The following is a 57,671-nucleotide window of genomic DNA, read 5'->3' as shown; positions in this document are numbered from 1 at the left end:
TCGGTCAGCGCGCCGACCGGGACGCGGCCCAGCGAGCCCACGATGACCGGCACCGCGACCAGGAACGACTGCGCGAACGACGACATGTGCAGTGTCTTGTCGAACTCGCCCGCCAGCGGGGCGATCAGGTTCCAGGCCCAGAAGGTCAGCGCGAAGCCGACGGTGGCGACCACCAGGTTGGTGTAGGCCGTCCCCGACACCCGTTCGTCGGCCGGCACCCGTTCGTTCGATGCTGTCAGCTGTCCCATGGGACCCAAGCCTCCGGGGACGTGCCGCCCCGGGCCGGGGACACGCGCACGGCGCGGTCGTGCCGTCAGGCGGACGGCCGAACCGGGGCGGGTCCCGGAACGGCCGTCCGCCTGGCCGCCGAGGGGTTCGGGGTAGAGTCGGTGCTCGTGAAGATCGCCCTCGTGGACTCCGGAATCGGACTGCTCGCCGCCGCCGCCGCGATCCGCCGGGCCCGGCCCGACGCGGACCTGGTCGTCTCGTGCGACCCGGACGGGATGCCGTGGGGCCCGCGCACGCCCGAGGACATCGTCGAGCGCGCGCTGGCCTGCGCCCGGGCCGCCGTGGCGCACGGGCCGGAGGCGCTGGTGGTGGCCTGCAACACGGCCACGGTGCACGCGCTGGCGCGGCTGCGGACCGAGTTCGAGCCGGGGCTGCCGGTGGTCGGGACGGTACCGGCGATCAAGCCGGCCGCCGCGGCCGGCGGGGTGGTGGCGATCTGGGCGACCTCGCGGACCACCGGGAGCGCGTACCAGCGCGGGCTGATCGCCGAGTTCGGCGGGGCCGCCGCGGTGCACGAGGTGGCCTGCCCGGGGCTGGCCGAGGCCGTCGAGCGGGCCGACGAGGCCGCGATCGCCGCGGCCGTCGCGTCGGCCGCCGCCCGCACCCCGGCCGGGACCACGGACGTGGTGCTGGGCTGCACCCACTACGAGCTGATCGACGACCGGATCGCCGCCGCGCTCGCCGGGCCGGTCCGGCTGCACGGCTCGGCGGATGCGATCGCCGCGCAGACGCTGCGCCGGCTCTCCCCCGCCACGCCGCCCGGCGGCGGGACGCTGACCGTGCTGCACTCCGGCCGCCCGGCGGCGCTCCGGGCCGAGGCGCTCGCGTACCCGCAGGGCGGGCTGCTGGCCGCGGCCCGGCTCTGACCGTCCCGTCCCGTCCCGCCTCGCCCCGTCCCGTCTCGCCCTGTCCCGCCGCTCGGCGGGGGGTGTCAGCCGACCGGGTTGCCGACCAGCTGCTGCGGGCCGGTGAACAGGTTCGGGGTGCAGCCGGGGCCCGCGAGGGTGAGGCGGTCGCGGGTGTTGACGATGCTGAGCGGGCCGGTCCAGTCGGCGCCGCAGATCCGCACCGTCCCGGCGCCGACGGCCTGCAGCGGGCCGTTGACGTCGGAGCCCGCGACCACCAGGTTCGCCCCGGCCCGGACCACGATCGGGCCGTTCTGCCGGGCGTTCACCAGGCAGGTGGTGCCGGTGGCGGCGGTGAGCGGGCCGTTGTGGGCGCCGGTCACGGTGGTGGTGCAGGCCGGGGTGGCCGGCAGCTTGGACCGGAAGTCCAGCGCGTAGGCGAGCTTGCCGGGCTTGGCGTCGGTGATCGGGGCGCTCAGCTTGCCGAACTCGCCGCCGGTGGGCTTCTTGCCCGCGTTCCAGGGGGTGAGCCGGCCGAGCTGGTCGGCGGTGGCGCCGCCGGAGACCACGGCGTCGCCGGGCAGCGCGGACATCGCCTGCGAGGCGGTGCGCACCGCGTCGAGGTAGGAGGCGAAGTCGCTGCTGTCGTAGGAGCCGGGCAGGCCGATGCCCTGGCCGCGCAGCCAGTCGCCCCACTGGAACTCGAGGAACTCGGCGGCGTCGTCGGGCACCGAGTAGCCGATGTCGCGGGTGAAGTAGACCAGGCTGCGGTACGGGTCGTCGTGGAAGTTCGCCAGGCCGAGGCGGGTCGGCAGCTGGTCGACGGTGAGGGGGTTCGCGTGCTCGTCGAGCAGCCGCACCCACCCGTGGTCCTGCATGGCCTGCCAGAACGCGGCCTTCGACAGCGCGCTGTAGTTGGCCTGGACGATCAGCCGGATGTGCAGCTTCGGCCCGCCCTCGGGGGTCTCCAGGAAGGAGGTGAGGGTGTGGTGGCCGTCCGTCAGGTAGAGCGCGCCGCCGGGGCCGACCACGACGGTCTTCATCTCGGCGCGGCTGGCCGCGGTCTCCTGCCCGACCGGGACGGTGCAGGTGAAGCTGGCCGGGTCGGCGAGGGTGGCGCCGGCCGGGGCGGCGGCGACCGCGCCCTGGCCGTTGGTGGCGCACCAGTCGTCGAAGCGCTTGTTGATGCCGCCGTTGAGCCGGTCCTTGTCCGAGGCGTACCGGCCGAGCTTGTAGTAGACCTCGTCGTAGCCGACCGCGTCCTGGGTCGGGTGCAGCTGGTCGAGCGTCACGTCCAGCAGCTGGCCGGGCTGCGCGGCGAGCGCGGCCCCGTCGGCGGGGGCGGCCCCGGCGGGGGCGGCGAACCCGGTCAGCCCGCCGAGGGCGAGGGCCGACGCGGCGGCGAGCGCGGCCCGACGGCTCGGGTGACGGTGGCGCGACGGGGCGGCGGACGCGGTGCCGGTCATCATCTGTTCTCCTGCTGATCGGATCGGCGGATTCCCGCCGCGCCCATCCAGCCACCCCCGCCCGCTCCCCGCACGTCCACCGGACGTCGCCCGGATGACGACCGGGTGAACCGTCCGCGCCGGGCCGGCACTACACTCCGCGCCATGACCGCTCCCCGCTACGCGTCTCAGGACGAACGGGACGCCGCCGCAGCCGAATTGGGTGCCCAACTGGCCCGGATCGCCGCCGCGGCCGGTGTCTTGCTGCCCCCGGCCCGCGAACTGTCCTGGTGCCGGGCCGGGTTCGTCGGGGAAACGACCGTGCCGGACGGCCCGGACAGCCCGGACAGCGCGGACGGCCCGGACGGCGCGGCCCTGCCGGTGCCCGACCGGGCGGACGTCCGCTGGAAGCGGGACGCCTCCGCCCCTCACCTGCTGCTGCGCCGCGGCCGGGGGACGCAGGCCCAGGGGTGGGCACCGGACCTGACCGGGGCCGTCCGGGCGGCGGCGGCCTGGCTGGCGGGCGCGGACCTGGCGGCGATCCGGCGGGCCGCCCCGTTCCTGCACGTCCCGGACTGGGCGTTCGTGCACGAGCGCGCGTCGCTGGACCGGGTCGAACTGTACTGGCGGACGCGCCTGGAGGCTTTCGCGCACGGCCCGTACCCCACCCGTGCCGAGGTGCGGGCCCTGTGGGAGGCCGCGTTCGCGGAACCCCGGCTGCGGCGGCTGCGGCCGGTCAGCAGCCACTTCACACTGTGGTTCTCCACCAAGTCCGACTACCCGTTCGAGCGGGTGGGCGCGGCCGTCGAGCCACTGCACACCGGGGGCTACCTGGTCCGCGGGCTCGCAACCGGGCCCGTCACCGTCACGACCCCCGCCGAGGCGGCCGCCCTGGCCGTGGCCGCGCTGCCGCCGGAGCCGTCGTCCTGACCGCGCGGCGCCGGGCCGGGTGGCGGGCCGTCGTGTCTCCGGGGCGGCCCGGGGTGGATCGGGCAGACTGCCGGGGTGACGGTCCTGTGGTGGGTCTCGGTGGTGTCGTTGCTGGCGTGGGTGTGGCTGGCGGTGGGTCACGGCGGGTTCTGGCGGACGGACCAGCGGCTGCCGCGCGGGAGCGGTGAGCCCGGGGCGTGGCCGTCGGTGGTGGTGCTGGTGCCGGCCCGGGACGAGGCGGCGGTGCTGCCGGTGTCGCTGCCGAGCCTGCTGGCCCAGGAGTACCCGGGGCGGGCGCGGGTGGTGCTGGTGGACGACCACAGTACGGACGGGACCGGTGAGCTGGCGCGGGAACTGGCCGGGCGGGTCGGGGGGCTGGAGCTGGCGGTGACCACTCCCCCGGCGCTGCCGGCGGGCTGGACGGGCAAGCTGTGGGCGCTGCGGCACGGGGTCGGGCAGGCCGGGGACGCCGAGTGGCTGCTGCTGACGGACGCCGACATCGCGCACCGCCCGGGCTCGCTGCGGGCGCTGGTCGCGGCCGGGGAGGGCGGCGGGCTGGACCTGGTGTCGCAGATGGCCCGGCTGCGGGTGGCGAGCGGCTGGGAGCGGCTGATCGTCCCGGCGTTCGTGTACTTCTTCGCCCAGCTGTACCCCTTCCGCCGGGCCAACCGGCCCGGCTCCCGGACGGCCGCCGCGGCCGGCGGCTGCTCGCTGGTGCGCCGGGCGGCGCTGGAGCGGGCGGGCGGGGTGGCGGCGATCCGCGGCGCGGTGATCGACGACGTGTCGCTGGCCCGGGCGGTCAAGCGCACCGGCGGCCGGACCTGGCTGGGCCTCGCCGACCGGGTCGACTCCGTCCGCCCGTACCCCGGGCCGGGCCCGCTGTGGCGGATGGTCTCGCGCAGCGCTTACGCCCAACTCCGGTACTCGCCGCTGCTGTTGGCCGGGACGGTGGCGGGCCTGGCGCTGGTCTACCTGGTGCCGCCGGTGGCCGCGGTCGCCGGGGCGGCGGCCGGGGCGTGGTGGACGGCCGGGGCGGGCCTGGCGGCGTGGGCGGTGATGGCCGGGACGTACGCGCCGATGCTCCGCTACTACCGGCAGCCCGTGTTCGCCGCCCCGCTGCTGCCGTTCACCGCGCTGCTGTACCTGCTGATGACGGTCGACTCCGCCGTGCAGCACTGGCGCGGCCGGGGCGCCGCCTGGAAGGGCCGCACCTATCCGCGGCCGCAGCGGGCCGAATAGCCGGGCGGCCCGGCGGGCAGGATCAGTCGATGGAGCGTCAGGACATCTCCCGGATCGCGCACCGCGACCACCCGATCGCCGCCCCGCTGTCCGACGAGGCGGTGCGGGAACTGCTGGAGCGGCTGCTGCGCGGCCGGTCGGACGGGCGGCTGCTCGACCTCGGCTGCGGCGAAGCACCCTGGCTGCTGAGGGCGTTGACCGCGCACCCCGCCCTGCGGGCGGTCGGCGTGGACCCGGACCCGGCCGCCCTGCGCACCGCGCTGCACACCGCGCAGCGCCTCGGCGTGGCCCGGCGGATCGGCCTGCACCACCGCGACGCCCGGGAGTTCACCACCGCCGAGCCCTTCGACGCCGTCCTGTGCGTGGGCGCGACCCGGGCCCTCGGCGGCCCCGGCCCGGCCCTCGCCGCGATCGGCCCGCTGCTCGCCCCGGGCGGCGCGGTGCTGCTCGGCGCCCCCTACCGGACCGGTGAACCCTCGCAGCAGGCACGGGAGTCGTTCGGGGCGGAGCTCACCGACCTGGCCGACCTCACCGACCTCGCCGACCTCGCCGACCTGGCCGGAACGGTCGCCGCGGTCCGGGCCGCCGGCTGGCTGCCGGTCGCCGCCCACACCTCCACCCGCGCCGAACTCGACGCCTACGCCTGGGCCCGGACCGGCTCCCTCGCCGACTGGGCCCTCGACCAGCCGCCGGGCCCCGACCGCGAGGCCGCCCTGCGCGCGGCGGACGCCCACCGCGAGCAGTGGCTGGCCGGCCACCGCGACGGCTTCGGCTTCGTGGCGCTGGTGCTGCGGCGGAACCCCGCCTAGGCGGCCTCAGCGGCCGAGCAGGCGGCGGGCGGTCGGCTTGACGAACTCGTAGCGGGACATCTGTTCGAGGTCGCGGAGCCAGGCGGTGCGGCCGGGGGGCCGGTGGAGGAGTTCGCGGTAGATCTCCTCGAAGGCGGTGGAGACGTGGCTGAGGGAGAACCGGCCCACGACCCAGTCGCGGCCCCAACTGCCCAGCTCGGCGCGGCGGGTAGGGCTGTCGGCGAGGGTGCGGATCTGGGCGGCGAGCGCCTTGGCGTCGGCGGGGTGGTCGCCGTGGCCGTACATGCAGCGGGAGGCGTGCGGTTCGACCAGCGGGCCGGGTTCGTGGAGGGCGGTGTAGCCGCCCGCGCCGTGCACGATGACGGGTTTGGCGAAGGCGAGGCCGCGCAGGGCCGAGCCGCCCATGCCGAGGACGAGGTCGGCGGCCTGGTAGGCGGGGCGGGGGTCGGCGCGCTGGCCGGTGAGGACGACCGCCTCGCGGCCGAGTTCCTCGTTGGCGCGGGCGGCCTCGGCGCGCAGGTGCGCCTCGCTGGGGCCGCCGCCGACGACGGCGAGGACGAGGGCCGGGTCGTCGAGGAGGCGGAGGGCGGCGATGGTGCGGGAGACGCCGGCGTCCTTCTCCAGGCCGGAGACCAGGCGGGTGACGATGCAGAGCAGCAGTTGGTCGGGTCCGGCGCCGACCTCCGCCCGGAACTCGGCGCCGGAGACGGCGCCGGGCGCGTCGGCGTCGGTGTCGACGGGGGGTTCGATCAGCCGCAGGTCGCGGTGGCCGAAGGCGCGGCCGTCGGGCAGCAGGGCGCCCAGGCCGAGCACCAGGGGCTGGTGGCGGGGCATGCCGCGGAGCATCCGGATGCCGTAGAAGGTGGTGACGACCGGCAGGCGGCCCTGGCGGCCGGGGCCGAAGTAGGCGTTCCGGGCGGCCCGGACCTCCCAGGCGTGGACGAGTTGGGAGCCGTGCTCGTCGGCGAGCCGGGTGAGGCGGGCCCGGATGACTGCGTGCGGGGTGCCCGGCTCCCCGGCCACCACCAGGTCGAGGCCGTGTTCGGCGGCGAGGTCGGCCAGCGGGGCGGGGCCGTCGACGCCCTGGGCGAAGAGCACCGGCTGGTGGCCGCGGTCGCGCAGGGTGCGGGCGATGTCGACGGCGTTGAGCTGGGCGCCGCCGAGGGCGAGGTTGTTGAGGTGGACCAGCACCCGGACGGATCGCATGCTCAGTCCTCCCACTGGTGCGGCACGAAGACCGGCGCGGCCATCACGACGGCGCGCGGCGGGGTGTCGAGCACCGGGCCGAACACGTCGAACTGGCCGGCCGAGTGCCAGCTCATCAGGGTGCCGCCGTCGGTCTTGCCGATCGAGTAGACGCCCGTCCACAGGGTGTAGCGGCCGCGCGGCAGCGGCAGCCGGGGGATGACGCAGGCGACCCGGTGGTCGCCGCCGGTCAGCCGGATCTCGTGGCTGATCTGGAAGATCGGGCTGGAGGTGCCCTCGCTGACGCCCAGGTGCAGGGTGGCGTCGCCGCGGTAGTCGCCGCCGAGGGTGAGTTCGACGGTGACCGGCTCGTCGGTGTGCAGGGTGGCGGCGTCGCCGTCCTCGCCGCGCACCTCGTACTTGAGCAGTTGCAGCGGCTCGCCGACCAGGGCGCCCGCCTCGGACTGCGCCTCGATGGAGTCGCGGTAGCCGGCCAGCGCGTCCTTGATGCCCGCGTCGACCCGGACGGTGCCCTGCTCCAGCCAGACGCCGCGGCGGCAGATGGACTGCACGGCGGGCAGGTCGTGCGAGACGAAGACGATGGTGGTGCCCTGTTCGGCGACCTCGCGCATCCGGTCCAGGCAGCGCTGCTGGAAGACCGCGTCGCCGACCGCCAGCACCTCGTCGACCAGCAGGACGTGCGGCTCCAGGTAGGCGGCGACCGCGAAGCCCAGGCGCATCTGCATGCCGGAGGAGTAGAACTTGACCTGCCGGTCGATCGCGCCGCCGAGCCGGGCGAACTCGACGATGTCGTCGAAGCGCCCGGCGACCTCGCGGCGCTTGAGGCCGAGCAGCGCGCCGAACAGGTAGATGTTCTCCCGGCCGGTCAGGTCGGGGTGGATGCCGGCCCGGATCTCGATCAGGGCGCCGATCCGGCCGCGCACGTCGATCACGCCCGCGTACGGGTACATCACCCGGGTGAGCATCTTCAGCAGCGTCGACTTGCCGGAGCCGTTGGAGCCGATCAGGCCGACCGACTCGCCGGGCTCGATGTGCAGGTTGACGTCGCGCAGCGCCCAGCGCCAGTCCTCGCCGCGGTCGCCGCGCAGGCGGCGGACGGCCTGGTCGACCCGGTCGCGCAGCAGCATCCGCTGCTGGTCGGCGCGGAACCGCTTCCAGACCTGCTCGGTGCGGATGGTGCCCGCAGGGTAGTCACGCGACATCGGCGATCCCCGTTTCCAGCTTCTTGAAGAGCAGGTAGCCGCCGACCAGGAAGACCAGCGAGCTGACCGCCGCGATCAGGGTCAGCCGGGCGTCGGGCGCCTCGCCGTACAGCAGCGCCCTGCGGTAGCCCTCGATGACCGCGCCGAGCGGGTTGACGCCGACGTAGACCTCCTGCAGGCGCTGCGGGATCTTGGCCAGCGGGTACGCGACGGGGGTGGCGAAGACGCCCATCTGGGTGATGATCGGCAGCAGGTGCCGGACGTCGCGCAGGTAGACCACGGCGACCGAGAGGACCAGCGCGATCCCGTAGGTGAAGGCGAACTGGATCAGCAGCAGCGGCACCACCCAGAGGAAGGTGGCGGCGGGCGCCGTCCAGAACACCAGGAACATCAGGCCCAGCACGCCGACGCCGATCACCATGTCGACGGTGGCGACCAGCATGGTGGCGAGCGGGAACACCTCGCGCGGGCAGTAGACCTTGTTCAGCAGGCTCAGGTTGTTGGCCAGGCTGAGCGCGCCCTGGTTCATCGTGTTGGAGAAGAACTGCCAGACGATCAGGCCGAGGTACGCGAACAGCGTGTACGGGACGTCACCGGTCTCGATCTTGACCGCGCGGTGGAACACCAGCGTGAAGATCGCGCACAGCGCGAGCGGGGTGAGCACCGCCCAGGCGAAGCCGAGCACCGCCTGCTTGTACCGGGCGCGCAGGTCGCGCTCGGCCAGCGCCCGCACCAACTCGCGGGCGGCCCACAGCTCGTGGGCGACCCGGAGGGGGCGGAGCCGGCGTTTGAAGACCAGTTCGGGCGGTGGCCCGACCGGGGCCGCGGCGCCCGGTGGGGCCACCCGGCTCCCGTGCTCGTCGATGAGCTGTGCGCGCTGTCCCCCCACGGACTCCCGCCCTCCCCGGGGGCGGTGCCCTCCCCCGGCGCCTGTGCCGTCTGACTGCCGTCTGCCGGGCAGGTGCCCGGCGTCCGCCCGGCCCTGCCGGTCGCGCGGTGCTCCGCGCGGCTCGGGTCCGGCCGCTCCCCCCGGTCGGGCCGACCCGCGGACCACAATGACACAGAGTGTGCGGGCCGGGGGCGGGTTCGGTGAAGATTGCAGCAGCTCAGGCCGGTTCGGGACGGTTCCGGACCGAACCGCCCTTTCCGGCCAGGGAGTTCGGGCGGGCGGCCGGAGGGCGGGCGGTGGGCGGGCGGTGCGGGCGGTCCGGGAACGGCGGCGGTCAGACGGCGGTCAGACGGCGGTCAGGCGAGGGTCAGGCGGCGGGCCGGTCGGCGACCAGCCGGTCGAGCGCGGAGGGCATCCCCTCGACGCCCCCGGCCTCGGTGGGCGAGGTCCGGCCGGTGCCGTCGACGACCACGGTGGGCAGTTCGGCGATCCGGTTCCGGGCGAACAGCTCCGGGGCGTCCTCGACGGACCGGTCGACCTCGGCGGAGTGGTACGCGGCCCGGAACTTCGCCGCGTCGACGCCCTGGGTGGCGACCCAGTCGGCGGCGGACTGCTCGGTGGTCAGGTCGGCGCCCTGCTCGCGGACCGCGCGGAACACCGCGGCCTGTAGCCGGTCGACCTCGCCGAGCCGGTCCAGCGCGTAGAACAGCCGTGCGTGGGCCCGCTGTTCGGCCTCGTCGGGGCTGCCGGTCCAGACCGCGGGAATCCGGCGCAGCGTGACGTCCGCCTGGTGCTCGGCGGCCCAGCGGGTCAGGGGCTGCTCCAGCAGGGCGGAGTGCGAGCAGTCGTACCAGAAGAACTCGACCGCCTCGTGGGCGCGTTGGGCCTTCGGCGCGGCCGGCAGCGGGGCCGCCGGGTCCAGCGGGCGGGTCACCGGCACCGGCACGTGCTGCTGAGTGGGCCCGGACGGCTGGACGGCGGGGAACTGGTGACCGAGGGTCGGCAGCTGCTGGCCGTGCGGCAGCGCGGGGAGGGCGGACGCGGCCCCGGCGGCGGCCGGGGCGGCCAACAGGCCCCCGGCGACGGCGAGCAGGACAGTGGTTCTGAGCAGCGACTTCACCCGGGCAGCCTGGCAGGCCGGGCGTGCGGCGTTCCAGGTGATCGGGCCCCGGTCGGCGGAATTCGCCGGATCGGAGCAGCGCGCCGGGGCGGTGGTTCGAACGTTCGTCGGGCGTTCGGGGCCCCGTCTGCCGCGACGGCGGTCGGCGGCTGCGGCAGTGCGGTGGTGCGGTGGTGCGGTGGTGCGATGACGGCTCTGGCGGTGACTGCGGTCCCCCGGGCTCGGTGGGCGGGCGCGCCCCCGCTCCGGCGCCCACCTGCGTCGGGGGACGGCGGGTTACTTGCCGTCGTGCTTCCACTGGGCGCGGGCCTCGGCCTCGCCGGCCTTCGGGACGCCGATCCGGATCTGGTCGGAGCCCTCCTCGGCGATCGGGCAGTAGCGGCCGTCCTCGACCTGCACGGTCAGCCCGAGCACCTCGCCGTTGCGGACCAGTTCCAGCACGTCGCCGGTGGTGCAGGTGGCGTTGGCGGCGACCGGCGGCGCGGAGAGCCAGCTGACGGCCTGGTAGACGGGCGTGCCGGGGTGCAGCACGGTGCCGTGGGCCCGGTCGGTGGCGAAGCTGCCGCCGCCCAGCACGCCGCTCCTGAGCTTCGTGAAGGTGCCGGGGACGTGGTCGGTGCGCAGGTCGGGGCCGCCGTAGACGACGCAGTCGTGGCCGCTGGTGTTGGTCAGCTTGAGGACGCCGTTGATCCGCGGGTCGGCGCTCTTGTCGAGCGTCAGCTCGGCCTTGACGTCGCTCTCCTTCTCGGAGTTGCCGCAGAGCGGCACGTCGGCGGCGACCGTGCCGCCGGTGCCCCCGGCGGGGGCGGTGGCCGAGCCGCCGGTGCCGCCGGACGGGGTGGCGGCGGGCGGCGCGGCGGGAGTGCTCGCGGCGGGGGTGCTCGCGGCGGTGGGGGCGGCGGGCGCGGCGGTGCCGCCGTCCTCCGGGTCACAGGCCGTCAGGGCCAGCACGGCACAGGCGGCCAGGGCGGCCAGGGCGGCGGGCTTGCGGACGTTCATCTCGGGCTCCTGCGGTGGGTCTCGGTGGCCGCCGGTCGGCGGCAAGCATCACCACGGCGTCCGGCTGTCGGGCGGTTGCGGGCCCGGACGTCCGGTACGGCGCTGTGACACGCGCCGTCGCACCGGAACCCGGACGCGGCGTCGACCGCCGTCCGGGGACGGCCGGTTCAGCGCGGGCGGGCGACCTCGCGCAGCAGGTGCTGCCAGGCGGTGGTGACGGGGGCCAGGTCGAAGTGGGCCAGGGCGTGGGCGCGGGCGGCCGCGGCGTAGCGGGTGCGGTCGGCGGCCAGCAGGGTGCGCAGGGCGGCGGCGAGCGCGGCGGGGTCGCCGGGCGGGGCGAGCAGGCCGGTCTCGCCGGGGCGGACCACGTCGGAGACCCAGCCCACGTCGGTGGCCACGGCGGGGACGGCGGCCAGCGCGGCCTCGATCAGGACGCCGGGCACGCCCTCGGAGTCGCTGGTGAGCAGCAGCAGGTCGGCGGCCCGGTAGAGCGCGGCCGGGTCGGCGAGCGGGCCGAGCAGGTGGGTGCGCGGGCCGGGGACGAGGGCGGGGCGCAGCGGGCCCTCCCCGGCCAGCGCGAGGTGGACGTCCCCGGGCAGCAGGGCGTGCGCGGCCAGCGCCAGGTCGGGGCGCTTCTCGGGGCTGAGCGCGCCGATCCAGGCGATCAGCGGGGCGTCGGCGGGCAGCCCGAGGGCGGCCCGGGCGGCGGCCCGCTCGGTGCGGTCGGCGGCGGGCGGGAAGCGGTCGGCGGGGCGGGCGTTGGGCAGGGCGCGCAGGCGGCGGGCGGGGAGCCGGAAGCGGGTGCGCAGGAGCTCCACGGCGTGCGGGGAGATCGCGGCGACGGCCGCGGCCCGGTGCAGCAGGGCGCCGACCCGCAGGCGGCGCAGCGGGTCGGCGGTCCAGTGCCGGGGGTCGCCGATGTTGACGTACACGAAGGGGGTGCGGGTGGCGAACAGGCCCAGCGCGCACGCCTGGAGGGTCGAGGAGCCGTGCGCGACCACCACGTCGGCGCGGGCGGCGGCGCGGCGCAGCGCGCGCAGCGTGGCGGGGTGGTGCCGGGAGGGGCCGAGCACGGGGACGGGCGCACCGGCGGCCGCGTCGGGGTGCGGGTGCAGGGCGACCAGGGCGGAGTGCTGGCCGCGGCGCAGCAGTTCCTCGTGCAGGTCGCGGGCGAGGCGCTGGGCGCCGCGGGCCCTGGGGTCGGTGATGACGTGGAGTACCCGCGGCTCGGCCATGGCGTCGAGACTACCGAGCGGGGGGCCGTCGGGCGGGCGGGTGGGGCGATCCGGGGCCCTCGGCCGCTTCCGGGGTTTCCTCCGGTTCGGCGGACGCGGGGTGGTGCGGGCTGGGATGCTGAGCGGCGGTCAGGGGGTGGCCCGGGCGAGGGGGTTGGCGCGGTGCGCGTGGTGTACGTGATCGACAGTGTGAGCCGGGTGGGCGGGGCGGAGCAGGGGCTGGTGGCGATGGCCCCGTTGCTGGTGCGGTCCGGGGTGGAGCTGCACGTGGCGTTCCTGAAGGAGTCGCCGGGCGGGTTCCAGGAGGAGTTGCGGGCGGCGGGCGCCGGGGTGCGGGCGGTGGCGGGGGGTTCGCGGGGGGCGCGGGCGGCGGGGTTGCGGGCGGAGTTCCGCCGGCTGCGGCCGGACCTGGTGCACACCACGCTGTACGAGTCGGACGTGCTGGGCCGGGCGGCGGCGTTCGCGGCGCGGGTGCCGGTGGTGTCGAGCCTGGTGAACTCGGCGTACGGGCCGGAGCACCTGCACGCGCGCGGGTTGAGTCCGTGGAAGGTGCGGGCGGCGCAGGCGGTGGACGCGGTGACGGCGCAGGGGGTGCGGCGCTTCCACGCGTTGACCGAGCACGTCGCGGAGGTGATGGCGGCCCGGCTGCGGGTGTCGCGGCGGCGGATCGACGTGGTGCCGCGCGGGCGGGACCCGCGGCTGCTGGGGCGGGTGACGGTGGAGCGGCGGGCGGAGGTCCGGAAGTCGCTGGGGTTGGCCGAGGGGGTGCCGGTGGTGCTGGCGGCGGCCCGGCAGCAGTACCAGAAGGGCCTGGACGTGCTGGTGTCGGCGTGGCCGCGGGTGCGGGCGGCGCGGCCGGACGCGGTGCTGCTGCTGGCGGGCAGCCGGGGGGCGGAGACGGCGCGGCTGGAGGGGTTGGCGGCGGAGACGGGGGGTGTGCGGTTCCTGGGGCCGCGGGACGACGTGTTCGACCTGATGGCGGCGGTGGAGGTGTGCGCGGTGCCCTCGCGCTGGGAGGGGCTGGGCAGCGCGGCGCTGGAGGCGATGGGCGTGGGCGTGCCGCTGGTGTGCGCGGACGTGCCGGCGCTGCGCGAGACGGTGGGTTCGGAGGGGTGCGCGCTGCTGGTGCCGCCGCAGCGGCCGGACGCGCTGGCCGGGGCGCTGGTGCGGGCGCTGGAGGAGCGCGGGGAGGCGCTGGCGCGGGCGGAGGCGGCCCGGGCGCGCTTCCTGGCGGGGTACACGCTGGAGCGGGTGTCGGCGCGGATGGTGGAGTTCTACGGGCGCGCACTGGCCTGACGGGGGGCGGGCGGTTCGGCCACCGACCGCGGCGGTCCGGCCACCGACCGCGGCGGTCCGGCCACCGACCGCGGCGGTCCGACCGGTGGCGGGACGGGTGGTCAGGCCGGCGGTCGGGTGGTCGGCCGGGCGGCCGGGGGGCGCGTCCGGGCGTTTGATGACTGCACGTCAGTTCGGGTGCGGGCGTCCGGAATCAGTCCCGCACCAGGTGTCAGTATAGCCAAAGTGCTTGCGCCGCAGGTCCGGGGCGGGAAGCATCGGGCGCAGGGGAGGGCCGTGGGGGCGGCCTCGTGCGTTCGACTTTCCCTCCGCCGCAGCCGGGGGCGGGTACGGGGCTCGGCCCGGTGCCGTTCCCGGGGGGATCCGAGGTCCGGGGTGGCCGGACCGGCCGCATCGATGCGCGCCGCCCGGGGGGCGGGTGCGGCCGTGGGCGCGTGTGCACCGTGACGAGGCGAGGGGAACCAACCGGTGGAACCGGCAAATCTGTTCACCGTTCTGCGACGGTACTGGCGGCTGCTGGCCGCCTGCACGGCGGCCTCGCTGGTCGTCGGTTTCCTGCTGACGCCCGCCGGTGACGCCGTGGACAACGGCAAGTGGCAGTGCAAGGTGGCGATCACGCCGGTGGCCGGCGCGGCGGACACCGTGCGCGCCGACCAGGTGCTGTCGTACGCCCAGGGTTCGGCGGTGACCACGGCGGCGGCGCAGAAGCTGCACATCACCGACGTGGCGGCGCTGACGGCGCGCCGGACGGTGGCGGCGGAGTCCACCCAGATGCTGCTGTTCACCACCACCGGCCCCACCCAGCAGACCTGCGCGGACCTGGCGGCGGCGCTGTCGGAGGCGACCATCACCGGCTACGCCCAGGAGTCGCGCCGGAGCGCCGACGAGTCGATCAAGCGGCTGCGCACCCAGGCGGACGCCCAGCAGTCGCAGCTGGACGACCTGCAGAAGTCGTTCAGCAAGGCCAACGCGAGCGATCAGGCCAAGCTGCAGCCGCAGCTGTCGACGGCGACGGCGGCGCTGACCAAGACCCTCGGAGCCATCGCCGACCTGCAGAACTACAGCCAGACCGACGCGATCCAGCAGTGGGGCTCGATCGACGCCAAGGAGCTCGGCGGCAGCCTGCTGACCTCGCCGACCCGCGGGGTGCGGCTGTCCCTGGCGGTGGTGCTGGGCCTGGCGCTGGGCGTGGTGGCGGCGCTGATGCTGTCCCGGATGGACACCCGGCTGCGCACCCGGGACGGCACCGAGGAGGCGTTCAACCTGCCGGTGATCGGCGAGATCCCGCGCCTGTCGCGGCGGCTGCGGCGGCTGCGCGAGCCGCTGGTGACGGCCCGTCCGGAGGACCCGGCGACCGAGGCGTTCCGCTCGCTGCGCTCGACGCTGCTGCTGACCGGCCCGGAGGCGCTCTCCTCCCAGCTCGGCCAGGGCGGCCTGGACCACGACGACCGGCGGGTGCGGCGGGCGGTGGAGCCGGCGCCGGTGGTGCTGGTGATGTCGGGCCGCTCGGGCGACGGGCGGACCACCACGGTGGCGAACCTGGCGGCGGCGCTGGCCGAGACCGGCCGTCAGGTGCTGGTGCTGGACTGCGACTTCCGGCAGCCGGAGCTGAACGCGCGGTTCGGGATGGACGAGGGCCCGGGCATGGCGGAGCTGCTCTCCGGCGAGCAGCTGACCGACCTGGTGGACCTGATCCGCCCGACCCGGGTGCCGAACGTGGCGATGATCGCGGGCGGCCACGCCACCGCGTACCCGGCGGCGCTGGTGCTGCGCGCCGGGGAGGTGCTGGCGCTGGCCCGGCGGCACGCGGACGTGGTGCTGATCGACTCCTCGCCGCTGCTGCACGCCAACGACGCGTACGACCTGGTGCAGCACGCGGACGCGGTGCTGGTCACGGTGATGGCGGGCAACGTCCGCCCGGAGGAGGCCGACCGGGTCTCCGAGCTGCTGGCCCGCACCGGCGTGCCGGTGGCGGGGGTGGCGCTGCTGGGCACCGAGGTCGCCACCGGGCGGCGGAACCGCTCGCTGCGGCTGCCGGGCCGGCTGGGCGGCCGGCCGCCGCTGGGCCCGCTGCCGTCCCGGCCGGAGCTGCCGCGCCCGGCGGCGGCCGGGGCGGCCGGGGCGGCCGGGGCGGCCGGGCGGGCCGAGCCCCGGCCGGAGCCGCGGCGCACCGGGCCCCGGCCGGACGGGCCGCCCCGGGCCGAGCACCAGCGGGCGGCGGACACCCGGCGCGGCGAGCCGGTGTACGGGGCCGGCGAGGGCGGCACCCGGCGGGACGGGGCTGCGAGCTGGGGCCGCCGCCCGGCGGAGCTGCCGCCGGAGGAGCCGGTGGAGACCACCCTGCAGCTGCGGCTGGGCGAGGAGCGGTGAGCGGGCGGCGGACGAAGGTGCTCTGGCTGGCCAAGGGCCTGGGCCGGGGCGGCGCGGAGCAGCTGCTGGTGAACTGCGTGCGCCACGCGGACCGGGAGCGCTACCAGATCGAGGTGGCGTACGTGCTGCCGCACAAGGACGCGCTGGTGCCGGCGCTGGCGGCGGCGGGCGTGCCGGTGCACTGCCTGGGCGGCGCGCCGGGGCGGCGCTGGCCGCTGCGGCTGCGGCGGCTGCTGGCGGAGCGCCGCTACGACCTGGTGCACACCCACATGCCGGTGCCCGCGGTGGCGGCCCGGCTGCTGCGGCCCGCCGGGCCCCGGCCCCGGCCCCGGCTGGTGCACACCGAGCACAACCTGTGGGAGCGCTACCGGCTGCCGACCCGCTGGGCGAACGCGCTCACCTACCGGCGCAACGACGCGGTGATCGCGGTGTCGCACGCGGTGGCGGCGGGCGTCGGGCGGCGGCGGGCGGGCGAGTGGCTGTCGGTGGTGCACCACGGCCCGGACCTGGGCGGCGCGCCGTCCGGGCCGGCGGCGCGGCGGGCGGCCCGGGAGCGGCTCGGGCTGCCGCCGGAGGCGCTGGTGGTCGGCACGGTCGGCAACCTGACCGCGAAGAAGGACCAGGCGACGCTGCTGGCGGCGTTCGCGCTGCTGCGCGGGCGGGAGCCGGACGCCCGGCTGGTGCTGGTCGGCTCGGGGCCGCTGGAGGCGGAGTTGAGGGCCCGGGCGGGCGACGGCGTGCTGTTCGCGGGGACGCGCGCGGACGTGCCGGAGCTGCTGCCGGGCTGGGACGTGTTCTGCCTGAGCTCGCGTCAGGAGGGCCTGCCGGTGGCGCTGATGGAGGCGATGGCCTCGGGGCTGCCGTCGGTGGTGACCGGGGTCGGCGGCGTGCCGGAGATCCTGGACGACGGCGTGGAGGGCCGGCTGGTGCCGCCGGGCGACCCGGCGGCGCTGGCCGCCGCGCTGGGCGAGCTGACCGGTCCGGGTGCGCGGGAGCGGATGGGCGCGGCGGCCCGCAGGCGCGCGGAGTCCTTCGACGTGGCGGGCGCGCAGCGGGCGGTCGAGCGGGTGTACGCCCGGGTCCTGGCGAACTGAACCGACGGGTGGGGCGGAGCACGACGTGGGTGGTGGACTGACGTACCGCCGGCTGGAGCCGGGGGACGTGCCGGCGGTGCTGGAGCTGTTGACGGCTTCGCTGGCGGGCGGCCCGACCGGGCGGCGCAGCGCGGAGTTCTTCGACTGGAAGCACCGGGACGGCCCGTTCGGGGCGAGCCCGGGCCTGGTCGCGGTCGCGGAGGACGGGCGGATCGCGGGGGTGCGGCTGTTCCTGCGCTGGGAGTGGCGCGGCGGCGACGGGCGGACGGTGCGGGCGGTGCGCCCGGTGGACACCGCGACCCACCCGGACTTCCGGGGGCGCGGGATCTTCCGCCGGCTGACCACCGAGCTGCTGGCGGAGGTCTCCGGCGAGGCCGAGCTGGTGTTCAACACGCCGAACGGCGACAGCCTGCCGGGCTACCTGCGGATGGGCTGGCGGGAGCTGGGCCGGGTGCCGGTGGCGCTGCGGGTGGCCCGGCCGGTGTCGTTCGCCCGGGGCGCCCGGTCGGCGCTGGCCCGCCGCCCCGGCCCGGCGGGGCCGCCGCGCTGCGAACTGCCGTCCGCCGCCGGGTGGCTGGCGGCCCCGGACGCCCGGCTGGCGGAGCTGCTGGCCGAGCGGGCCCGGGCGGACGCGGCCGATCCGCGGCTGCACACCGTCCGCACCGCCGGCTACCTGGCCTGGCGGTACGGGGCGGCGCCGGGCCTGGACTACCGGGTGGCGACCGTGGAGCGGGGCGGCGAGCTGGTCGGGGTGGCGTTCGGGCGGCCCCGGCGGCGCGGCCCGCTGGCCGAGTTCACGCTGTCCGAGCTGATCGTCCGCCCGGGCGACCGGGACGCCGCCGGGCGGCTGCTGCGCGCGGCGGCCGGCGCGGGCTGCGACCACGCGGCGACGCACCTGTCCCCCGGCACCGAGGCCGCCGCGGCCGGGCTGCGGGCGGGCTGCGTGCGGGCGCCGCGCACCGGCATGGTGCTGGCCGCCCGCACCCCGACCGGCCCGCTGCCGGCCGAACGCACGCTGGCCGACTGGCGGTTCAGCCTCGGCGACCTGGAGGTCTTCTGATGGCGGCCCCGTCCGCCGCCGCCCCCGCCCACCGGCGTGCGCGCCGCCGCCCCCGCCCGCCGGCCCGGCTGGGCGCGGTGCTGCGGCGCGGCCGGCCGGCGGCGCTGGCCTGGGCGGTGGTGCTCGGCTACGTCACGGTCTTCGTGCTGGCGATGGTGCACACCACGTACGACACCTGGGGGGCGCTGCTGGTGGCGCCCGCGCTGATGGCGGTCGGCACGCCGGTGCTGGCCCGGGTGGCGGCGGGCAACCCGGAGCGCGGGGTGTTCAAGCTGCTGATGGTGGCGATGGCGGCGAAGCTGGCCTGCGCCTTCCCGCGCTACCTGATGGCGTTCGTGCTGTACGGCGGCGCGGCGGACGCGAAGATGTACGACCAGAAGGGCTCCGAGCTGGCCCGGTACCTGACCACCGCCGACCTCTCCGCCGGGCTGCACTACGACCTGGGGATGAAGGTCGCGGGCACCGGCTTCGTGATCATCGTGACCGGCGTGGTCTACGCGGTCACCGGGCCGACCCTGGTCGGCGGCTTCCTGGTGTTCTCCTGGATCGGCTTCTGGGGGCTGCTGTTCTTCTGGCGGGCGCTGCAGATCGCCTTCCCGGAGGCCGACTCCCGGCGCTACGCGAAGCTGGTGTTCTTCCTGCCCTCGCTGCTGTTCTGGCCGTCCAGCATCGGCAAGGACGCCTGGATGATGTTCTGCCTGGGCCTGACCACGTACGGGGTGGCCCGGCTGCTGGACCGGCGGTTCGGGGCGTTCGCCTGCATCGCGCTGGGCTCGCTGGGCACCGCGATGGTGCGCCCGCACGTGACGGTGCTGGCGGGGGCCGGCCTGAGCGTGGCGTACCTGCTGCGCAAGCGGCCGCGGCAGGTGTCGGCGCTGGGGCCGCTGCGCACGGTGCTGACGGCGGCGGTGCTGGCGGTGGGCGTGATGCTGATGCTCCAGCAGGTGTCGACCTTCTTCGGCACCAACGGCACCGGCGGGGACGCCGTCAACCAGGTGCTGTCGGAGACCTCGCGGCGCACCTCGCAGGGCGACTCGGTGATCAACGCGGCGACCGCGGACGAGCCGGCGCCCGCGTTCAGCCTCAACCCGCTCAAGCTGCCGATGTCGGTGGTCAGCGTGCTGTTCCGGCCGTTCCCGTTCGAGGCGTCGAACGTGCAGAACCTGATCCAGTCGGTGGAGTGCTTCGCGCTGCTGGTGATGTTCATCCGGGCCTGGCCGCAACTGGCCCGCATCCCGCGGCTGTTCGTCCAGCGCTCCTACGTGGCCTTCACCGTGGTGTACGCGCTGCTGTTCTGCTGGGCGTTCTCGACCATCAACAACATGGGCATCCTGTCCCGCGAGCGGGTGCAGGTGCTGCCGCTGGTCCTGGTGCTGCTGGCGATCCCCCGGCCGGCCGCCGCCGGGCCGGTGCGCCGCCGCCGGCCGCCGCTCTGGCGCGCCCAGCCCGGCCAGTGGGGCGCCGCCCGCCCGGGCCCCGAACCCCCGGCCGCCGTCGGCGCGCCGGATCCGTCCCGAACCCAGGGGGGCTCGACCTCATGACGACCGACCAGAACCGCCCCGCCGCCCTCGGCGGCGCGCCCGCCTTCCCCGACGGCCTGCCGCTGACCCGGGTCCGGGTGCCCGACCGGGAGGCGCTGCTCGGGCGGCTCGCCGGGGTGCTCGACTCCGGGATGCTCACCAACGGCCCGCTGGTGCGCGAACTGGAGGAGCGGGCGGCCGAGTTGATGCAGGTGCCGCACGTGGTGGCGGTCTCCAACTGCACGGCCGGCCTGATGCTGGTGCTCCAGGCCGCGGGGGTGGACGGGCGGCGGCCGGTGCTGATGCCGGGCTTCACCTTCTCGGCGACCGCGCACGCCGCGCACTGGGCCGGCGGCACCCCGCTGTTCGCCGAGGCCCGGGAGGAGGACATCACCCTGGACCCGGCCGACGCCGAGGCCCGGCTGAAGGCCGCCGACGCGCCCGCCGCGCTGATGGCCACCCACGTGTACGGAACGCCGTGCCAGACCGAGGAGTTGCAGCGGGTCGCCGACGCGGCCGGGCTGCCGCTGGTGTACGACGCCGCGCACGGCCTGGGCTCGAAGCGGCGCGGCGTGCCGGTGGGCGGCTTCGGCCTGGCCGAGGTGTTCTCGATGAGCCCGACCAAGGTCGCGGTGGCCGGCGAGGGCGGCCTGGTCGCCACCCGGGACGCCGCGCTCGCCCGGACCCTGCGCACCGCCCGCGACTACGGCAACCCCGGCGACTACGACACCCTGTTCCCCGGCCTGAACGCCCGGATGAGCGAGCTGCACGCCGCGGTGGGCCTGACCTGGCTGGCGGGCCTGCCCGAGCGGGTCGCCCACCGGGGCGCGCTGGTCGCCGAGTTCGCCCGCGCCACCGCGGGGCTGCCGGGCCTGCGGCTGGCCCTGCCGGAGGAGGGCGACACCTCCACCTTCAAGGACCTCACGCTGATCCTGGACCCGGACGCCTTCGGCCTCGACAACCGCCAACTCGCCGACGCGCTGCGGGCCGAGGGCATCGACACCCGCCGCTACTTCTTCCCGCCGGTGCACCGGCAGCGCGCGTACGCCCACCTCGGCCAGGCGGACGGCCTGCCCCGCACCGACCGGCTGGCCGCCTCGGTGCTGACCGTCCCGCTGTGGTCGCACATGGACGCCGCGACGGTCCGCCGGGTCGCCGACGCGGTGGTGCGCGTCCAGCCCTTCGCGGCCGAGCTGGCGGCGGGCGCGGCGCGCGGCTGAGCCGGTCCGGGCGCGCGGCCGAGGCGGTCCGCCGGGCCCGACCGCCGGGCCCGTCCGATCGACTCTCGCAAGGCGGTTCGGGCATTGGTCGGATCAGGTGAACTCGGTTGGACCGGGGGGAGGTTGACGCGCCAGGATGGCCGCCATGTTCAAGGGATTCCGCAGCTTCCTGCTGCGCGGCAACGTGGTCGACCTCGCGGTCGGCATCGTCATCGGCGCCGCCTTCACCGCCGTCGTCACCGGTTTCGTCGCAGCCTTCCTGACCCCGCTGATCGGCATCGCCTCCGGCGCGGTCGGCGACTTCAGCAAGGAGACGTTCGACGTCGCCGGCGTCACCTTCCCGTACGGCGCGTTCCTCCAGGCGCTGATCAGCTTCGTGCTGGTCGCCGCGGTGATCTACTTCGCCGTGGTGGTGCCCGTCGGCAGGCTGCAGAACCGTTTCAACCCGGTCAAGGACACCCCGGTGGCCAAGGCCGACTGCCCCGAGTGCCTCAGCACCGTCCCGGCCGCCGCGACCCGGTGCGCCCACTGCACCACCGAACTGGCCGGCCGCCCGGGCTTCCCCGCCCAGGCCGTCGCGAGCGCCACCGCCCGCTGAGCGCCCTTTCCGCACGACCCCCGGCCCGGACGGCTCCCGCCGTCCGGGCCGGACCGCTTCCCGACGGCGGTCCGGGCCCCCGTGCCTCACCGCGCCTTAACGGAACCTTGGCGCAGCCTTTCGGCTGACCGGATCGGTGGCTTTTGTCCACCCCCGGACGGGCCCGGATGAGCGCGGGGTGCACGGCCGGTGGACCCCGGATGACCGAAACCGGACGCCCATTCGCCCGACTCTGTACGGCATTGCCCGATTCGGGCGAGCGAAGAGTCTGTAAACAGTTGAACTCCAGGCCGTTCCGCTCTCCTCAGCAGGCACGTTGTGGGCTTACGGTATGCCCCATGACCTCGCCCCGCTCCTACGACGGAGTCGGCTACCCCCCTCCGTCCTTCTCCTCCGGCACGCCCATCTACGACAGCCTGGTCGCAGAGCGCGGCATCCCGCAGATCGCACCCATCAACGTGCCCCCGGCCCTCCCGGCCGCGTCCTGGTCCTCCGCCTACGGCAGCGGTTTCGGCACCGGTCCCGACTCCTCCCAGTCGAACCTGCCCGCCCTGCCCCCGGCCCGTCTCGCCCTCGGCCCCGGCCCGAGCAGCACCCCGGCCCCGGCGCCGTACATCCCGGCCCAGCCCGGCTACGCCCACGCCCCGCAGCCCCCGCAGCCCGGCTACGCGAGCGCCCCGCAGGGCTTCGGCCAGCGCCCGGCCGCCCCGGCCTACCCGCAGCCCGGGCAGGGCTACCCGGCCCCGCAGGCCCCCGGCGGCTTCGCCGCGGCCCCGCAGAGCTTCACGCCGACCTTCAACTCCCAGCAGTTCGGCGCCCAGCCCGCCCCGCAGCAGCAGTCGTTCGGCGACCAGTCCTTCGGCGGCAACACCCTGCGCCCGGCGGCCGCCCCGCAGCAGTACCCGCAGTACCGGCAGTACCCGCAGGCAGGCTGAGAACCCCTCCGGGGGGCGAGGTCACCACGCAACGGAGCGTTTTCTCCCCCACCCGTCCGCCCGCGCACCCCACCGGGGCGGACCCGCACCGCCACGGTTCCCCGTGCCCCGCCAGGGGCCCGGGGAACCGTCGTACCCGCCTGCCGCGGCCCCCGCCCGCCTGGCAGGATGGGCGCCATGCCCCGTCTCGCCGCCCTGCACCTGTACCCCGTCAAGTCGATGTACCGGCTCAGCCCGCCGTCCGCCGCGGTGCAGCCCTGGGGCCTGGCCGGGGACCGCCGCTGGATGCTGGTCGACGCCGACGGCACCGCCCTCACCCAGCGCGACGAGCCCGCGATCGGGCAGTTCCGCCCCGCCCCGTCCGCCGACGGCGCGTCGCTCACCCTGACCGGCCCGGACGGCGACGTCCACACCCTGCCCGCGCCCAGCCTCGCCGCCGGCGCCCCCGAGGCCGACGTCAGCGTCTTCGGCACCCGCTTCTCCGCCGCCGAGGCCGGCAAGGACACCTCCGCCTGGCTGGCCGAACGGCTGCCCGCCAAGCTCGGCGAGGTCCGGCTGGTCCACCTGGACCGCCCGGCCACCAGCCGCCCGATCAACCCGGAGTACGCCGACCCGGACGAGACCGTCTCGATGGCCGACGGCTTCCCGCTGCTGCTCACCACCACCGCCTCGCTCGACGAGCTGAACGCCCGGATCGCCGCCGACCACCCCGACGACCCGCGCAAGGGCGCGGCGCTGCCGATGGAGCGCTTCCGCCCCAACCTGGTGGTGTCCGGCACCGCGCCGTGGGCCGAGGACGGCTGGCGGCGGATCCGGGTCGGCGGGCTGGAGTTCCGGGTGGCGAAGCCGTGCGGGCGCTGCGTGGTGACCACCACCGACCAGGAGACCGGCGAGCGGCGCGGCCCCGAGCCGCTGCGGGCGCTGGGCCGCCACCACCGCTTCGGCCAGAAGCTGGTGTTCGGCCAGAACCTGGTCCCGGTCCGCCCCGCCGCGCCCGCCGAGGTGCTGGGGACGCTGGCGGTCGGCGACCGGGTGGAGGTGCTGGAGGAGGCCCCGGCGCCGCTGCCGGACCGCCGCTGACCGCCGCTGACCGGCGCCGACGCGCCGCCGCGGGGCCGCCCGCCCGCGCCGTCAGCCCCGTGCACCCGGAACCACCCCCGGCCTCGGTCGTTGAACCGGGCGCCGGACCCGGACGGCGGTCCGCCGGGAACGCCCCGCGCGCTACGGTGGGGTGATCGCGCAGCGTCCCGACGCAACCGACGCGACCGACGAAGGCGGGGATGACAGATCGTCATGGGTGAGCTCAGGGTCCGGGTCACGCAGGACAGCGCCTCGCGTTGGCGCCGGCGCAGCGGGGAGTACGCCACCCTCCGCGAGGCCCTGGAGGCCGCCGAGCCCGGCGACACCCTGACGCTCCGCGCCGGGACGTTCCGCGAGGCGGTGCTGGTCGACCGGGCGGTGACGCTGGTGACCGAGGACGGGCCGGGCAGCGTGCGGATCTCCCCGCCGGAGAGCGCGGTGCGCGGCGGCACCGCGCTGACCGTGACGGCCGCGGCCACCGTCCGCGGCCTGGTGGTGGAGGGCTCCGACCGCTCCGCCCCGGCGGTGCTGCTGGCGGGCGCGGACGGCGCGGTGCTGGCCGAGTGCCGGGTGGAGGCCGCCGCCGCGGTGGGCGTGGAGCTGGACGACGGCACCGACGCCCGGCTGGTGGACTGCGTGGTGGAGAACCCGACCGGCCTCGGGGTGCGGCTGCGCGCCCGGTCCCGGGCCGAACTGCTGGACTGCGAGGTCACCGCGGCCGGGCAGAGCGGCCTGGCGGTGCTGGCCGGCTCCCGGCTGCGCGCCGAGCGGGTCAAGGTCCGGCGGGCCGGCGGGGCGGGCGTCCTGCTGGCCGACCCGGGGACGCTGGCGGAGCTGATCGGCTGCGAGATCGCGGAGGTGCGCGGCTCGGGCGTGCAGGCCGAGGCGCAGGCGGTGGGGCGGCTGACCGACTGCACGGTGCACCGGGTCTCCGGCAACGGCCTGAGCCTGGACACCGGCGCCGAGCTGGAACTCTCCTCCTGCCGGGTGCACGAGGTGCCGGAGAATGCGGCGGACCTGCGCGGCGGCGCGAAGCTGACGCTGCGCCAGGTCACCGTGCACGGCTTCGGCCGGGGCGCGCTCTCGGTCTGGGACGACGGCACCAGGGTGGTCGCCGAGGGCTGCCGCTTCCACTCCGCGCAGGGCGACTACCCGGCGCTGTGGGTGAGCGACGGCGCGGCCGTGGAGCTCGCCGACTGCGCCCTGGACGACCTCCCGGACGCCCTGTTCGTGCTCGACCAGGGCTCGTCCGCGACCGCCCGGGACTGCTCGTTCAGCGGGATCCGCTCCTCCGCCGTCTCGGTCAGCGGCGGTGCCAGCGCGAACCTGTCGGGCTGCCGGATCCAGGGCGCGGGCACCGGCCTGTGGTTCCGCGACCACGGCTCCGGCGGCCTGCTGACCGACTGCGAGATCTCGGACGTCGCGACCGGCGTGATCGTCACCAAGGGCGCCGACCCGGTGCTGCGCGAGTGCACCGTGCGCGGCGCGAGCGAGGCCGGGGTGTACGTGTCGGCGCAGGGCCGGGGCGAGTTCGACACCGTACGGGTCTCGCAGGGCGGCTTCGGCTTCCACGTGATCGACGGCTGCCGGACCCGGCTGATCCGCTGCCGGGCCGAGCGCAACGCCCGGGCCGGGTTCGAGTTCTCCGAGCCGGGGCCGGTCGCCGAGGGCTGCACCTCGGACGACGCGGCGCCGCTCGGGTCCCCGGCCCCGGCCGCCCTGCCCGCCGGACCCGGCCTGCCCGCCCTGCCCGTCGGGGCGGTGCCCGGACCGGCCGCCCCGCCGCTGGCCACCCTGGTGCAGACCTCCGCCACCGCCGCCGCCACCGCCGTGATCGGGCCGATCCCGGACTGCCGCCCGGCGGACGTGGCGCTGGCCGAACTCGACGCCCTGGTCGGCCTCGCCACGGTCAAGCAGGAGGTGCGCACCCTGATCGACCTGATCTCGGTCGGCCGGGCCCGCCAGCGGGCCGGGCTCAAGGCCCCCTCGCCGCGCCGCCACCTGGTCTTCACCGGCTCCCCCGGCACCGGCAAGACCACCGTCGCCCGGCTCTACGGCGAGATCCTGGCCTCCCTCGGGGTCCTGCAGCGCGGCCACCTGGTCGAGGTCGCCCGGCTCGACCTGGTCGGCGAGCACATCGGCTCCACCGCGATCCGCACCGCCGCCGCCTTCGACAGGGCCCGCGGCGGCGTCCTGTTCATCGACGAGGCGTACGCGCTGGCCCCGGAGGACGGCGGCCGGGACTTCGGCCGGGAGGCGATCGACACCCTGGTCAAGCTGATGGAGGACCACCGCGACGCGGTCGTGGTGATCGTGGCCGGGTACACCGCGGAGATGGAGCGCTTCCTGTCCGCCAACCCCGGCCTCTCCTCGCGCTTCTCCCGCACCGTCACCTTCCCCGACTACACCGCCGACGAGCTCCTCGACATCGCCCGCGCCCAGGCCGCCGAGCACGAGTACCGGCTCGCCGACGCCACCGAGACCGCCCTGCTCCGCCACTTCACCGCCATCGACCGCAGCACCGGCTTCGGCAACGGCCGCACCGCCCGCCAGGTCTTCGAGACCATGGTCGAACGCCACGCCTCCCGGGTCGCCCACCTCCCCTCCCCCACCACCGAGGACCTCCAGCTCCTGGTCCCGGCCGACCTGCCGGGCTGACCGCCGCCGTCCCGCCCCGCTCTTCCGCTCCTCCCATGTCCGATCGCCGGCCGGCTCGTTGAGCCCGGCGTGGGAAAGCGACCGCCGTGGCTGGTGCCGGACGAGCTGTGGGACGAGGTGGAGCCGCTGCTGCCGGTGCGGCGGCGGACGGGGGCGGGACGGCCGTCGCTGGGCGACCGGGGGTGCCTCCAGGGCATCCTGTTCGTGCTGCACACCGGCATCCAGTGGGAGTGGCTGCCGCAGGAGCTGGGCTTCGGCTCCGGGATGACCTGCTGGCGCCGCCTGCGCGAGTGGCAGGACACCGGCGTCTGGGACCGCCTCCAGGGCGTGCTGCTGAGCGAGTTGGACCGCGCCGGCGACCTGGACTGGTCCCGCGTCGGCCGCTGAGCGCGGGGCCCCGGCGGCGGCCCGCGCCCCGCGCCCCGGTGAACGGTCGCGGGCGGGGGCTGGCACACTGGCCGGCGGGGGTGGTCCCGGGTGCGGATCGGTGTGCTGGGCCCGTTGGAGGTCCGGGGGTCGGAGGTCGCGGGGGCGCGGCTGCGGGGGCTGCTGGTGCGGCTGGTGGTGGACGCGGGCCGGGCCGTGCCGTCCGAACGGCTGGTGGAGGACCTCTGGGGCGGTGCGCCGCCCGCCGCGCCGGGCAACGCGTTGCAGACGCTGGTGTCGCGGCTGCGGGCCCTGGGCGGGCGGGACGTGGTGGTGGCGGTGGCGGGCGGCTACCGGCTGGGCGCGGGGCCGGGCGAGGTCGACGCGGTGGAGTTCGAGCGGCTGCTGGGGGTGGCCCGCGCGCTGGCCGCCCCGGCGGAGCGGCTGGTGGTGCTGCGGCGGGCGCTGGGGCTGTGGCGCGGTCCGGCGCTGGCGGAGTTCGCCGGTGCGGAGTTCGCGGACGGCGCGGCGCGGCGCTGGGAGGAGCTGCGGCTGGCGGCCGTCGAGGACCGGGTGGAGGCCGAGTTGGCGCTCGGCCTGCACCGGGGCCTGGTGGCCGAGTTGGAGGGGCTGGCCGCCGCGCACCCGCTCCGGGAGCGGCTGCACGGCCTGCTGATGCGCGCCCTGGCGGCCTCCGGTCGGCGGGCGGCCGCGCTGGAGCGGTACGAGCGGACCAGGCGCGCGCTGGCCGAGCAGCTCGGCGTGGACCCGTCCGCCGACCTGGCCGCGCTCCACCTCGCGCTGCTGCGCGGCGAGCCCGTCTCCGCGCCCGCGCCCGCCGCCGGGCCGGGGCCGCGCCGCTCCAACCTGCCGCTGGCGCTGACCAGTTTCGTCGGCCGCGAGCAGGAACGGGCGGCGGTGCGCGAACTGCTCGGCGCGGCAAGGCTGGTGACGCTGACCGGGCCCGGCGGAGCGGGCAAGACCCGGCTGGCGGTGGAGGTCGCGGCGGAGCTGGCGGACCGGTACCCGGACGGGGTGTGGCTGGTGCCGCTGGCGCCGGTGGGTTCGTCCGCCGAGGTGGCGCAGGCCGCGCTGCTGGCGGTCGGCGTCCCGGACGTGCTGCGGGTGGGCGAGCCGCTGGGCGTGCTGCCGCCGCCGGTCGAGCGCCTGGCGGCGGCCCTGGAGCACCGCCGGCTGCTGCTGGTGCTGGACAACTGCGAGCACCTGCTGGACGGGGCGGCCGAGTTGGCGGCCGGGCTGCTGTCCCGGGCCCCGCACGTCCGGGTGCTGGCCACCAGCCGGGAGCCGCTCGGGCTGACCGGCGAGTCGCTGTGCCCGGTGCCCTCGCTGCCGCTGCCACCGCTCACCCCGGAGGCCGCGGACGGCCCGGACGCGGTGCTCGGCTCCCCCGCCGTGCGGCTGTTCGCGGACCGGGCGGCCGCGGTCCGGCCGGGCTTCCGGGTCGACGCGGACTGCGCGCCGCTGGTGGTGGACATCTGCCGGGCGCTGGACGGCATCCCGCTGGCGATCGAGCTGGCGGCGGCCCGGACCAGGTCGCTGACGCTGCGGCAGGTCGCGGACCGGCTCGACGACCGCTTCCGGCTGCTGGCCGGCGGCGACCGGGCGGCGCTGCCCCGGCACCGGACGCTGCGGGCGGTGGTCGACTGGAGCTGGGAGCTGCTGGAGGACGCCGAACGCGCGGTGCTGGCGGGGCTGTCGGTGTTCGCGGGCGGGGCGACGCCGGAGCACGCCGAGCGGGTCTGCGGGCCGCTGGCGCCGGGGGCCGACGTGGTCGGGGTGATCGCCGCGCTGATCGACAAGTCGCTGGTGCGGGCGGTGGGGGACGGCGCGGGCGGCGAGGTCCGCTACCAGCTGCTGGAGACCGTCCGGGCGTACGCCGCCGAGAAGTCGGCGGAGTCCGGCGCGGCGGCCCGCACGGCGGACGCGCACGCCGCCTGCTTCCTGGCGCTGGCAGAGCGGGCCGAACCGGAGCTGCGCGGCCCGGGGCAGGTGCGCTGGTCGGCGCGGCTGGACGCGGAGCGGGACAACCTGCACGCCGCGCTCGGCCACCTGGTCGCGGCCGGCGACGCGGCGGGCGCGCTGCGGCTGGCGGGCGCGCTGGTCTGGTTCTGGATCACCGGCGACCGCGCGGGCGAGGCCGGCGGCTGGGCGCTCGCCGTCCGCGAACTGGTCGGCGGGCGGGTCCCGCCGGGCCTGGCCGACGCCCACGCGCTGTGCACCACCGTCGCCGTCCTGGTGGGCACCGTGGGCGGCCCGGAGGAGCCCGGTCCGGCGGCGGTCCGGCAGGCCGTGGCGACGGTCCTGGCGACCGTCCCGGACCGGCCGGCCCACCCGGTGCTGCACCTGCTCCGGCCCGGCTGCGCGCTGCTGCTGGACGACCGGCCGGCCGGCCTGCGCGGCCTGCGCGAACTGCTCGGCCACGCCGACCCGTGGGTCCGGGCGGCGGCCCACCTGGGGCTCGGCCACCTCGCCCTGGACGAGGGCCGGTTGGAGCCGGCCGCCGAACACCTCGATTGCGGCAGCCGGGCGTTCGAGCGGATCGGCGACCGGTGGGGCCGCAACGCGGCGATCGGCGGCCTGCTCGAACTGGCCCTGATCCGCGGCGACGGCCCGGCGGCCGTCCGGCTCGGCGAGGAGGCGTACCGGACGGGCGCGGCGGCCGGAGCGGACCACTGCGCCCCGGTGCTGGTCCAGTTGGGCCGGGCCCGGGCCGAGGCGGGCGACCCGGTGCGCGGGCGGCAGGACCTCGAACGGGCCGTCGGCATCGCCGAACGCCTCGGCGAGCACGCGAACGCCGCCGCCGGACTGCTCGCCCTCAGCGACCTCGCCCGCCGCTCCGGCGACCCGGCCGCGGCCCGCGCACCGCTGCTGCACGCCCTGGAGTCGCTCGACGCCCGGACCGGCCGCGCCGAACTGCGCCGGGCGGCGGCCCTGGTGCACAGCCGGCTCGGCTGCCTCGCCGAACAGCAGCACGACCTGGCCGAGGCCGCCCGCCGGCACGCCGAAGCCCTGGCCGCCCTCGGCCAGGACCCGCACCGCCGCACCCGGGCCGTCCTCGCCGAGGGCCTGGCCGCACTCGCCGCCGCCCGCGGCGAACACCGGCACGCCGCCGCGCTCCTGGGCGCCGCCCACACCCTGCACGGCTACCGCCCCACCCGCAGCCCCGACGCCACCCGGGCCACCGAAGCCGCCACCCGCGCCCTCGGCCCCACCGCCTTCGCCGCCGCGTACGCCCACGGCCGCCACCAGCCCCCGGAGCTGCGCGGCTAGGCCCCGCTCCCGGCCGGGCACGCGCTCCGGAGGGACGGCGCACTCGCGTCGCAGGGCTCCCGCCCCCCGGCGCGCGGTCTACACCGCGGCGGGCGCCGTCTCGTCGGCGGTGGTGTCCGGCAGCGGTGCCGCGGTCCGGCCGGGGAGGAACAGCGCGGCGAGGACCGCGGCCAGCAGGGCGACCGCGCCGCAGGCGGTCAGGACCCCGCTCATGCCGTGGACGAAGGCGCCGTGCGCGGAGGCCGACAGGGCGGGGTCGTGCAGGCGTGCGGCGACCGCGTCGGCGCCCGCGACCGAGTCCCGGGCGGTGGCGGCGGCGGGTCCCGGCAGGGCGTCCACGTCGATCCGGGCCAGGTAGCCGGCGCTCAGCAGGCTGCCGAGGCCCGCGACTCCGAGTACGCCGCCGACCTGCTGGAGCGTCTCCAGCAGGCTGGTGCCGACGCCGGTCCTCGCCTCCGGGAGGGAGGCCATCACGATGCTGGTGGACGGCACGACGACCAGGCCGAAGCCGACGCCGACCACCGCCAGCCAGAGCGCGGTGGACCCGTACCCGCTGTCCGGCCCGGCGCCCGCGCCGAGGAACACGCCCACCGCCAGCGCCACCAGCCCGGCCGGGGCGACCACCCGGGCGCCGATCCGCGGCACCAGTCCCTCGCTCAGCGCGGCGGACACCATCAGCCCGCCGATCAGCGGCAGCACCCGCAGGCCGGTGCCGAACGCGTCGTACCCCTGGACGGTCTCCAGGTACTGCGGCACCACGAACAGGATGCCCATCACCGTGAAGTTGCCGAACACGGCCGTCAGCGTGCCCCAGGAGAACCGGCGGTCGGCGAACAGCGCCGGGTCGACCAGCGGTTCGGCGGCCCGGCGCTGCTGCCGCACGAACAGCGCCAGCAGCACCGCCGCCGCGCCCAGCGCGCCCAGCACCGACGGGTCGGTCCAGCCGTCGGTCGGGACCAGGATCGTCCCGTAGACCAGCGCGGTGAGGCCGACCGTGCCCAGTACGGTGCCGAGCCCGTCGAACGGCGCCGTGCGGGTCCGGTCCCGCGGGCCGTCGCCGGGCAGCAGCAGGGTGCCCGCCAGCAGCGCGACCGCCACCACCGGGACGTTGAACAGGAACACCGAGCCCCACCAGAAGTGGTCGAGCAGCCAGCCGCCGATCACCGGCCCGGCGGGCATGCCCAGCGCGGCGGCGGCCGTCCAGACCGCGATGGCCCGGGGGACCTCCTCCTTGGGGAAGATCCGCGACAGCAGCGCCATCGAGATCGGCATGATCATCGCCGCGCCGAGGCCCATCGCCGTCCGCACCGCGATCACCCCGCCGGCGGACCCGGTGAAGGCCCCCGCCAGCGAGGCCGCGCCGAACAGGCCGACGCCCGCGGTCAGCACCCGCTTGTGCCCGAGCCGGTCCCCGATCCGTCCGACCGGCAGCATCGCCACGCTGAACGTCAGCAGGTAGCCGCCGCCGATCCAGAGCAGCTCCGTGCTGTCCGCCCCCAGGTCCCGGGCCAGCGTCGGCAGCGCCACGTTGACGATCGTCCCGTCCAGCCCGATCACCAGCACGGTCACCACCAACGCCCCCAGCGCCCACCACCGCCGGGCCGAACCAACCGCTTCCACCATCACGCCCTCCAGGACATCCGTGCCGATTCCCCCACCCTCCCGGGGACCCTTGGCACGGCGCTGGCACGCCGCTGGCACGCGGGCCGTACCCCGCCGGACGCCCGGAGCCGGGGCGGCGGGCCGCCGGGTGTTACCCCACATGTCTGCTACGTTGCCATCTACCGGAATCCGTTGATTCGGATATCGCATACGTGGTGTCGTCTCCCCATGCCCTCACGGAACCCCTCCGGCCGGTCGACCACCGGCCCGTCCCGCCGCGCCCTCCTCGCCGGTGCCGTGGCGACCGCGCTGGCCGGCCTGGCCACCGCTCCCGGTGCCACCGCCGCCCCGGCCGCCGCCACCGCACCGACCGCCACCGCACCGACCGCGGGCGGCCGGCGGCCGAACATCCTGCTGATCGTGCTCGACGACCTCGGGTGGAACGAACTCGGCTGCTACGGCCAGCGGGTGATCAGGACGCCGGTGGTCGACCGCCTCGCCGCCGAGGGGGTGCGGTTCACCCAGGCGTACGCGAACCCCTCCTGCGCGCCGACCCGGGCCTCGCTGCTGACCGGCCGGCACACCGGCCACTCGCGGGTGAAGTCCAACGCGGACGCCGCCCGGGGGCTGGCCGCCGAGGACGTGACCGTGGGCGAGGTGCTGCACGCGGCCGGCTACGCCACCGGCCTGGTCGGCAAGTGGGGCCTCGGGCCCGACACCGGGGACAGCCCCAGCCACCCCAACCGGCAGGGCTTCGACCACTTCTTCGGCTACATCGACCAGGTGCACGCCCAGGACTACTGGCCGACCTACCTGTGGCGCAACGGCGAGCGGGTCGACCACCCCGAGAACGAGGGCGCCGACGTCACGTACGCCGTCGACCTCTTCACCCGGGAGGCACTGGACTTCATCGACCGCCACCAGGACGGGCCGTTCTTCCTCAGCCTGAACTACAACACCCCGCACGCCCCCAACGAGATCCCCGACGACGCGCCGTACTCCGCCGAGCCCTGGCCGCAGGGCGAGCGCAACCACGCCGCCCAGATCACCTACACCGACACCCGGATCGGCACGGTGCTGGACCGGCTGGCCCAGCGCGGCCTCGCCGACGACACCCTGGTCGTCTTCGTCAGCGACAACGGGCCGCACGCCGCCGGGGCCCACTTCGAGCACGTGGGCAGCACGCTGCCGCACGACCCGGAGTTCTTCGACAGCAACGGCCCGCTGCGCGGCATCAAGTTCTCGGTGTACGAGGGCGGGGTCCGGGTCCCGCTGATCGTCCGGCTCCCGGCGTCCCTGCGGACCGCGAGCACGCCGAAGCCCGGCACGGTGCTGCGCGACCGGGTGGCCGTGTGGGACTTCCTGCCCACGCTGGCCGAGTTCGGCGGCGGCGCCACGCCGCCCGGCCTGGACGGGGTGTCGTTCCGGCGCGCGCTGACCGGCCCCGGGCAGCCCGCCCGGCCACCGCTGTACTGGCGGGCCGAGGACGGGGCGGAGGCGGTGCGCTTCGGCCGGTGGAAGGGGGTGCGCCCGGCGGGCGGGCCGGTCGAGCTCTACGACGTGTTCGCCGACATCGGCGAGCGGAGCGACGTGGCCACCGCCCACCCGGACCTGGTCGGCCAGGCCGAGCGACTGCTCGCCGACGCGGTCGCGGGGGGCTGACGTGCACTGCTGCTCCCCGTCCGCCGGGGCCGCGTCGTGCGACGGCGGGCCGCTGCCGCTGCCGACCCTCGCGCCGCCCCCGCCCGCCCCCTTCCGCCCGGCACCCGAGGCGCGCCGGACCCGGGGCCAACTCCTGCTGCCGGGCGGCACGTTCGCGATGGGCGACGCCTTCGGCGAGGGCTACCCGCAGGACGGCGAGGGGCCCGTGCACGAGGTGCGCCTGGACCCCTTCCACCTCGACGCCACCACGGTCACCAACGCCGCGTTCGCCGCGTTCGTCAAGGCCACCGGCTACGTGACCGAGGCGGAGCGGCTCGGCGTGTCCGCCGTCTTCCACCTCACCATCCAGGCCCGCCCGGCGGACGTGCTCGGCCGAGCCACCGGCACGCCGTGGTGGCTGGTCGTCCGGGGCGCCTGCTGGCGCCACCCCTACGGACCGCTCTCCTCCATCGGCGAACTCCAGAACCACCCGGTGGTGCAGGTGAGTTGGCACGACGCCCAGGCGTACTGCGCCTGGGCGGGCAAGCGGCTGCCCACCGAGGCCGAGTGGGAGTTCGCCGCCCGCGGCGGCCGGGTGGGCAACCGGTTCCCCTGGGGCGACGACCTCACCCCGCGCGGGCGCTGGCTGTGCAACATCTGGCAGGGCGACTTCCCGTCCCGCAACACCACCGAGGACGGCTACCTGGCCACCGCCCCCGCCAGGTCGTACCGGCCCAACGGCTACGGGCTGTGGAACCCGGTCGGCAACGTCTGGGAGTGGTGCGCCGACGCCTTCGCCGCCGACACCTACGCCGCCCGCGCGGGCGGACCGCCCGTGCACGACCCGCGCGGACCGCTGAGCGGACCCAACGGGGCCCGGGTGATGCGGGGCGGCTCGTACCTGTGCCACGACTCGTACTGCTACCGCTACCGGGTCGCGGCCCGCTCCGGCAACACCCCCGAATCCGCCGCCGCCAACATCGGCTTCCGCTGCGCCAACGACGCGGACGCCCCGCGCTGACCCGCACGACCCGCACGACCCGCGTCGGACCGGACACCCGCACCGACGCGGGCACCCCACCCTCCGGAAGGACCCCGTGACCCCATGACCGGCACCCGCCGCAAGGCCCTCGGCGCGCTCGCGCTCCCGGCCGCGCTCACCCTCTCCGTCCTCGCGGCCCCGGCCACGGCCCAACCCGCCCGGCCCGCCGCCTCCACCGCCTCCGCCGCACCGGCGAAACCGAACATCGTGCTGATCCTGGCCGACGACCTCGGCTGGGCCGACGTCAGCACCCCGCTGACCACCGCCGGCCACCCGAACGACTACATCGAGACGCCGGCCGTGGCCCGGCTCGCCCAGCAGGGCGTGGCCTTCGACAACGCGTACGCCTCGCAGAACTGCGCGCCGAGCCGGGCCGAACTGCTCACCGGCCTCTACCCGACCCGGCCGGACAACAACATCTACCAGGTGGACGACCTCAACCGGGGCGGCAGCGAGACCCTGCTGGTCGGCCCCGCCCAGGGCCTGCCCGACGGCGCGCCCGACCTGCCCGGGCGGGTGACCACCGTCGGCGAGACGCTGCGGGGCGCCGGCTACACCACCGGGTACGTGGGGAAGTTCCACGTCGCCGAGCACGACTCCGACATCACCTCGGTGCACGGCTTCGACGAGAACATCGGCGGCTCCTCCGCCGGCCAGCCCGGGGCCTACCACGCCAAGGCCGGGGTGTTCGCGTCGGAGATCGGGCCGGGGCTGGACGCCTTCGGGGCCCCCTACACGCAGCAGTACGTGGACGCGAACATCAAGCCGTACGCCCGCGGCGAGGACCCGGCGGCCGTCAACGCCCTGGTCGGCACCGACAAGCACGTCACCGACGCGGTGACGGACGCCACCATCGACTTCGTCGACCGGCACAAGGACGCGCCCTTCTTCGCGTTCATGGGCTCCTACGCCGTGCACAACCCGGTCAGCGCCGGGCAGGCCCGCGCCGACCTGCTGGCCAAGTACCGGCAGAAGAAGCCCGGCACCGGAATCTCGAACGCGGCCTACGCGGCCCTGACCGAGGGGCTCGACCAGGGCGTCGCCCGGGTGGTCGACCACCTGGAGACCACCCCGGACCCGCGCAACCCCGGCCACGCGCTGGCCGACAACACCGTCGTCGTCTTCGCCTCCGACAACGGCGGCCTGGGCACCTACACCGACAACGGCCCGCTGCGCGGGCAGAAGGGCGAGCTGCACGAGGGCGGCCTGCGGGTCCCGCTCATCGCCTGGTCGGCCAACCCCGCACTGGTGCGGGGCGGCCGGGTCGACTCGACCCCGGTGGACACCATCGACTACTACCCCACCTTCGCCGCGCTGGCCGGCGCCGCCCTCCCCGCCGGGCAGCCCCTGGACGGGAAGGACCTCAGCCGGCTATTCGCCGACCCGGCGGCGACGGTCGACCGCGACGCCCTCTACTGGCACCTGCCCGGCTACCTCGCCGAGAACGGCCGCGACCAGCGCCCGCAGTCGGTGATCCGCTCGGGCCGCTGGAAGCTGGTCTTCGACTACGAGACCCACTCGGCCGCCCTGTACGACCTGGTGAACGACCTCGGCGAGACGCACGACCTGGCGGGCGAGCAGAAGGCGGTCGCGCACAGCCTCGGGCTCAAGCTGATCAACTGGCTGGAGCAGACCCACGCCCCGCTGGCCACCCTGCGGGCCGGCCACGAGCCGATCTCCTTCCCCGTGCTGGGCAAGACCTACTCCGGCGGGCAGATCACCCGGCACGTCGGGGAGAACGTCACCGTGCAGCCGGGCCAGGAGATGCCGTTCGTGCTGCCCAGGGTCCAGTGACCCCGGGCGCCGCCACCGCGGGCCGCACCGGCGAACCGGCCTGACGCCCCCTCGGCCCCCGGCCCTCGATCCCCTGCCTCCGGCCCCCTGCTTCCGGCCCCCGGCCCCCGGCCCTCAGCCCTCAGCCCTCGGCCCAGTCGCCGCCCGCGAGGAACCCCTCCAGGGCGGCGCGGTGCGGCCGGGGGTCGAGGTGCTCGGCGGCCAGCCACCCGTCCGAGTAGTACTTGTCGAGGTAGCGGTCGCCCGGGTCGCAGATCAGGGTGACGACGCTGCCGGTGCGGCCCTCGGCGCGCATCTCGGCGACGATCCGCAGCGCGCTCCACAGGCCGGTGCCGGTGGAGGCGCCGGCCTTCTTGCCGAGGACGTCGGCCAGCAGGTGGACGGCGGCGATCGAGGCCGCGTCGGGGACCTTCATCATCCGGTCGATCGCGCCGGGCACGAAGGAGGGCTCCATCCGGGGGCGGCCGATGCCCTCGATCCGGGAGCCGGTGGGGCAGTGCGCGTCGGGGTCGTGGTGGACCCAGCCCTCGAAGAAGCAGGAGTTCTCCGGGTCGGCGACGCAGATCCGGGTGTCGTACTGCATGTAGCGGACGTAGCGGGCGATGGTCGCGGAGGTGCCGCCGGTGCCGGCGGTGGCGACGATCCAGGCCGGTTCGGGGTGGGGTTCGAGGCGGAGCTGGGCGAACACGGACTCGGCGATGTTGTTGTTGCCGCGCCAGTCGGTGGCCCGCTCGGCGTAGGTGAACTGGTCCATGTAGTGGCCGCCGGTCTCGGCGGCGAGTTCGGCCGCGGCGGCGTAGACCTGGCCCGCGTTGTCGACCAGGTGACACCGGCCGCCGTGGAACTCGATCAGTTCGATCTTGGCGCGGCTGGTGCCGCGGGCCATCACGGCGACGAAGGGGACGCCGATGAGCTGGGCGAAGTACGCCTCGGAGACGGCGGTGGAGCCGCTGGACGCCTCGATGACCGGCGCGCCGGGCCGGATCCAGCCGTTGCACAGGCCGTACAGGAACAGCGAACGGGCCAGCCGGTGCTTGAGGCTGCCGGTGGGGTGGGTGGACTCGTCCTTGAGGTACAGGTCGATGCCCCACTCGGCGGGCAGCGGGAAGCGCAGCAGGTGGGTGTCGGCGGAGCGGTTGGCGTCGGCCTGGACGCGGCGGACGGCCTCCTTGAGCCAGGCCCGGTACTCGGGGTCGGTCCGGTCCACGTCCTGGGTGTGGTCGCTCATCGCACGCTCTCCTCGCCGCCCGCCGGGGGCTCCGGCGCCGGGCACCCCGGCCCGGACCCCCGAATTCCCCACCCAGTGTAACAGTCGACTACGATAAGTGACGATTACCGAAGCCCCAGCTTCCCCTTATGGCAACGCGTGGCAACGCGCGTCAACGAGCGGGGAGGCCGGGGCCGGTGGGGCGTCGGGCGCCCGCTACATGGGCACCGCCCGCCCGGTGACCCGGACCCGGCCGTCGCCCTCGACCAGGTCCACGGTGAGCACGCCCGGGCGGCCGAGGTCCTCGCCCTGGTGGAGGGTGAGGCGGGCGGCGGTGAGGCCGCGCAGCTCGCGCAGGTAGCCGCCGAAGGCCGCCGCGGCGGCGCCGGTGGCCGGGTCCTCGACCACGCCGCCCACCGGGAACGGGTCGCGGACGTGGTAGGTGGCGGCGTCCTGCTCCCAGACCAGCTGGAGGGTGGTCAGGTCGAGCCGCCGCATCAGCGCGGCGAGCGCGTCGAAGTCGTAGTCGAGGTCGGCGAGCCGGGCCCGGGTGGCCGCGGCGAGCACCAGGTGGCGCGCACCGGCGTAGGCGATCCGCGGCGGGAGCCGGTGGTCCAGCTCCTCCGCCCGCCAGCGCAGCGCGGCCAGCGCCTCGGCGACGTCGGCCTCCGCCGCGTCCTCGACCGTCGCGGGGACGCTGGTCAGGGTGGCCCGGTAGCCGTCCGCGGCGCTCCCCGTGACGGTGACCGGCACCGGCCCGGCCTGGGTGGTGAACAGGAACTCGCCGGGGCCGTGCCGTTCGCCGAGGGCGACCGCGGCGGCGATGGTCGCGTGGCCGCAGAACGGGACTTCGGCCAGCGGGCTGAAGTAGCGGACGGCGTAGCCCCGCGGCCGGTCGGGGTCGGCGGTGAGGAAGGCGGTCTCGGAGTAGCCGAGGCGGGCGGCGAGGGCGAGTTGCTCCTCGTCGGTGAACGGGGCCGCGTCCAGCACCACCCCGGCGGGGTTGCCGCCGGCCGGGTCGGCGGTGAAGGCGGCGTAGTGCAGCGGTTCGGGACGGTGGCCCGGTGCGGTGGGGGTCATGCCTGCTGAACGGGACGGCCGGGGCCGGTGATTCCCGGGCCCCCCGCCGGGGCCGGTGCCGGGGCCGGTGCCGGGGCCGGAACGGCCCGGGGGGACGGGCGTTCGGACGGGAACGCTAGACTGCCGCATCCCGCTCGCACGGCATCGAGGAAAGAAGAACATGGCTGAGGTCCACCCGAAGGTAGTTGTGGTTGTTCCGACCTACAACGAACGGGAGAACCTGCCGGTCCTGGTCGGTCGGCTGGCCGACCTCGGCATGGAGAACCTGCACGTGCTGGTCGTCGACGACAACTCCCCGGACGGAACCGGCGAGGTCGCGGACAAGCTGGCGGCCGAGTCGGGCGGCAGCGTCTCGGTGCTGCACCGGACCGAGAAGGACGGCCTGGGCCGGGCCTACATCGCGGGCATGTCGCGGGCGCTGGAGGACGGCGCCGACATCGTGGTGCAGATGGACGCCGACCTGTCGCACCCGCACACCGCCGTCCCGGCGATGGTGGAGAAGCTGACGGGGACGGACGCCTCGGTGGTGCTGGGCTCGCGCTACGTGCCGGGCGGCTCGACCGCCTCGGAGTGGCCGTGGCACCGCAAGGCGCTGTCGGCCTGGGCGAACTTCTACGTCAACGCGATCCTCCAGCTGAAGGTGAAGGACGCCACGGCCGGCTTCAAGGCGTGGGAGGCCGAGGCGCTGCGCCGGGTCGACCTGGACTCGGTGCGCTCGAACGGCTACTCGTTCCAGGTCGAGATGAACCACCGGGTGGTCCGGCAGGGCATGCGGATCGCCGAGGTGCCGATCCGCTTCGAGGAGCGGGTCGAGGGCATGTCGAAGATGAGCCTGGGCGTGCAGCTGGAGTCCGCGGTGGCCCCCTGGAAGCTCCGCTTCGGCAAGTAGACAAGTAGGCAGGCAGACCGGCAGACCGGCAGGCGGGCAGTCGGCGCGGCGGCTCGCGGGGCCGCCGGACGGCGCGGGTGACGGGACGTCGGCCCGCGCCGTTCCGCTCTCCGGCCCCGCTCCCCGCTCGCGTTCCGGGCGGTTCCCGTTCTCCGCTCCGGGCGGTTCAGGGCGCGGCGACGGCCTGCGGGTCGTCCAGGTAGGGCTCCCAGGCGAGTTCGGCCGCGCCGACCAGCCCGGCGTGGACGACCTGGGCGGGGACGATCGGGATGCGTCCGCTGCGGCCCCACAGGCAGCGTTCGGCGACCACCGCGGCGAGCCGGTCGGGAGCGGCGGCGAGCAGGTCGAGGTGCAGGCCGCTGAGCACGATCCGGTCGGGGTTGAGGATGTTGACCAGCCCGGCGAGGCCGAGGCCGAGCCGGTCGACGACGTGTTCGAGGGCGTCGGCGGCGGTCGGGTCGTGGGCCAGCGCGCGGGCCTGCGGGAGCAGCGGGCGGTCCGGGTCGGGGTGGCGGTCCGCGGCGGCGAACAGCGCGCCGGTGTCGGTCTCGGCGTTGAGGCAGCCGCGGTTGCCGCAGGCGCAGGGGCGGCCGAGCGGGTCGACGGTGACGTGGCCGACCTCCAGGGCGAGGCCGGAACTGCCGGTGTGCAGGCGGCCGTCGATGACCAGGGCGCCGCCGACGCCGCGGTGGCCGGAGGTGACCAGCAGCAGGTGGCGGGCGCCGCGGCCGGCGCCGTGCCGGTGTTCGGCGAGGGCGGCGAGGTTGGCGTCGTTGGCGACGGCGGTGGGCAGCGCGGTGCGGGCGCGCGGGCCGAGGTCGGTGCGGGCGACCCGTTCGGCGAAGAGCGCGGCGGCGGGGGTGCCGGAGGGCCAGCCGAAGTGCAGGGCGGCGAGGGCGGTGCCGTCGGGTTCGGTGACGGGGTTGGGCAGGGCGAGCGCGAAGCCCAGGACCCGGCGGCGGCTGTCGCGGGCGAGCCGGGCGCCGGCCTCGGCGACGGTGCCGAGCAGCGCGGCGGGCGAGGTGTCGGCGGGCAGCGGCAGGTGGACGGGGTCGAGGAGCCGTCCGCCGAGTCCGGCCAGGGTGGCGGAGATCCCGTCGGCGTGCAGTTGGGCGGCGAGGACGGCCGGTCCGGGGTCGGCCGGGGCGAGGCGGTGCGAGGGGCGGCCCCGGCCGCCGCCGGCCGGGCGGGAGTCGACGGTGATCAGGCCGAGCGCCTCCAGTTCGCCGGTGACGGCGCCGGCGGTGGCGCGGGTGATGTCCAGGGCGCGGGTGAGCGCGGAGCGGGTGGGGGCCTGTCCGGTGTGGATCAGGCGCAGGGCCGGTCCGAGCAGGGTGCGGCCGCGGTCGGGTGCGGGCCGCCGGGCCGGGCTCGGGCTCGGATTCTGGCTGGGATTCGGGCTTGAAGGTGTGTGCGGCACTCCCCTATTCTGACTTTGTGCCGCTACTAAACAAAATAGAAGCCCGTCCCGCCCGTCCCGCCTCCCCCACCTCCCCGTCCGGCCGACGCTCCTCCTGGTCGGCGGCACGCCTCGCCCTCACCGCCTTCTTCACCGTCGACGGCTTCCTGTTCGCCGCCTGGGTGGTCCGGATCCCGGACGTCCGCGCCCAGGTCTCCGCCTCGCACAGCGCGCTGGGCCTGGCCCTGCTGTGCATCTCGGCTGGCGCGGTCGCCACCATGGCCCTGGTCGGGCGGCTGTGCCTGCGGTACGGCTCGCGCCGGGTCACCGTCGCCGCGGTCACCGTCTTCTCGCTCGCGGTGGCGCTGCCCGCGCACACCCACTCGGTGCTCGCGCTCGGCGCGGTGCTGCTGCTGTTCGGCGCGGGCTACGGCGCGGCCAACGTGGCGATGAACAGCGCCGCGGTCGACCTGGTCGCCGAACTCCGACGGCCCGTCATGCCCAGCTTCCACGCGGGCTACAGCCTCGGCGGCCTGCTCGGCGCCGCGGTCGGCGGCCTGCTCGCGGGCCGGATCAGCGCCTCCTGGGCGCTGGCCGCCTCCGGCGCGCTCGGCCTGGCCGTGGTCGCACTGGCCGGCACCGCCCTGCTGCGCGCCCCGGCCGCCGTCCGCCCCGCCCCGGACGAGAGCGCCGCGCCCGCCGCCGCCGCGCCCGCCGGGCTGTCCGGGCACGCCCGGCTGCTGGTCGTCCTGCTCGGCCTGACCGCGCTGTGCACCGCGTACGGCGAGGGGGCCCTCGCCGACTGGGCCACCCTGCACCTGACCGACGACGTGCACGCCAGCACCGCGACGGCCGCCGCCGGTTACGCCGCCTTCGCCTTCGCCATGACGGCGGGCCGGCTCTCCGGCACCTGGCTCTCCGAACGGCTCGGCCAGACCAGGGTGATGCTGCTGGGCGGCCTGACCGCCTGCGCGGGCATGACGACCGCCGCCCTGGCCCCGTCCGTCCCGCTGGCGCTGACCGGCTTCGTCCTGGTCGGCCTCGGCCTGGCCAACGTCTTCCCGCTGGCGATCGCCCAGGCCGGCGCGACCGCCGGCCCGCAGGGCGTGGCCACCGCCTCCACGCTGGGCTACGCGGGCATGCTGATCGGCCCCCCGGTGATCGGCTTCCTCGCCGACGCCCTCTCGCTGCCCGCCGCCCTCCTCACCGTCGCCGCCAGCTCCGCCCTGGCCGGCCTGCTCGCCCTCACCGTCCGCCGCCACCGCGCCGCCTGACGGCCGGTCACCCCCTCCGGCCGCACCGCGGAGAGCACCGGAACACGACGACGGCGGCCCGGACGCCCCCACGCGCCCGGGCCGCCGTCCCGCCGTCCCGCCGTCCGTGGCGGACCGGCCGGGCCGTCGACTCCCCCGCACGCCCGGGTCCGCGAGTCGGCCACCCGCCGGATCCAGCCACCGCAGCACGGGCGGAGGGCGCGGCACCGCGAGGTCCGGCGGGGTCGCGGGCGCAGGTGCGCGATCCGCGCGGGCCGGAGTTCCGGGCCGACGGTTCCGGGCCGCCCGGTGCCGGTCCGCTCCGACGCGTCGCCGTCCGGGCCGCCGCCGACGGCGGCGCTACTCGGGGGCCGGCTGTTCGCCGGGGAGGCGCAGGTCCCAGCCGACCAGGGCGCGGAGCTGTTCGGCGGTGACGCCGTCGGGGACGGGGCGGGGGGGCTCGTGGCGGATGGGGGGCTGCCAGCCCTGTTCGGGGCTCCAGGTGCGGACCTGGCGGGCGGGGGCGCCGGCCACCACGGCGTAGTCGGGGACTTCGCCGGCCACCACGGAGTTGGCGGCGACCACCACGTTGCGGCCGATCCGGGCGCCGGGGAGGATCACCGCGCCGGTGCCGATCCAGGAGCCGGCGCCGATCGAGACGGGCGCGTTGCGGGGCCACTGCTTGCCGATCGGCAGCTCGGTGTCGCGGTACTCGTGGGCCTGGTCGGTGATGTAGACGCCGGGGCCGGTCCACACGTCGTCGCCGAGCTCGATCCGCTGGTGGCCGACGATGTGGCTGCCGCGGCCGATCACGCAGCCGCCGCCGATCCGGACGATCGGCTCGGGGCCGAGGTCGAGCCCGGGCAGGAACCCGGCCGAGAGGGTGACGCGTTCGCCGATGATGGCGAACGGGCCGATGGTGATCCAGCGCTCGTTGAAGACGGTGCCGAGCGGGAAGGCGAGCTTGGTGCCGTCGCCGAGCTCGCCGAACCGGTACGGCCCGGGGTTGCGGTTGCTGACCGCGCCCGCCTCCTGCGCCCAGCGCCAGCCGCGGTGCACGGCGCGCCCGGCCGCCCGGCGCGACCTCTCGCGGACGGGTCCGAGCAGCCTGCGGACGATCGACATGCGCTCACCGTACCGGCCGGTGCGGGCCGGGGAACGGCAACGGGAGCAAACTCACACCGGCCGGTAACTTGGCGCCGTCGCCGGTCAGCGCACCCAGCGGGCGGGCCGCTTGGCCAGGAAGGCCCGCATGCCCTCCTGCGCCTCCTCGGAGCCGAACAGCTTCGCCGACAGCGCGACGAGTTCCTCGGTGTGCCGGTCGAAGGACTCCCGGACGGCGGCGTTGGCGAGCAGCTTGGACTCGGCCAGGCCCTGCGGCGAGCAGAGCCGGATCGCGTCCAGCAGGGTGCGCAGCGCGGCGGGGGCGTCGTCGGCGGCCTCGGTGACCAGGCCGATCCGGGCGGCCTCGGCGGAGTCGAAGGTCTCGCCGGTGAGGTAGTAGCGGGCGGCGGCGCGCGGGTCGAGCTTGGGGCGCAGCGGCAGCGAGATGACGGCGGGGGCCAGGCCGAGGCGGGACTCGGTGAAGGCGAAGGTGGAGTCCGGTCCGGCGACGGCGAGGTCGCAGGAGCCGACCAGGCCGAGCCCGCCGGCCCGGACGTGGCCGTCGACCAGGGCGATGACCGGCTTGGGGCAGTCGACCAGGGCGCGTTGCAGGGCGACCAGGCCGCGCGGTCCGACGGTGGGGTCGTCGCCGGTGGCCTCGGAGAGGTCGGCGCCGGCGCAGAACACCCGGCCGGTGTGGCCGAGGACGACGGCGCGGACCCCGGGGTCGGCGGCGGCGTCGGCGAGCCCGGCGGTGAGCTCGGCCATCAGGCGGCCGGAGAGGGCGTTGCGGTTGTGCGGGGAGTCGAGTTCCAGGGTGGCGACGGCGTCGGCGGTGGTACGGCGGACGAGCGGCACTTCGCGGGTCATCGGGCGGGCCTGCCTTTCCGGCTGAGGGTGGGTCGGAGGGGCGTCGTCTGCACCCTGGCACACCCCGGCCCTACTGGCCAGTACCGGATTCCCCCGGCGCGCGCCGTCCGGCGGCGGGGCGCGATCCCGCCGCCTCCCGCCGCACTGCGCCGCCCGAAGTTCCGTACACGTCCTCAACTTCCTTCAGGTCTAGACCTATTGACAGTCAGCGGACAGACTCGCTTGAGTGCTGGGTACACCGCTCGTTCCCCCACAAGGAGTGGCCGAATGCCCCACACCCGCACCTCCCCCCGCCCGGCGCACCGCGCCGCCTCCCGCCGCGGCCGGATCGCCGCGCTGCTGACCGGCGCGCTGGCCGCGACCGGCCTGGCCGTCATGGTGCCCACCACCTCGACCGCGGCCGCCGCCTGCACCACCCCGTACTCGGCGACCCAGGTGTACACCGGCGGGATGTCCGCCTCCTACAACGGGCACAACTGGAACGCCAAGTGGTGGACCCAGGGCGAGACCCCGAGCACCGGCGGCTCCGGCGTCTGGGCCGACCAGGGCGCCTGCGGCGGGGGTGGCGGCACCACCACCAGCCCGACCCCGACCCAGGGCACCTGCAACCACCCGACCTGGGTGGCCGGCACCCAGTACGCCACCGGCGCGATCGTCAAGTACGCGCCCAACGGCCAGTACTACATCGCCACCCACGACAACCCGGGCTACGACCCGACCGTCTCGACCTGGTACTGGAGCCCGTACACCTGCACCGGCGGCGGCACCAGCCCGAGCCCGTCCACCACCCCCAACCCGGGCGGGTTCGTGGTCTCCGAGGCCCAGTTCAACCAGATGTTCCCGAGCCGGAACTCCTTCTACACCTACTCCGGCCTGGTCGCGGCGCTGAACGCCTACCCGGCGTTCGCCAACACCGGCTCGGACACGGTGAAGAAGCAGGAGGCGGCGGCGTTCCTCGCCAACGTCAGCCACGAGACCGGCGGCCTGGTCTACATCGTCGAGCAGAACACCGCCAACTACCCGCACTACTGCGACACCAGCCAGTCGTACGGCTGCCCGGCCGGCCAGGCCGCGTACTACGGCCGCGGCCCGATCCAGCTGAGCTGGAACTTCAACTACAAGGCGGCCGGCGACGCGCTGGGCATCGACCTGCTGCACAACCCGAACCTGGTGCAGACCGACCCGGCCGTCGCCTGGAAGACCGGCATCTGGTACTGGATGACCCAGAACGGCCCGGGCACCATGACCCCGCACAACGCCATCGTCAACGGCAGCGGCTTCGGCGAGACCATCCGCTCCATCAACGGCTCCATCGAGTGCAACGGCGGCAACCCCGCCCAGGTGCAGAGCCGGATCAACGCGTACACCAGCTTCACCTCCATCCTGGGCGTGCCCACCGGCTCGAACCTGAGCTGCTGACGCCCTGACGGACGGGGCGGCGGGGCTGACCGGTCGTCAGCCCCGCCGCCCCGTCCGCGCGTTCAGCGCCGCACCAGCGCCGTCATCCCCCAGCCCGCGGCGGCGAACACCGCCGCCAGCAGCGCCCAGCCGAGCAGGCCGTGGGCGAGCACCACCGAGGTCATCAGCACCGGGCCGAGCATCAGCGCGCCCGACATGCCGGTGTTGAAGACGCCCTGGTAGGCGCCGTGCGCGCCGTCCTCCGCCAGGTCGTAGCTGAGCGCCCAGGCGCCCGCCTGGCTGTACACCTCGCCCAGCGCCTGGCAGCCCACCCCGGCCGCCACCAGCAGCGCCGCCGCCCAGCCGGGCAGCCCGGCGGCCAGGCCCAGCACCAGGCAGGACGCGGCCACCAGCAGCGCCCCGCGGCGGAACACCAGGGCCGCGGCCCGCGGCCGCTCGGTGCCCCGGGTGGCCCGCACCTGCAGGACGATCACCAGCGCGGTGTTCACCAGCATCCCGCCCGCGACCATCCAGCGCGGCGCGTCGGTGTCGCGCACCACCCACAGCGGCAGCCCGACCTCGATCATCACGAACTGCAGGGTGATCACCCCGTTCAGGCCGGTCAGCAGCAGGAACGCCCGGTCGCGCAGCGCCGGGTTCGGCCCGTCGGCCGCCCGCCGGACCTGCTCGGCGGTGCGCGGCGTGGCCGGCACCAGCAGCACGTACAGCACCGCGATCGCCCCGTACGAGGCCGCGTCGACCAGCAGCGCCGTCAGGTAGGCGCCCCGGGTGTCCAGTTGCAGGACGGCGGCCGCGCCGAGGGTGCCCACCGAGATGCCGACGTTGGTGACCGAGCGCAGGTAGGCCCGGCCGGCCACCCGCCCGTCGGCCGGCAGCACCTCGGCGAACAGCGCCCCGCGCACCGCCGAGCCGCCCCGGTCGGCGACCGCCGCCAGGCAGGCCAGCACCGCGAACACCGCCAGCCCGCGCACCAGCACGTACCCGGCCGCGCAGAGCGCCTGCGCCGCCAGCAGCGCGACCAGCACCCGCTTGGGGCCGTACCGGTCGGACAGCCGCCCGGCCGGGACGCCCGCCGCCACCCCCCAGGCCCCGGCGAGCGTCAGCACCAGGCCGACCGTGCCGACGCCGAAGCCCACGATCCGGGTGAAGTACACCACCCCGAGCGTCATTCCGAGGCCGTTGCCGACGGTGTTGACCAGGGTGATCGCGGACAGCCGGCGCAGCACCGGGTCCTCGGGGAGCAGCCGGGCGAACCGGCTGCGGGCAGGGGGGAGCGGCACGGCCGGAGCGGCCGCGGGTTCAGTGGCGGTCATGCCCCGATCAGACCGGGTACGGAGCGGCCGTGGTATTGATTTAGCCCCCGCCTGAACCGTCGGCGCGGGACGGACCACCCGGGAGGCGTCGTGGTGCTGCGGTTCCGGCTCGGGCTGGTCGACCTGGCCGCCACCTACTTCGCCTGCTCGCCGCTCCAGGAGGCGGTGCTCAGCCTGCGGATGTGGACCCACCCGGGGCAGTACCCGCACGGCGCGGCGTTCGCGGCGATGCGCCCGGCCTTCGAGGCGCTGCCGCAGGCGCCGCTGCTGCGCGCCCTGGTCGCGGGCAACAAGTACGTGCCGGACTTCCTGACGCCCCGTCCGGCCGTCCCGTTCCCGGAGTTCCGGGCCGAGCTGGCGGTGGTCCGGGCCTTCGACCCGGCCCGGCTGGCCGACGAGCTGGCGGCGACCTTCCTCCCGCACCACCGGGCGCTGCCGCCGCTGCTGGCCGAACGCGCCGACCGGCCCGCCGCGCTGATCGCCGAGGTCGCCGACGCGCTCCAGGCGTACTGGACGCACGTCCTGGAGCCCGCCTGGTGGCCGCGGGCCCGCTCGGTGCTGCGCGCCGACATCGTGCACCGCTCCCGGGTGCTGGCCGAGCGCGGCGCGGCCGGGCTGTTCGCCGACCTCGACGCCCGGCTGCGCTGGTCGGACGGGGTGCTGGCGATTGACCGGAACTGGGGCGTCGGCGACCTGGACATCGTGGTGGACCGGCGCGGCCTGGCCCTGCTGCCGACCTGCTTCGCGCGCGGCGCGATCACCGCGATCGGCCCGGACCTCACCCCGTCGATCACCTACGTGGCCCGCGGCCAGGGCACCCTGACCGGCCCGCCCGACCCGCCGCCCGCCCCGCGCGCCCTGGAGCAGCTGCTCGGTGCGCCCAAGGCCCGGCTGCTGGCCCTGCTGCGCGAACCGACCGCCACCACCGAACTCGCCCGCCGCCTGGGCGTCACCCCCGGCGCGGTCAGCCAGCACCTGGCCGTCCTGCACGCCACCCGCCTGGTCACCCGGGCCCGGCACGGCCGCCTGGTGCTCTACGCCCGCAGCCCGCTGGCCGAACAGCTCCTGGGCCCCTGAGCCCCCGCCACCGGGGCCTCAGCAGAGCACCGGCCCCGCCCCGCCCCGCCCCGAGTGCCGCGCCGCCGCCGGCACCCTCGCGGATCAAGGTGCTGACGGATCGTCAACCCACTTCCGGTATAGACCTGTTGACGAGTTGGTCCAGTCCACTTACCCTCCTGAGTGCCGCTCCCGGCACCCCTGTACGGAATCCCCCACACCAGACAGGGAGTACCGATGCACGTCCGCTCCAGGCCATGGCTCAGGGCCCGCCTGCTGGCCCTGCTCGCCGCGCTCGCACTGCCGATCGCCCTGCTCGCCGCCACCCCCGCGCACGCCGCGGCCAAACTGACCGCCGCCTTCACCGGCGACAACTACGGGTCCTGGTGGAAGGGCACCTTCGTCGTCAAGAACCCCAACGCCACCGCCGTCACCGGGTGGACCCTGGAGTTCGACCTGCCCGCCGGCGTCACCATGACCGGCACCTACAACGGCACCTCCACCACCACCGGCAGCCACGTGGTCGCCACCAACGCCTACTACAACGCGACGGTGCCCGCGAACGGCTCGACCGAGCCCTACAGCTTCTGGTTCATCGGCAACGGCCCGATCACCGCCCCGCTCAACTGCCGCGTCAACGGCGACAAGTGCGACGGCACCCCGGACGTGCCGCCGACCGCGCCGGGCGCCCCGACCCTGGTCGACGCCACCGCGCACACCCTCGCGCTGAGCTGGCCGGCCGCGGCCAAGGGCGACTTCCCGGTCGCCTCGTACGACGTGCTGAACGGCTCGGTGATCCTCGGCACCGCCACCGGCACCTCCACCACGCTGACCGGCCTGACCCCGGCCACCGCGTACAGCCTCACCGTCCGGGCCCGGGACACCCGCGGCAACACCGGCCCGGCCGGGCCCGCGCTGAGCGCCGCCACCGTCGACCCGGCCACCGACACCGTGCCGCCGACCGCGCCCGGCAACCTGCGCTCCACCGGCGTCACCAGCACCGGCGTCGCGCTGGCCTGGGACGCCGCCACCGACAACAAGCGGGTCGCCGCGTACGACGTCTACCAGGGCGGCACCCTGGTGCAGACCGTCACCACCACCTCGGCCACCGTCGGCCAGCTCTCCCCCGCCACCCCGTACGCCTTCACGGTCCGGGCCCGGGACGCCGCCGACAACGCCTCGCCCGCCTCCACCACCCTGAACGTCACCACCGGCGACCTCGCCGGGCCCGGCAAGTACTCCCGGATCGGCTACTTCGTGCAGTGGGGCATCTACGGCCGCCAGTACTTCGTCAAGAACCTCGACACCTCCGGCAGCGCCGCCAAGCTCGACGTGGTCAACTACGCCTTCGAGAACATCGACCCGGTCAACCTGACCTGCCTGGCCGGCGTCACCAAGGGCACCACCGCCGACCCGGAGGACCCGGACCAGGGCACCGGCGCCGGGGACGCCGACGCCGACTACGCCCGCCCGATGAGCGCCGCCCAGTCCGTGGACGGCGTCGCCGACGACGGCTGGTCGCCGCTGCGCGGCAACCTCAACCAGCTCAGGAAGCTCAAGGCGAAGTACCCGAACCTCAAGGTCGTGGTCTCGCTCGGCGGCTGGACCTACTCCAAGTACTTCTCGGACGCCGCCGCCACCGACGCCTCCCGCAAGAAGCTGGTCTCCTCCTGCATCGACATCTGGATCAAGGGCAACCTGCCCGCCTACAACGGCGCGGGCGGCCCCGGCACGGCCGCCGGCATCTTCGACGGCATCGACGTCGACTGGGAGTGGCCCGGCTCCCCCGACGGCCACCCCGGCAACCACTACTCCGCCGCCGACAAGCAGAACCTGACCCTGCTGCTGGCCGAGTTCCGCCGCCAGCTCGACGCCCTCGGCGGCTCGCACAAGCTGCTGACCGCCTTCACCCCCGCCGACCCGGCCAAGATCGGCCAGGGCTGGGACCTCACGCAGATCTTCCGCTCCCTCGACATCGCCAACGTCCAGGGCTACGACTTCCACGGCTCCGGCAGCGACAACTCGTGGGAGCCCGACCGCACCGGCCAGCAGGCCAACCTGTACTCCGACCCGAACGACCCGTACCCGTTCCACTTCTCGGTCGAGAACGCCGTCGACACCTACCTGGCGGCGGGCGTCAACCCGCGCAAGCTCACCATCGGCTTCCCGTTCTACGGCCGCGGCTGGCAGAACGTCACCGACGGCGGCGCGCACGGCGCCTGGCAGGCCGCCGGCGGCGCCGCGCCCGGCCAGTTCGCCGAGGAGGCCGGCACCCGCGGCTACAACAACCTGATCGCCTCGGTGCCCAACCTGACCGTCTACCACGACCCGGTCTCGGTCTCCACCTACGGCTACACCGGCAACGGCGGCCAGTGGTGGACCTTCGACGACACCTGGTCGATCGCCCAGAAGACCGCCTGGCTGAAGTCGAAGAACCTGCTGGGCGCGATGGTCTGGGAGATGTCCGGCGACACCCCCTCCGGCACCCTGATCAACGCCCTGGACGCCGGCCTGCGGTGACCCCGGGAACGCGGGCGCGGCGGCCCCCCGAACCCCAACCCCCGCGCCCGTCCGAACGGCCCGCCCGGGAGGGAACCTCCTCCCGGGCGGGCCCGACCCGCTACCGCCTACCGGCTACCGGCTACCGCCCCGCGATCGAGGCCAGCTTGCGCGCCGCCCGGTGGTCCCGCATCAGCTGCGCGAACGTCGTGTGCCCCTGGGTGGTCCGGGCGAACGCCCGCCACGCCGGGGTGATCAGCGACACCGCCGCGTGGAACAGGTAGGGGCGCTTCTCGAACGAGGCCAGCATCACCTTGCCCGCCCGCATCTCCACGCCCAGCCCGGCCTTGATCGCGAACGCGTAGTTCAGCGCCTGCCGCCGCACGTCCGCCGCGCCGCCCGCCTCGGCCACCTGCACCGCCCACTCGCCGGCCAGCCGGCCCGAGCGCAGCGCGTACGAGATGCCCTCCCGGGTCCACGGCTCCAGCAGCCCGGCCGCGTCGCCCGCGACCAGCACCCGGCCGCGCGAGAGCGGCGAGTCCTCGGCCCGGCAGCGCGTCAGGTGCCCGGACTCCACCAGCGGTTCGAACCCGGACAGGCCCAGGCGGCGGACGTAGTCGGCCAGGTACTCCTTGGTCCGCTCGCCCTCGCCGCGCGCCGAGATCACCCCGACCGTCAGCGTCCCGGAGTCGGTCTTCGGGAAGACCCAGCCGTAACTGCCCGGCAGCGGGCCCCAGTCCAGGTGGATCCGGCCCGCCCAGTGCCGCGACACCGCCTCGGGGACGGGGATCTCCGCCTCCAGGCCCAGGTCGATCTGGTCGAAGGTGACGCCGACGTGCCGGCCGATCCGGCTCGCCGAACCGTCCGCGCCGACCACCGCCCGCGCCTCCACCCTCCGCCCGTCCGCGAGCGTCACGAACACCGTGCGGCTGTCGCCGCCGCTCTGCTCCACCCCGGTCGCGGTCACCCCGGTCACCAGCACCGCGCCGGCCTGCTCGGCGGCCTGCACCAGACGCAGGTCGAACTCGTCCCGGTTGACCACGCCGAACAGCATCCGCTTCGAACGCCTGGTCCGGGTCCACCGGCCGTTCAGCGCGAAGGTCACCGCCGAGATCCGGTCCTGCAGCGGCAGCTTGAAGTCCTCCGGCAGCGAGTCCCGGGACGGGCCGATGATGCCGCCGCCGCAGGTCTTGTACCGGGGGTGCTCCGCCTTGTCGAGCAGCAGCACCCGCCGGCCCCGGGAGGCCGCCGCGTACGCCGCCGAGGAGCCCGCCGGGCCCGCGCCGACCACCACGACGTCCCACACCCCGTCGGGCAGCGCCGACGCCTCCCGCTCCTCCTGCTCGTCCTGCCCGTCCTGCGGGTCCTGCGGGTCCGCGTCCGCGAACTCCTCCGACGCCCCGTCACCGGCGTCGTCGGCGAGGGCCGCGACCGGCTCGACGGGGTCCAGGTCCTTGGTGCTACCGGTGTCAGTCACGGTCGCCCATCCTAATCTGCCCGCCTTCCGCTACGGCCCGCACCCGCCCCCGCGTGTGCGACTCCGCCTTCCCAGGTCAAGGGGTTGCCAACCCCGCACCGAACCGCTTCAGTGACCCGCATGCCCCACATCGACCTCCCGGCCGGCCAGCCCGGCATGCGCGCCCTGCTCCTCGCCAGGCCCGCCGCCGGCCAGCGCCTGAGCGAACTCGCCGAACAACTCCTGCGCGGCGACTCCCCGCTGAGCGTCGGCGAACGCGAACTGATCGCCGCCCACGTCTCCGCCCTCAACCGCACCCGCTACTGCGCCGGCGCCCACGGCGCGACCGCCGCCCACCGCCTCGACGGCGACTTCGCCCTGGTCGAAGCCGTCCAGCGCGACCTCGACACCGCCCCCGTCACCGACCTCCAGCGCGCCCTGCTCCGACTCGCCGGCAAGGTCGCCGAGAGCGGACTGTCCGTCACCCCCGAGGACATCGCCACCGCCAGGGCCGCCGGCGCCGACGACGACACCATCCACGACACCGTCCTGATCGCCGCCGCCTTCTGCATGTACAACCGCTACGTCGACGGCCTCGCCACCCCCACCCCCGAGAACCCCGCCGCCTACCACGCCATCGGCGCCCACCTCGCCACCAACGGCTACCTCTAGCCCCGGACGGACGGAACCGACGCCGAACCCCGCAGGCCGGGGCCGCGAGGACGGGCCCCGGCACGGCAGCAGGCGCCACCCGCAGGGCTGGTGGCAGGAGGACGGGCCCCGGCGCGACAGCAGACCACCGCCAACCCCACGCCAGCGCCCTGCGACTCCCCCGCCCCCGCCCCTCCTCCTCCGGCTCGGCCCGCCCGCACCACCCGGGACGGGGAGCCGTGGCACCGACGGCCCGAACCCACCAATCCCGGCCCGCCCCGGCCACGTGCCGACCCGCCGCCATCGCCCACAGGCCGGAGGTGCGAAGGCAGGCCCCGGCGCGGCGCCAGCGCCCCAAGGCCCGGCCGACCTCCGCCAGGGCCCTGCCACTGCCCAAACCCCCGCCGTCCTACTCCGGTTCGGGCTTCCGGGTTCCCCCGCACAGTCCGAGTACGGCCGCGCCGACCGCCAGGCCCGTGCCCGCGCCGAAGCAGGTCTCGGCGATGACGCCGCGTTCGGCGCGCAGGACGCGTTCGGCCGCCCCCGCCAGGGTGGCTGCGGCGAGCAGGGCCGCCGGGCCCTTGCGGCTCTCCCGCCAGGGTCCGGCGTACCGGGCGAGGACGGCCAGGCCGGCCAGTGAGGTGCCGTACTGGAGGGCGGTGTAGAGCGGCACGCCCGCGACCCGGCGTTCCAGGGCCGGGAGGGCCCGGACGCCGGCCCGGCCGTGGTGGGTGAAGGAGTCCCAGACCAGGTGGGTGGTCGCGCCTGCGGCCAACGCCCCGGCGGTCAGCAGGAGTTCACCGGCGTCCGGCCGGCCCTCGGGGGCCACCTGGTTCCACTGCCCGGGCACGGCCGCCCGCAGCGGCTCGCGCCACAGGCCGTACCAGCCGGCCACCAGCCCGGCGCCGACCGCCACGTCGAGGGTCGGGGCGGCCCACCAGCGGTGCGTCAACGCGCCGTGCCGGTAGACGCCCCGGACGAGGGACTCGGCGAAGAACGGCACGTCGGGCGCCAGCGAACCGGCGACCAGTCCGGCGGCGACCAGCGCGCCCTTGCGCTTCGCGGCCCGCAGGCCGGGCAGGACGGCGGCGGCGTGGCTCAGGGTGAACGGCATCCCCCCATCCTGCCCGCCGACGCCCCCGCCCCGCGCAGCACGAGGCCGTCCGCCGCGCACCCACCGCCGCGCACCCACCGCCGTCCGGTCACCGCCTCCCGCTCACCGCCTCCCGTTCACCGCGCCGAGGCCGCCCCCGTCGCGGCGGGCCGCCCGCCCTCCAGGTAGCGCAGTTCGCCGACCGCCCGGGCCTCCAGCGCGGCGGTCAGCCGCCGCATCCGCCCGGCGGGCAGCATCTCGGCGGCCTCCCGGAGGGTCGCGAAGTGCCAGTCGCGCAGTTCCCCGGCGGGCAGCCGCAGCCGCAGCACCTGGGAGGGGCCGAGCCGGCCGCCGTCGTAGACCAGTCGCAGGCCGCCGCGTCCGCGTCCGGCGCCGGGCTCCCAGTCGACGGCGAGCAGCCGCAGTTCCTCCGGGTGCAGCCGCAGGCCGAGTTCCTCGGCGACCTCCCGGATGCCGGCCGCGGTCGGCGCCTCCCCCCGCTCGACGACGCCGCCGGGGAACTCCCAGTGCGGCTTGTAGGCGGGGTCGACCAGCAGCACCCGGTCCCGGTCGTCGAAGAGCAGGACCGCCGCGGCGACGGTGTCCCCGTCGCCGCCCTCGCTGCGCACGATCGGGCAGCGCGCGGCGCCGCTGCGCACCAGGTCGGCGATCCGTTCGGCGGTCTGCCGGGGCGTCAGCACCCCGTTGTCGACCATCCGGGCGTCCCCGGCCAGCCAGCCCCGGGCGGTGAGGTAGGCGGGCAGCGCCTCGCGGGCGCGGCGGCGGAGCCGGGCGGTGGCCTCCGGGTCGCCGGGGACGTCCTCGCGGGTGGCGATCCGGGCCCGCAGGATCGTTTCGACGGGGTCGAGGACGACGTGGTGGACGGGGATGCCGCGCCCGGCCAGCGAGCCGAAGATCTCGTCGCGGTGCTCCTGCCGCAGCAGGGTGGCGGGGACGACGACCGGTCCGTCGGCCTCGGCGGCCAGCGCGGCGGCGGTCTCGGCGGCCAGCCGCCGCCAGGCGGGCGAGTCCTGGAGCTCCCCCGGTTCGGCGCCCGGCCGGGCGGCCCGCAGGACCGGCCCGAGGGTGTCCGGGTCGAACAGCAGGCTCCCCGGCAGCAGTCCGACCAGCTCGCGGCAGACACTCGTCTTGCCCGCCCCGAACGCCCCGTTGATCCAGACGATCACAGCATCCCCTGCCCCTCCGTGGTACCGGCCCGGCGGTGCGCCGGGCAGCGCGGGGCACCGGCCCCCGCGCCACCCCTGTGGTACCCACTCCCCGCCCTCCTGAAAGGGCGGGGGGCGGGTCACCGTCCCTCGTCCAGGAGTTGCTTCTTGAGCACCTTGCCCATCGCGTTGCGCGGCAGGTCGTCGACCAGCACCACCCGCCGGGGCCGCTTGTGGACGGACAGCCGCCGCGCCACGAAGTCGATCAGCTCGCGCTCGCCGACCGAGCCGACCGAGCCGCCCGAACCGCCCACGCCACCCGAGCCGACCGAGCCGCCCGAGCCGCCCGAACCGCCGTCCGCCACGACCACGTACGCGACCACCGCCTGCCCGAGGTCCGGGTCGGGGACGCCGACCACGGCGGCGTCCGCCACGCCGGGGTGGTCGCGCAGCGCGGCCTCGACCTCGCCGGCGCCGATCCGGTAGCCGCCGCTCTTGATCAGGTCGACGGAGGCGCGGCCGACGATCCGGTGGAAGCCGTCGGGCCCGATCACGGCGACGTCGCCGGTGCGGAACCAGCCGTCGGCGGTGCGGGCGGCGGCGGTCGCCCCGGGGCGGCCGAGGTAGCCGTCGAACAGCGTCGGCCCCTGGACCTGGAGTTCGCCGACGCTCTCCCCGTCGGAGGGCACCGGCTGCCCGTCCTCGCCGACCAGCCGGGTGCGCACCCCGGCCACCGGCACGCCGACCGCGCCGGGGCGGCGCTCGCCGTCGGCCCGGGTGGCGACGGTGATCAGCGTCTCGGTCATGCCGTAGCGCTCGGCGGGAGCCTGCCCGGTGAGGTCCCGCAGCCGTTCGAAGACCGGCACCGGCAGCGGCGCGCTGCCGGACACCAGCAGCCGGGCGGCGGCCAGTTCGCGGGCGGCGGCGGTCTCGGCGGCGATCCGCGACCACACGGTGGGGACGCCGAAGTACAGGCTGCCGCGGGCGGCCGCGTACCCGGCGGGGGTGGGCCGTCCGCTGTGGACGAGCCGGCTGCCGGTGCGCAGCGCGCCGAGCACGCCCAGCACCAGGCCGTGCACGTGGAACAGCGGCAGGCCGTGGACGAGGGTGTCGTCGGCGTCCCACCGCCAGGCGTCGGCGAGCGCGTCGAGCCCGGCGGCGAGCGCCCGGTGCGGGAGCAGCGCGCCCTTGGGGGCGCCGGTGGTGCCGGAGGTGTACAGCACCAGGGCGGTCCGGTCGCCGTCCTCGGCCGCGGGCCGCCAGCCGCCGCCCGGGCGGTCCGCCAGCGAGACCGGGAGGGGCGTCAACCCGTCGGCGTCCTCGGGCAGTCCGGTGCCGGCCAGCAGGGTGGCGCCGCTGTCGCGCAGGATGTGGGCGCGCTCCAGCGGCCCGGAGTCGGGCGGCACCGGCACCACCGGCACGCCCGCGAGCAGGCCGCCGACCACCGCCGCGACCGTCTCGGCGGTCGGCCGGGCCAGGACGGCCAGGCCGGGCGCCCCGGCGGCGCGTTCGGCCACCGCCCCGGCGGCGCCCAGCAGTTGTTCCCGGGACAGGGCGGTCCCGTCCACCACCAGGGCGTCCGCCCGGTCCCCGTACCCGCCGTCGAGTGCTGTCAGCAGTCCCATGCCGCCCGACTCTACGAGCCCGGCCCGCCCGCGCGCAGCAGCGCCCCGCGCGCCGTCCCCGAGCTGGGGCGTTACCGAACCCAGCCGCGCCCTTTACCGAATCCGGTGGCCGGGCGGGGCCATCGGGGCGGCCCGCTCGGACTATGGAAGGGGCCGTCCGCTGCCGATGGGATAGGGGCCGTCCCGGCCGGACCCGGCCCGGGCCCCTTCTCCTCTGGGAGTCTCCTTGGGCATGCACCCCGCCACCGCGGGCACCCGACGCTCCACCGCGCTGCGGGCCGCCGCGCTGCTCGCCGTCGGGGCCACCGCCCTGACCGGCGCGACCGCCACCGCGCAGTCCGCCGCCCGCCCGCCGGTCTTCAAGCTGCGTCCCGCCTCGGCCGGGCAGATCGACGCGGTCGGCCGGGTCGCGCCGATATCGACCTCGGACTGCGTCACGCAGATCGGCATCCACTGCTACTCGCCGCTGCAGTACCGCACCGCGTACCACCTGGACCCGCTGTACCGGCAGGGCGTGACGGGCAAGGGCCGCACCATCGTGATCGTGGACTCCTTCGGCTCGCCGACCATCCAGCACGACCTGGAGGTGTTCGACCGGCAGTGGGGCATCCCGGACACCCAGGTCGAGGTGGTCAAGTGGGGGAACGTCCCGGTCTTCGACCCGACCAACGAGGACCACACCGGCTGGGCGGGCGAGAGCACCCTGGACGTCGAGTACGCGCACGCGATCGCCCCCGACGCGCACATCGTGCTGGTGGAGACCGGCGTCGCCGAGACCGAGGGCGTCACCGGCCTGCCGGAGATGATGGACGCCGAGAAGGCCGTCATGAAGTCGCACGACGTGGACGTGGTCTCGCAGAGCTTCGGCGCCACCGAGAACACCTTCCCGGGCTACGCCAAGGGCGACTTCAAGTCGATCGAGAAGCTGCGCTACGCCTTCCAGTACGCCGCCGCCGAGGACGTCACGGTGCTCGCCGCGTCCGGCGACGACGGCGCCACCGACGCGATGGACAACGGCAGCGACCTGTACCCGTACAAGGTCAACTCCTGGCCGTCCGCGGACCCGCTGGTCACCTCGGTCGGCGGCACCCAGCTGACCCTGGACGACAGCGGCAACCGCACCGCCCCCGACCAGGTCTGGCACGACGACTACGGCGCGGCGGGCGGCGGCGTCTCCGGCGTCTTCGCCCGCCCCTGGTACCAGGCCGCCGTGGCGGGCACCACCGGCAACCACCGCGGCACCCCGGACATCTCGATGAGCGCGGGGGTGGACGGCGCGGCCTGGACGTACGAGTCGTACGACCCGACGGCGGTCGGCTGGCACCTGGTCGGCGGCACCAGCGAGGCGACCCCGGTCTTCTCCGGCGTCGTCGCGCTGGCCGCCCAGCTGGCGGGCCACCGCCTGGGCCAGCTCAACCCGCGCCTGTACGGGCTGGCCCTGCTGCCCTCCCGGCTCAGCGGCATCACCGACGTCACCGCGGGCGACAACTCCTGGGACGCGGTGACGGGTTACCAGGCCACCAAGGGCTACGACCTGGCCTCCGGCCTGGGCACCATCGACGGCAACCGCTTCGTGCGCTCCCTCGCGGGCCGCTGACCCGCACGGACGACGGAGGGCGCGGTCCCCGCGGGGACCGCGCCCTCCGGCTCGCTGCGGGATCAGCCCTTGCGGGCCTTCACCTCGTCGGTGAGCTGGGGGAGGACGGTGAAGAGGTCTCCGATGACGCCGTAGTCGACGAGTTCGAAGATGGGGGCTTCGGGGTCCTTGTTGACGGCGACGATGGTCTTGCTGGTCTGCATGCCGGCGCGGTGCTGGA

The 57,671-nt window shown here is 76.1% G+C and carries 44 protein-coding genes and 2 pseudogenes (1 of these 46 running past the window's edge); 26 read left to right on the top strand and 20 right to left on the bottom strand.

The window, feature by feature from the left end; genetic code table 11:
• Positions 1-248, bottom strand: the start of a protein-coding gene (locus ACIP60_RS36340) for an MFS transporter (protein ID WP_400693304.1). 976 nt of this gene lie to the left of the window's left edge; only the first 248 of its 1,224 coding nucleotides appear in the window; it begins with the start codon at positions 246-248; its stop codon lies off the left edge, out of view.
• A gap of 147 nt (positions 249-395) precedes the next feature.
• Between ACIP60_RS36340 and ACIP60_RS36335 the strand changes: the two genes are divergently transcribed.
• The gene (locus tag ACIP60_RS36335; protein WP_400693301.1) at positions 396-1,154 is read left to right on the top strand and encodes a glutamate racemase; all 759 of its coding nucleotides are present in this window, start codon (positions 396-398) and stop codon (positions 1,152-1,154) included.
• Positions 1,155-1,219: 65 nt separating this feature from the next.
• On the opposite strand, the gene ACIP60_RS36330 is transcribed toward ACIP60_RS36335, so the two are convergent.
• Complete coding sequence (locus ACIP60_RS36330) at positions 1,220-2,602, bottom strand: ParB/Srx family N-terminal domain-containing protein (RefSeq protein WP_400693297.1); 1,383 nt, start codon at positions 2,600-2,602, stop codon at positions 1,220-1,222.
• A 141-nt stretch (positions 2,603-2,743) separates the two neighbouring features.
• On the opposite strand from ACIP60_RS36330, the gene ACIP60_RS36325 reads away from it, so the two are divergent.
• The 3 genes from ACIP60_RS36325 to ACIP60_RS36315 are packed head-to-tail and all read left to right on the top strand — an operon-like array spanning position 2,744 to position 5,556.
• The gene (locus tag ACIP60_RS36325; protein ID WP_400693294.1) at positions 2,744-3,508 is read left to right on the top strand and encodes a DUF6193 family natural product biosynthesis protein; all 765 of its coding nucleotides are present in this window, start codon (positions 2,744-2,746) and stop codon (positions 3,506-3,508) included.
• Positions 3,509-3,565: 57 nt separating this feature from the next.
• A complete protein-coding gene (locus tag ACIP60_RS36320) occupies positions 3,566-4,747 on the top strand; it encodes a glycosyltransferase (RefSeq protein WP_400693355.1) in 1,182 nt (393 codons plus the stop codon).
• Between the two features lie 29 nt (positions 4,748-4,776).
• A complete protein-coding gene (locus ACIP60_RS36315; RefSeq protein ID WP_400693291.1) occupies positions 4,777-5,556 on the top strand; it encodes an SAM-dependent methyltransferase in 780 nt (259 codons plus the stop codon).
• Positions 5,557-5,562: 6 nt separating this feature from the next.
• Here the strand turns inward: ACIP60_RS36315 and ACIP60_RS36310 are convergent, their stop codons facing one another.
• The 6 genes from ACIP60_RS36310 to ACIP60_RS36285 form a co-directional block, all read right to left on the bottom strand.
• Entirely contained in the window at positions 5,563-6,762 is a 1,200-nt protein-coding gene (locus ACIP60_RS36310; protein WP_400693288.1) for a glycosyltransferase family 4 protein, read from the bottom strand.
• A gap of 2 nt (positions 6,763-6,764) precedes the next feature.
• Complete coding sequence (locus tag ACIP60_RS36305) at positions 6,765-7,964, bottom strand: polysaccharide ABC transporter ATP-binding protein (protein WP_400693285.1); 1,200 nt, start codon at positions 7,962-7,964, stop codon at positions 6,765-6,767.
• Positions 7,954-8,853 (bottom strand): ABC transporter permease, encoded by a 900-nt coding sequence (locus ACIP60_RS36300; RefSeq protein ID WP_400693283.1) that lies wholly within the window; start codon positions 8,851-8,853, stop codon positions 7,954-7,956. The genes ACIP60_RS36305 and ACIP60_RS36300 overlap by 11 nt, the downstream gene beginning before the upstream one ends.
• A gap of 367 nt (positions 8,854-9,220) precedes the next feature.
• Positions 9,221-9,973, bottom strand: a complete 753-nt coding sequence (locus tag ACIP60_RS36295) for a thiol:disulfide interchange protein DsbA/DsbL (RefSeq protein WP_400693280.1) — start codon at positions 9,971-9,973, stop codon at positions 9,221-9,223.
• A 276-nt stretch (positions 9,974-10,249) separates the two neighbouring features.
• On the bottom strand, positions 10,250-10,972 hold the full coding sequence (locus ACIP60_RS36290) for a hypothetical protein (protein ID WP_400693277.1): 723 nt from the start codon (positions 10,970-10,972) through the stop codon (positions 10,250-10,252).
• Positions 10,973-11,139: 167 nt separating this feature from the next.
• The gene (locus tag ACIP60_RS36285; protein WP_400693274.1) at positions 11,140-12,207 is read right to left on the bottom strand and encodes a glycosyltransferase; all 1,068 of its coding nucleotides are present in this window, start codon (positions 12,205-12,207) and stop codon (positions 11,140-11,142) included.
• A gap of 177 nt (positions 12,208-12,384) precedes the next feature.
• Here ACIP60_RS36285 and ACIP60_RS36280 point away from each other — a divergent pair, with 177 nt between their 5' ends.
• From ACIP60_RS36280 to ACIP60_RS36225, 12 genes and pseudogenes are all read left to right on the top strand, one after another.
• Entirely contained in the window at positions 12,385-13,503 is a 1,119-nt protein-coding gene (locus tag ACIP60_RS36280) for a glycosyltransferase family 4 protein (protein ID WP_400693271.1), read from the top strand.
• 468 nt (positions 13,504-13,971) lie between these two features.
• Positions 13,972-15,873 (top strand): AAA family ATPase, encoded by a 1,902-nt coding sequence (locus ACIP60_RS36275; protein WP_400693268.1) that lies wholly within the window; start codon positions 13,972-13,974, stop codon positions 15,871-15,873.
• Positions 15,870-16,967: a glycosyltransferase gene (locus ACIP60_RS36270; RefSeq protein ID WP_400693265.1), complete on the top strand. Its 1,098-nt coding sequence runs from the start codon at positions 15,870-15,872 to the stop codon at positions 16,965-16,967. Before ACIP60_RS36275 ends, ACIP60_RS36270 begins: the two co-directional genes overlap by 4 nt.
• A gap of 25 nt (positions 16,968-16,992) precedes the next feature.
• A complete protein-coding gene (locus tag ACIP60_RS36265) occupies positions 16,993-18,027 on the top strand; it encodes a GNAT family N-acetyltransferase (RefSeq protein ID WP_400693262.1) in 1,035 nt (344 codons plus the stop codon).
• On the top strand, positions 18,027-19,568 hold the full coding sequence (locus tag ACIP60_RS36260; RefSeq protein WP_400693260.1) for a hypothetical protein: 1,542 nt from the start codon (positions 18,027-18,029) through the stop codon (positions 19,566-19,568). Before ACIP60_RS36265 ends, ACIP60_RS36260 begins: the two co-directional genes overlap by 1 nt.
• The gene (locus ACIP60_RS36255; RefSeq protein ID WP_400693257.1) at positions 19,565-20,767 is read left to right on the top strand and encodes a DegT/DnrJ/EryC1/StrS family aminotransferase; all 1,203 of its coding nucleotides are present in this window, start codon (positions 19,565-19,567) and stop codon (positions 20,765-20,767) included. The genes ACIP60_RS36260 and ACIP60_RS36255 overlap by 4 nt, the downstream gene beginning before the upstream one ends.
• 145 nt (positions 20,768-20,912) lie before the next feature.
• Positions 20,913-21,365, top strand: coding sequence for a large conductance mechanosensitive channel protein MscL (gene mscL / locus ACIP60_RS36250; protein WP_100835442.1), 453 nt, complete (start codon positions 20,913-20,915; stop codon positions 21,363-21,365).
• 338 nt (positions 21,366-21,703) lie between these two features.
• A complete protein-coding gene (locus ACIP60_RS36245) occupies positions 21,704-22,300 on the top strand; it encodes a DUF6643 family protein (protein ID WP_400693253.1) in 597 nt (198 codons plus the stop codon).
• A 177-nt stretch (positions 22,301-22,477) separates the two neighbouring features.
• Positions 22,478-23,380 (top strand): MOSC domain-containing protein, encoded by a 903-nt coding sequence (locus tag ACIP60_RS36240; protein ID WP_400693251.1) that lies wholly within the window; start codon positions 22,478-22,480, stop codon positions 23,378-23,380.
• Positions 23,381-23,593: 213 nt separating this feature from the next.
• Positions 23,594-26,038: a right-handed parallel beta-helix repeat-containing protein gene (locus ACIP60_RS36235; RefSeq protein WP_400693248.1), complete on the top strand. Its 2,445-nt coding sequence runs from the start codon at positions 23,594-23,596 to the stop codon at positions 26,036-26,038.
• Positions 26,039-26,107: 69 nt separating this feature from the next.
• Positions 26,108-26,413 (top strand): annotated as a pseudogene (locus ACIP60_RS36230) (transposase); the annotation flags it as partial.
• A 102-nt stretch (positions 26,414-26,515) separates the two neighbouring features.
• Complete coding sequence (locus ACIP60_RS36225; RefSeq protein WP_400693246.1) at positions 26,516-29,695, top strand: BTAD domain-containing putative transcriptional regulator; 3,180 nt, start codon at positions 26,516-26,518, stop codon at positions 29,693-29,695.
• Between the two features lie 78 nt (positions 29,696-29,773).
• On the opposite strand, the gene ACIP60_RS36220 is transcribed toward ACIP60_RS36225, so the two are convergent.
• Positions 29,774-31,318 (bottom strand): MFS transporter, encoded by a 1,545-nt coding sequence (locus tag ACIP60_RS36220; RefSeq protein WP_400693242.1) that lies wholly within the window; start codon positions 31,316-31,318, stop codon positions 29,774-29,776.
• Positions 31,319-31,525: 207 nt separating this feature from the next.
• Between ACIP60_RS36220 and ACIP60_RS36215 the strand changes: the two genes are divergently transcribed.
• From ACIP60_RS36215 to ACIP60_RS36205, 3 genes are all read left to right on the top strand, one after another.
• A complete protein-coding gene (locus ACIP60_RS36215; protein WP_400693239.1) occupies positions 31,526-32,959 on the top strand; it encodes an arylsulfatase in 1,434 nt (477 codons plus the stop codon).
• Position 32,960: 1 nt separating this feature from the next.
• Positions 32,961-33,959 carry a formylglycine-generating enzyme family protein gene (locus tag ACIP60_RS36210; protein ID WP_400693236.1) on the top strand — a complete coding sequence of 333 codons (999 nt, stop codon included), beginning with the start codon at positions 32,961-32,963 and terminating at the stop codon, positions 33,957-33,959.
• Positions 33,960-34,043: 84 nt separating this feature from the next.
• Positions 34,044-35,774 carry a sulfatase gene (locus ACIP60_RS36205; protein ID WP_400693233.1) on the top strand — a complete coding sequence of 577 codons (1,731 nt, stop codon included), beginning with the start codon at positions 34,044-34,046 and terminating at the stop codon, positions 35,772-35,774.
• A gap of 121 nt (positions 35,775-35,895) precedes the next feature.
• Here ACIP60_RS36205 and ACIP60_RS36200 read toward each other — a convergent pair whose 3' ends face one another.
• Together ACIP60_RS36200 and ACIP60_RS36195 are read right to left on the bottom strand one after the other, a co-directional pair.
• Positions 35,896-37,002: a PLP-dependent cysteine synthase family protein gene (locus tag ACIP60_RS36200; RefSeq protein ID WP_100835451.1), complete on the bottom strand. Its 1,107-nt coding sequence runs from the start codon at positions 37,000-37,002 to the stop codon at positions 35,896-35,898.
• A gap of 195 nt (positions 37,003-37,197) precedes the next feature.
• Positions 37,198-38,061: a PhzF family phenazine biosynthesis protein gene (locus tag ACIP60_RS36195; protein WP_400693229.1), complete on the bottom strand. Its 864-nt coding sequence runs from the start codon at positions 38,059-38,061 to the stop codon at positions 37,198-37,200.
• A 160-nt stretch (positions 38,062-38,221) separates the two neighbouring features.
• Between ACIP60_RS36195 and ACIP60_RS36190 the strand changes: the two genes are divergently transcribed.
• On the top strand, positions 38,222-38,950 hold the full coding sequence (locus ACIP60_RS36190; protein ID WP_400693226.1) for a polyprenol monophosphomannose synthase: 729 nt from the start codon (positions 38,222-38,224) through the stop codon (positions 38,948-38,950).
• A 166-nt stretch (positions 38,951-39,116) separates the two neighbouring features.
• Here the strand turns inward: ACIP60_RS36190 and ACIP60_RS36185 are convergent, their stop codons facing one another.
• Positions 39,117-40,370, bottom strand: a complete 1,254-nt coding sequence (locus ACIP60_RS36185) for an ROK family protein (protein ID WP_400693224.1) — start codon at positions 40,368-40,370, stop codon at positions 39,117-39,119.
• Positions 40,371-40,387: 17 nt separating this feature from the next.
• Here ACIP60_RS36185 and ACIP60_RS36180 point away from each other — a divergent pair, with 17 nt between their 5' ends.
• A complete protein-coding gene (locus tag ACIP60_RS36180) occupies positions 40,388-41,623 on the top strand; it encodes an MFS transporter (RefSeq protein ID WP_400693221.1) in 1,236 nt (411 codons plus the stop codon).
• 339 nt (positions 41,624-41,962) lie between these two features.
• On the opposite strand, the gene ACIP60_RS36175 is transcribed toward ACIP60_RS36180, so the two are convergent.
• On the bottom strand, positions 41,963-42,727 hold the full coding sequence (locus ACIP60_RS36175; protein ID WP_100835456.1) for a DapH/DapD/GlmU-related protein: 765 nt from the start codon (positions 42,725-42,727) through the stop codon (positions 41,963-41,965).
• A gap of 84 nt (positions 42,728-42,811) precedes the next feature.
• Positions 42,812-43,576 carry an enoyl-CoA hydratase family protein gene (locus ACIP60_RS36170; RefSeq protein WP_400693217.1) on the bottom strand — a complete coding sequence of 255 codons (765 nt, stop codon included), beginning with the start codon at positions 43,574-43,576 and terminating at the stop codon, positions 42,812-42,814.
• A 267-nt stretch (positions 43,577-43,843) separates the two neighbouring features.
• On the opposite strand from ACIP60_RS36170, the gene ACIP60_RS36165 reads away from it, so the two are divergent.
• Positions 43,844-44,995, top strand: coding sequence for a glycoside hydrolase family 19 protein (locus tag ACIP60_RS36165; protein WP_400693214.1), 1,152 nt, complete (start codon positions 43,844-43,846; stop codon positions 44,993-44,995).
• A gap of 62 nt (positions 44,996-45,057) precedes the next feature.
• On the opposite strand, the gene ACIP60_RS36160 is transcribed toward ACIP60_RS36165, so the two are convergent.
• On the bottom strand, positions 45,058-46,308 hold the full coding sequence (locus tag ACIP60_RS36160) for an MFS transporter (RefSeq protein ID WP_400693212.1): 1,251 nt from the start codon (positions 46,306-46,308) through the stop codon (positions 45,058-45,060).
• 90 nt (positions 46,309-46,398) lie between these two features.
• Here ACIP60_RS36160 and ACIP60_RS36155 point away from each other — a divergent pair, with 90 nt between their 5' ends.
• Together ACIP60_RS36155 and ACIP60_RS36150 are read left to right on the top strand one after the other, a co-directional pair.
• Entirely contained in the window at positions 46,399-47,385 is a 987-nt protein-coding gene (locus ACIP60_RS36155; RefSeq protein ID WP_400693209.1) for an ArsR/SmtB family transcription factor, read from the top strand.
• Between the two features lie 216 nt (positions 47,386-47,601).
• Positions 47,602-49,884 (top strand): glycosyl hydrolase family 18 protein, encoded by a 2,283-nt coding sequence (locus ACIP60_RS36150; RefSeq protein WP_400693206.1) that lies wholly within the window; start codon positions 47,602-47,604, stop codon positions 49,882-49,884.
• Between the two features lie 121 nt (positions 49,885-50,005).
• Here the strand turns inward: ACIP60_RS36150 and ACIP60_RS36145 are convergent, their stop codons facing one another.
• Entirely contained in the window at positions 50,006-51,340 is a 1,335-nt protein-coding gene (locus tag ACIP60_RS36145; protein WP_400693203.1) for a geranylgeranyl reductase family protein, read from the bottom strand.
• Positions 51,341-51,460: 120 nt separating this feature from the next.
• Between ACIP60_RS36145 and ACIP60_RS36140 the strand changes: the two genes are divergently transcribed.
• Entirely contained in the window at positions 51,461-51,991 is a 531-nt protein-coding gene (locus ACIP60_RS36140) for a carboxymuconolactone decarboxylase family protein (protein ID WP_400693200.1), read from the top strand.
• A gap of 388 nt (positions 51,992-52,379) precedes the next feature.
• On the opposite strand, the gene ACIP60_RS36135 is transcribed toward ACIP60_RS36140, so the two are convergent.
• From ACIP60_RS36135 to ACIP60_RS36125, 3 genes are all read right to left on the bottom strand, one after another.
• Positions 52,380-53,084, bottom strand: a complete 705-nt coding sequence (locus tag ACIP60_RS36135; protein ID WP_400693197.1) for a DUF4184 family protein — start codon at positions 53,082-53,084, stop codon at positions 52,380-52,382.
• Between the two features lie 116 nt (positions 53,085-53,200).
• On the bottom strand, positions 53,201-54,250 hold the full coding sequence (locus ACIP60_RS36130; RefSeq protein WP_400693194.1) for an NUDIX domain-containing protein: 1,050 nt from the start codon (positions 54,248-54,250) through the stop codon (positions 53,201-53,203).
• A gap of 119 nt (positions 54,251-54,369) precedes the next feature.
• Positions 54,370-55,854, bottom strand: a complete 1,485-nt coding sequence (locus ACIP60_RS36125; RefSeq protein ID WP_400693191.1) for an AMP-binding protein — start codon at positions 55,852-55,854, stop codon at positions 54,370-54,372.
• Between the two features lie 232 nt (positions 55,855-56,086).
• Here ACIP60_RS36125 and ACIP60_RS36120 point away from each other — a divergent pair, with 232 nt between their 5' ends.
• The gene (locus ACIP60_RS36120) at positions 56,087-57,451 is read left to right on the top strand and encodes a S8 family serine peptidase (protein WP_400693188.1); all 1,365 of its coding nucleotides are present in this window, start codon (positions 56,087-56,089) and stop codon (positions 57,449-57,451) included.
• Between the two features lie 62 nt (positions 57,452-57,513).
• Here the strand turns inward: ACIP60_RS36120 and ACIP60_RS36115 are convergent.
• Positions 57,514-57,671: pseudogene (locus ACIP60_RS36115) on the bottom strand (electron transfer flavoprotein subunit alpha/FixB family protein); the annotation flags it as partial.

The organism is Kitasatospora sp. NPDC088783 (assembly GCF_044750705.1).
Lineage (GTDB): Bacteria > Actinomycetota > Actinomycetes > Streptomycetales > Streptomycetaceae > Kitasatospora > Kitasatospora fiedleri.
The sequence above is the reverse complement of the archived record's forward strand: the minus strand, read 5'-3'. Positions and strand labels throughout refer to the sequence as shown.

Excerpts from the sequence above, each read along its gene's own strand:
- ACIP60_RS36215 (WP_400693239.1), top strand. The coding sequence starts at position 31,526 with ATGCCCTCACGGAACCCCTCCGGCCGGTCGACCACCGGCCCGTCCCGC.
- ACIP60_RS36175 (WP_100835456.1), bottom strand. The coding sequence starts at position 42,727 with ATGTCGATCGTCCGCAGGCTGCTCGGACCCGTCCGCGAGAGGTCGCGC.
- ACIP60_RS36190 (WP_400693226.1), top strand. The coding sequence starts at position 38,222 with ATGGCTGAGGTCCACCCGAAGGTAGTTGTGGTTGTTCCGACCTACAAC.
- ACIP60_RS36315 (WP_400693291.1), top strand. The coding sequence starts at position 4,777 with ATGGAGCGTCAGGACATCTCCCGGATCGCGCACCGCGACCACCCGATC.
- ACIP60_RS36290 (WP_400693277.1), bottom strand. The coding sequence starts at position 10,972 with ATGAACGTCCGCAAGCCCGCCGCCCTGGCCGCCCTGGCCGCCTGTGCC.
- ACIP60_RS36325 (WP_400693294.1), top strand. The coding sequence starts at position 2,744 with ATGACCGCTCCCCGCTACGCGTCTCAGGACGAACGGGACGCCGCCGCA.
- ACIP60_RS36260 (WP_400693260.1), top strand. The coding sequence starts at position 18,027 with ATGGCGGCCCCGTCCGCCGCCGCCCCCGCCCACCGGCGTGCGCGCCGC.
- ACIP60_RS36125 (WP_400693191.1), bottom strand. The coding sequence starts at position 55,854 with ATGGGACTGCTGACAGCACTCGACGGCGGGTACGGGGACCGGGCGGAC.
- ACIP60_RS36310 (WP_400693288.1), bottom strand. The coding sequence starts at position 6,762 with ATGCGATCCGTCCGGGTGCTGGTCCACCTCAACAACCTCGCCCTCGGC.
- ACIP60_RS36170 (WP_400693217.1), bottom strand. The coding sequence starts at position 43,576 with ATGACCCGCGAAGTGCCGCTCGTCCGCCGTACCACCGCCGACGCCGTC.
- ACIP60_RS36330 (WP_400693297.1), bottom strand. The coding sequence starts at position 2,602 with ATGATGACCGGCACCGCGTCCGCCGCCCCGTCGCGCCACCGTCACCCG.
- mscL (WP_100835442.1), top strand. The coding sequence starts at position 20,913 with ATGTTCAAGGGATTCCGCAGCTTCCTGCTGCGCGGCAACGTGGTCGAC.
- ACIP60_RS36140 (WP_400693200.1), top strand. The coding sequence starts at position 51,461 with ATGCCCCACATCGACCTCCCGGCCGGCCAGCCCGGCATGCGCGCCCTG.
- ACIP60_RS36165 (WP_400693214.1), top strand. The coding sequence starts at position 43,844 with ATGCCCCACACCCGCACCTCCCCCCGCCCGGCGCACCGCGCCGCCTCC.
- ACIP60_RS36205 (WP_400693233.1), top strand. The coding sequence starts at position 34,044 with ATGACCGGCACCCGCCGCAAGGCCCTCGGCGCGCTCGCGCTCCCGGCC.
- ACIP60_RS36120 (WP_400693188.1), top strand. The coding sequence starts at position 56,087 with ATGCACCCCGCCACCGCGGGCACCCGACGCTCCACCGCGCTGCGGGCC.
- ACIP60_RS36285 (WP_400693274.1), bottom strand. The coding sequence starts at position 12,207 with ATGGCCGAGCCGCGGGTACTCCACGTCATCACCGACCCCAGGGCCCGC.
- ACIP60_RS36245 (WP_400693253.1), top strand. The coding sequence starts at position 21,704 with ATGACCTCGCCCCGCTCCTACGACGGAGTCGGCTACCCCCCTCCGTCC.
- ACIP60_RS36150 (WP_400693206.1), top strand. The coding sequence starts at position 47,602 with ATGCACGTCCGCTCCAGGCCATGGCTCAGGGCCCGCCTGCTGGCCCTG.
- ACIP60_RS36195 (WP_400693229.1), bottom strand. The coding sequence starts at position 38,061 with ATGACCCCCACCGCACCGGGCCACCGTCCCGAACCGCTGCACTACGCC.
- ACIP60_RS36240 (WP_400693251.1), top strand. The coding sequence starts at position 22,478 with ATGCCCCGTCTCGCCGCCCTGCACCTGTACCCCGTCAAGTCGATGTAC.
- ACIP60_RS36255 (WP_400693257.1), top strand. The coding sequence starts at position 19,565 with ATGACGACCGACCAGAACCGCCCCGCCGCCCTCGGCGGCGCGCCCGCC.
- ACIP60_RS36305 (WP_400693285.1), bottom strand. The coding sequence starts at position 7,964 with ATGTCGCGTGACTACCCTGCGGGCACCATCCGCACCGAGCAGGTCTGG.
- ACIP60_RS36200 (WP_100835451.1), bottom strand. The coding sequence starts at position 37,002 with ATGAGCGACCACACCCAGGACGTGGACCGGACCGACCCCGAGTACCGG.
- ACIP60_RS36135 (WP_400693197.1), bottom strand. The coding sequence starts at position 53,084 with ATGCCGTTCACCCTGAGCCACGCCGCCGCCGTCCTGCCCGGCCTGCGG.
- ACIP60_RS36160 (WP_400693212.1), bottom strand. The coding sequence starts at position 46,308 with ATGACCGCCACTGAACCCGCGGCCGCTCCGGCCGTGCCGCTCCCCCCT.
- ACIP60_RS36220 (WP_400693242.1), bottom strand. The coding sequence starts at position 31,318 with ATGGTGGAAGCGGTTGGTTCGGCCCGGCGGTGGTGGGCGCTGGGGGCG.
- ACIP60_RS36235 (WP_400693248.1), top strand. The coding sequence starts at position 23,594 with ATGGGTGAGCTCAGGGTCCGGGTCACGCAGGACAGCGCCTCGCGTTGG.